The organism is Flavobacterium sp. 22659 (assembly GCF_052044235.1).
Classification (GTDB): Bacteria; Bacteroidota; Bacteroidia; order Flavobacteriales; family Flavobacteriaceae; genus Flavobacterium; species Flavobacterium johnsoniae.
Genome location: NZ_JBQEMU010000005.1, coordinates 115,343 through 173,013, shown reverse-complemented (window position 1 = coordinate 173,013; position 57,671 = coordinate 115,343). Strand labels below are relative to the sequence as shown.

At 34.5% G+C, this 57,671-nt stretch carries 52 protein-coding genes (2 of these 52 running past the window's edge); 26 read left to right on the top strand and 26 right to left on the bottom strand.

The window, feature by feature from the left end; all coding sequences use genetic code 11:
- A protein-coding gene (locus tag ACTJIW_RS07590; protein WP_440715965.1) for a TetR/AcrR family transcriptional regulator crosses the window boundary here: on the bottom strand, positions 1-451 show its 5' portion. 140 nt of this gene lie to the left of the window's left edge; 451 of the gene's 591 nt are visible here — the first part of the coding sequence; the start codon lies at positions 449-451; its stop codon lies beyond the left edge, outside the window.
- Between the two features lie 230 nt (positions 452-681).
- Here ACTJIW_RS07590 and ACTJIW_RS07585 point away from each other — a divergent pair, with 230 nt between their 5' ends.
- The 3 genes from ACTJIW_RS07585 (at position 682) to ACTJIW_RS07575 (ending at position 2,597) form a co-directional block, all read left to right on the top strand.
- Positions 682-1,551, top strand: coding sequence for a helix-turn-helix domain-containing protein (locus ACTJIW_RS07585; protein ID WP_012025357.1), 870 nt, complete (start codon positions 682-684; stop codon positions 1,549-1,551).
- A gap of 192 nt (positions 1,552-1,743) precedes the next feature.
- Entirely contained in the window at positions 1,744-2,160 is a 417-nt protein-coding gene (locus ACTJIW_RS07580) for a (R)-mandelonitrile lyase (protein ID WP_012025356.1), read from the top strand.
- Between the two features lie 29 nt (positions 2,161-2,189).
- A complete protein-coding gene (locus ACTJIW_RS07575; RefSeq protein WP_012025355.1) occupies positions 2,190-2,597 on the top strand; it encodes a cupin domain-containing protein in 408 nt (135 codons plus the stop codon).
- Between the two features lie 219 nt (positions 2,598-2,816).
- On the opposite strand, the gene ACTJIW_RS07570 is transcribed toward ACTJIW_RS07575, so the two are convergent.
- Positions 2,817-3,404 carry a DUF4142 domain-containing protein gene (locus tag ACTJIW_RS07570; protein WP_274253191.1) on the bottom strand — a complete coding sequence of 196 codons (588 nt, stop codon included), beginning with the start codon at positions 3,402-3,404 and terminating at the stop codon, positions 2,817-2,819.
- Positions 3,405-3,584: 180 nt separating this feature from the next.
- Between ACTJIW_RS07570 and ACTJIW_RS07565 the strand changes: the two genes are divergently transcribed.
- The 5 genes from ACTJIW_RS07565 to ACTJIW_RS07545 all read left to right on the top strand — a co-directional run bounded on the left by ACTJIW_RS07565 (position 3,585) and on the right by ACTJIW_RS07545 (position 6,788).
- Entirely contained in the window at positions 3,585-4,028 is a 444-nt protein-coding gene (locus tag ACTJIW_RS07565) for a hypothetical protein (RefSeq protein ID WP_133085916.1), read from the top strand.
- Positions 4,029-4,345: 317 nt separating this feature from the next.
- Positions 4,346-4,585, top strand: a complete 240-nt coding sequence (locus ACTJIW_RS07560) for a DUF7218 family protein (RefSeq protein ID WP_433810546.1) — start codon at positions 4,346-4,348, stop codon at positions 4,583-4,585.
- 139 nt (positions 4,586-4,724) lie between these two features.
- Entirely contained in the window at positions 4,725-5,807 is a 1,083-nt protein-coding gene (locus ACTJIW_RS07555; protein ID WP_121361534.1) for a DNA topoisomerase IB, read from the top strand.
- Positions 5,808-5,891: 84 nt separating this feature from the next.
- A complete protein-coding gene (locus tag ACTJIW_RS07550; RefSeq protein ID WP_035644678.1) occupies positions 5,892-6,053 on the top strand; it encodes a DUF1328 family protein in 162 nt (53 codons plus the stop codon).
- 87 nt (positions 6,054-6,140) lie between these two features.
- Entirely contained in the window at positions 6,141-6,788 is a 648-nt protein-coding gene (locus ACTJIW_RS07545) for a DUF5661 family protein (RefSeq protein ID WP_121361533.1), read from the top strand.
- Positions 6,789-6,860: 72 nt separating this feature from the next.
- Here ACTJIW_RS07545 and ACTJIW_RS07540 read toward each other — a convergent pair whose 3' ends face one another.
- Complete coding sequence (locus ACTJIW_RS07540) at positions 6,861-7,406, bottom strand: hypothetical protein (protein WP_440715964.1); 546 nt, start codon at positions 7,404-7,406, stop codon at positions 6,861-6,863.
- A 186-nt stretch (positions 7,407-7,592) separates the two neighbouring features.
- On the opposite strand from ACTJIW_RS07540, the gene ACTJIW_RS07535 reads away from it, so the two are divergent.
- The 3 genes from ACTJIW_RS07535 to ACTJIW_RS07525 all read left to right on the top strand — a co-directional run bounded on the left by ACTJIW_RS07535 (position 7,593) and on the right by ACTJIW_RS07525 (position 9,702).
- Complete coding sequence (locus ACTJIW_RS07535) at positions 7,593-8,189, top strand: YciE/YciF ferroxidase family protein (protein WP_012025348.1); 597 nt, start codon at positions 7,593-7,595, stop codon at positions 8,187-8,189.
- Positions 8,190-8,263: 74 nt separating this feature from the next.
- Positions 8,264-8,995: a DNA-formamidopyrimidine glycosylase family protein gene (locus ACTJIW_RS07530; protein WP_440715963.1), complete on the top strand. Its 732-nt coding sequence runs from the start codon at positions 8,264-8,266 to the stop codon at positions 8,993-8,995.
- Positions 8,992-9,702, top strand: a complete 711-nt coding sequence (locus ACTJIW_RS07525) for a DUF72 domain-containing protein (protein WP_440715962.1) — start codon at positions 8,992-8,994, stop codon at positions 9,700-9,702. The genes ACTJIW_RS07530 and ACTJIW_RS07525 overlap by 4 nt, the downstream gene beginning before the upstream one ends.
- Before the next feature lie 132 nt (positions 9,703-9,834).
- Here ACTJIW_RS07525 and ACTJIW_RS07520 read toward each other — a convergent pair whose 3' ends face one another.
- Positions 9,835-10,335 (bottom strand): pyridoxamine 5'-phosphate oxidase family protein, encoded by a 501-nt coding sequence (locus ACTJIW_RS07520; RefSeq protein ID WP_012025345.1) that lies wholly within the window; start codon positions 10,333-10,335, stop codon positions 9,835-9,837.
- 211 nt (positions 10,336-10,546) lie between these two features.
- On the opposite strand from ACTJIW_RS07520, the gene ACTJIW_RS07515 reads away from it, so the two are divergent.
- Entirely contained in the window at positions 10,547-10,975 is a 429-nt protein-coding gene (locus ACTJIW_RS07515) for a response regulator (RefSeq protein WP_274253197.1), read from the top strand.
- A gap of 59 nt (positions 10,976-11,034) precedes the next feature.
- On the opposite strand, the gene ACTJIW_RS07510 is transcribed toward ACTJIW_RS07515, so the two are convergent.
- On the bottom strand, positions 11,035-14,241 hold the full coding sequence (locus ACTJIW_RS07510) for a PAS domain-containing protein (protein WP_440715961.1): 3,207 nt from the start codon (positions 14,239-14,241) through the stop codon (positions 11,035-11,037).
- A 224-nt stretch (positions 14,242-14,465) separates the two neighbouring features.
- Here ACTJIW_RS07510 and ACTJIW_RS07505 point away from each other — a divergent pair, with 224 nt between their 5' ends.
- Both ACTJIW_RS07505 and ACTJIW_RS07500 read left to right on the top strand, forming a co-directional pair.
- The gene (locus ACTJIW_RS07505; RefSeq protein WP_012025342.1) at positions 14,466-14,804 is read left to right on the top strand and encodes a hypothetical protein; all 339 of its coding nucleotides are present in this window, start codon (positions 14,466-14,468) and stop codon (positions 14,802-14,804) included.
- Between the two features lie 315 nt (positions 14,805-15,119).
- Positions 15,120-15,914 carry a hypothetical protein gene (locus ACTJIW_RS07500; RefSeq protein ID WP_149207644.1) on the top strand — a complete coding sequence of 265 codons (795 nt, stop codon included), beginning with the start codon at positions 15,120-15,122 and terminating at the stop codon, positions 15,912-15,914.
- Between the two features lie 326 nt (positions 15,915-16,240).
- Here the strand turns inward: ACTJIW_RS07500 and ACTJIW_RS07495 are convergent, their stop codons facing one another.
- Both ACTJIW_RS07495 and ACTJIW_RS07490 read right to left on the bottom strand, forming a co-directional pair.
- Positions 16,241-16,501, bottom strand: coding sequence for a SemiSWEET family sugar transporter (locus tag ACTJIW_RS07495; RefSeq protein WP_440715960.1), 261 nt, complete (start codon positions 16,499-16,501; stop codon positions 16,241-16,243).
- A gap of 152 nt (positions 16,502-16,653) precedes the next feature.
- Complete coding sequence (locus tag ACTJIW_RS07490; RefSeq protein WP_440715959.1) at positions 16,654-17,502, bottom strand: SDR family oxidoreductase; 849 nt, start codon at positions 17,500-17,502, stop codon at positions 16,654-16,656.
- A 365-nt stretch (positions 17,503-17,867) separates the two neighbouring features.
- Here ACTJIW_RS07490 and ACTJIW_RS07485 point away from each other — a divergent pair, with 365 nt between their 5' ends.
- The 5 genes from ACTJIW_RS07485 (at position 17,868) to ACTJIW_RS07465 (ending at position 24,554) form a co-directional block, all read left to right on the top strand.
- Positions 17,868-19,085, top strand: coding sequence for a hybrid sensor histidine kinase/response regulator (locus ACTJIW_RS07485; protein ID WP_073409290.1), 1,218 nt, complete (start codon positions 17,868-17,870; stop codon positions 19,083-19,085).
- A gap of 15 nt (positions 19,086-19,100) precedes the next feature.
- Complete coding sequence (locus ACTJIW_RS07480) at positions 19,101-22,670, top strand: response regulator (protein WP_440715958.1); 3,570 nt, start codon at positions 19,101-19,103, stop codon at positions 22,668-22,670.
- 136 nt (positions 22,671-22,806) lie between these two features.
- Positions 22,807-23,172, top strand: a complete 366-nt coding sequence (locus ACTJIW_RS07475) for a response regulator (RefSeq protein ID WP_012025336.1) — start codon at positions 22,807-22,809, stop codon at positions 23,170-23,172.
- Between the two features lie 6 nt (positions 23,173-23,178).
- On the top strand, positions 23,179-23,988 hold the full coding sequence (locus tag ACTJIW_RS07470; protein WP_121361523.1) for a CheR family methyltransferase: 810 nt from the start codon (positions 23,179-23,181) through the stop codon (positions 23,986-23,988).
- Complete coding sequence (locus ACTJIW_RS07465) at positions 23,970-24,554, top strand: chemotaxis protein CheB (RefSeq protein ID WP_012025334.1); 585 nt, start codon at positions 23,970-23,972, stop codon at positions 24,552-24,554. Before ACTJIW_RS07470 ends, ACTJIW_RS07465 begins: the two co-directional genes overlap by 19 nt.
- 2 nt (positions 24,555-24,556) lie before the next feature.
- Here ACTJIW_RS07465 and ACTJIW_RS07460 read toward each other — a convergent pair whose 3' ends face one another.
- Positions 24,557-25,330, bottom strand: a complete 774-nt coding sequence (locus ACTJIW_RS07460) for a porin family protein (protein WP_012025333.1) — start codon at positions 25,328-25,330, stop codon at positions 24,557-24,559.
- Between the two features lie 9 nt (positions 25,331-25,339).
- The gene (locus ACTJIW_RS07455) at positions 25,340-26,461 is read right to left on the bottom strand and encodes a hypothetical protein (protein ID WP_012025332.1); all 1,122 of its coding nucleotides are present in this window, start codon (positions 26,459-26,461) and stop codon (positions 25,340-25,342) included.
- A 258-nt stretch (positions 26,462-26,719) separates the two neighbouring features.
- Between ACTJIW_RS07455 and ACTJIW_RS07450 the strand changes: the two genes are divergently transcribed.
- The 5 genes from ACTJIW_RS07450 (at position 26,720) to ACTJIW_RS07430 (ending at position 35,093) form a co-directional block, all read left to right on the top strand.
- The gene (locus ACTJIW_RS07450) at positions 26,720-27,043 is read left to right on the top strand and encodes a DUF6660 family protein (protein ID WP_012025331.1); all 324 of its coding nucleotides are present in this window, start codon (positions 26,720-26,722) and stop codon (positions 27,041-27,043) included.
- 108 nt (positions 27,044-27,151) lie between these two features.
- Complete coding sequence (locus ACTJIW_RS07445) at positions 27,152-30,295, top strand: efflux RND transporter permease subunit (RefSeq protein WP_440715957.1); 3,144 nt, start codon at positions 27,152-27,154, stop codon at positions 30,293-30,295.
- Between the two features lie 16 nt (positions 30,296-30,311).
- Complete coding sequence (locus ACTJIW_RS07440) at positions 30,312-31,592, top strand: TolC family protein (RefSeq protein WP_044047818.1); 1,281 nt, start codon at positions 30,312-30,314, stop codon at positions 31,590-31,592.
- Between the two features lie 2 nt (positions 31,593-31,594).
- Positions 31,595-32,860: an efflux RND transporter periplasmic adaptor subunit gene (locus tag ACTJIW_RS07435; protein ID WP_440715956.1), complete on the top strand. Its 1,266-nt coding sequence runs from the start codon at positions 31,595-31,597 to the stop codon at positions 32,858-32,860.
- 241 nt (positions 32,861-33,101) lie between these two features.
- Positions 33,102-35,093: a heavy metal translocating P-type ATPase gene (locus tag ACTJIW_RS07430; RefSeq protein ID WP_440715955.1), complete on the top strand. Its 1,992-nt coding sequence runs from the start codon at positions 33,102-33,104 to the stop codon at positions 35,091-35,093.
- A gap of 54 nt (positions 35,094-35,147) precedes the next feature.
- Here ACTJIW_RS07430 and ACTJIW_RS07425 read toward each other — a convergent pair whose 3' ends face one another.
- Together ACTJIW_RS07425 and ACTJIW_RS07420 are read right to left on the bottom strand one after the other, a co-directional pair.
- Entirely contained in the window at positions 35,148-35,798 is a 651-nt protein-coding gene (locus ACTJIW_RS07425; RefSeq protein ID WP_121361518.1) for a VOC family protein, read from the bottom strand.
- A 211-nt stretch (positions 35,799-36,009) separates the two neighbouring features.
- Positions 36,010-36,426: a hypothetical protein gene (locus tag ACTJIW_RS07420; RefSeq protein ID WP_440715954.1), complete on the bottom strand. Its 417-nt coding sequence runs from the start codon at positions 36,424-36,426 to the stop codon at positions 36,010-36,012.
- Between the two features lie 384 nt (positions 36,427-36,810).
- Here ACTJIW_RS07420 and ACTJIW_RS07415 point away from each other — a divergent pair, with 384 nt between their 5' ends.
- The gene (locus ACTJIW_RS07415) at positions 36,811-37,542 is read left to right on the top strand and encodes a hypothetical protein (protein WP_440715953.1); all 732 of its coding nucleotides are present in this window, start codon (positions 36,811-36,813) and stop codon (positions 37,540-37,542) included.
- Between the two features lie 105 nt (positions 37,543-37,647).
- Here ACTJIW_RS07415 and ACTJIW_RS07410 read toward each other — a convergent pair whose 3' ends face one another.
- From ACTJIW_RS07410 to ACTJIW_RS07350, 13 genes are all read right to left on the bottom strand, one after another.
- Positions 37,648-38,790 carry a cytochrome-c peroxidase gene (locus tag ACTJIW_RS07410; protein WP_440715952.1) on the bottom strand — a complete coding sequence of 381 codons (1,143 nt, stop codon included), beginning with the start codon at positions 38,788-38,790 and terminating at the stop codon, positions 37,648-37,650.
- Between the two features lie 218 nt (positions 38,791-39,008).
- Positions 39,009-40,487 carry a hypothetical protein gene (locus ACTJIW_RS07405; protein WP_440715951.1) on the bottom strand — a complete coding sequence of 493 codons (1,479 nt, stop codon included), beginning with the start codon at positions 40,485-40,487 and terminating at the stop codon, positions 39,009-39,011.
- Positions 40,474-41,934: a RagB/SusD family nutrient uptake outer membrane protein gene (locus ACTJIW_RS07400; RefSeq protein ID WP_440715950.1), complete on the bottom strand. Its 1,461-nt coding sequence runs from the start codon at positions 41,932-41,934 to the stop codon at positions 40,474-40,476. Before ACTJIW_RS07400 ends, ACTJIW_RS07405 begins: the two co-directional genes overlap by 14 nt.
- A gap of 4 nt (positions 41,935-41,938) precedes the next feature.
- Positions 41,939-45,298, bottom strand: coding sequence for a SusC/RagA family TonB-linked outer membrane protein (locus ACTJIW_RS07395; protein ID WP_440715949.1), 3,360 nt, complete (start codon positions 45,296-45,298; stop codon positions 41,939-41,941).
- A 10-nt stretch (positions 45,299-45,308) separates the two neighbouring features.
- Positions 45,309-46,412, bottom strand: coding sequence for a FecR family protein (locus tag ACTJIW_RS07390; RefSeq protein WP_440715948.1), 1,104 nt, complete (start codon positions 46,410-46,412; stop codon positions 45,309-45,311).
- Between the two features lie 67 nt (positions 46,413-46,479).
- Positions 46,480-47,079, bottom strand: a complete 600-nt coding sequence (locus tag ACTJIW_RS07385; RefSeq protein WP_440715947.1) for an RNA polymerase sigma-70 factor — start codon at positions 47,077-47,079, stop codon at positions 46,480-46,482.
- A gap of 313 nt (positions 47,080-47,392) precedes the next feature.
- The gene (locus ACTJIW_RS07380; protein ID WP_440715946.1) at positions 47,393-48,031 is read right to left on the bottom strand and encodes a hypothetical protein; all 639 of its coding nucleotides are present in this window, start codon (positions 48,029-48,031) and stop codon (positions 47,393-47,395) included.
- 157 nt (positions 48,032-48,188) lie between these two features.
- Positions 48,189-49,538, bottom strand: coding sequence for a DUF3526 domain-containing protein (locus ACTJIW_RS07375; protein ID WP_440715945.1), 1,350 nt, complete (start codon positions 49,536-49,538; stop codon positions 48,189-48,191).
- 1 nt (position 49,539) lies between these two features.
- A complete protein-coding gene (locus ACTJIW_RS07370; RefSeq protein ID WP_440715944.1) occupies positions 49,540-50,991 on the bottom strand; it encodes an ABC transporter permease in 1,452 nt (483 codons plus the stop codon).
- Between the two features lie 5 nt (positions 50,992-50,996).
- On the bottom strand, positions 50,997-53,291 hold the full coding sequence (locus ACTJIW_RS07365) for a TonB-dependent siderophore receptor (RefSeq protein WP_440715943.1): 2,295 nt from the start codon (positions 53,289-53,291) through the stop codon (positions 50,997-50,999).
- A 1-nt stretch (position 53,292) separates the two neighbouring features.
- Positions 53,293-53,988: an ABC transporter ATP-binding protein gene (locus ACTJIW_RS07360; protein ID WP_440715942.1), complete on the bottom strand. Its 696-nt coding sequence runs from the start codon at positions 53,986-53,988 to the stop codon at positions 53,293-53,295.
- A 240-nt stretch (positions 53,989-54,228) separates the two neighbouring features.
- On the bottom strand, positions 54,229-54,582 hold the full coding sequence (locus tag ACTJIW_RS07355; RefSeq protein WP_012025314.1) for a hypothetical protein: 354 nt from the start codon (positions 54,580-54,582) through the stop codon (positions 54,229-54,231).
- A gap of 151 nt (positions 54,583-54,733) precedes the next feature.
- A complete protein-coding gene (locus ACTJIW_RS07350) occupies positions 54,734-55,168 on the bottom strand; it encodes a DUF1810 domain-containing protein (RefSeq protein WP_012025313.1) in 435 nt (144 codons plus the stop codon).
- A gap of 385 nt (positions 55,169-55,553) precedes the next feature.
- On the opposite strand from ACTJIW_RS07350, the gene ACTJIW_RS07345 reads away from it, so the two are divergent.
- Positions 55,554-56,303 carry a 4-hydroxy-tetrahydrodipicolinate reductase gene (locus tag ACTJIW_RS07345; protein ID WP_073409316.1) on the top strand — a complete coding sequence of 250 codons (750 nt, stop codon included), beginning with the start codon at positions 55,554-55,556 and terminating at the stop codon, positions 56,301-56,303.
- Between the two features lie 157 nt (positions 56,304-56,460).
- Here ACTJIW_RS07345 and ACTJIW_RS07340 read toward each other — a convergent pair whose 3' ends face one another.
- Complete coding sequence (locus ACTJIW_RS07340) at positions 56,461-57,207, bottom strand: succinate dehydrogenase/fumarate reductase iron-sulfur subunit (protein WP_012025311.1); 747 nt, start codon at positions 57,205-57,207, stop codon at positions 56,461-56,463.
- Between the two features lie 108 nt (positions 57,208-57,315).
- Positions 57,316-57,671 carry the 3' end of a fumarate reductase/succinate dehydrogenase flavoprotein subunit gene (locus ACTJIW_RS07335; RefSeq protein WP_440715941.1) on the bottom strand. It continues 1,555 nt past the right edge of the window, so the window shows 356 of its 1,911 coding nt (coding positions 1,556-1,911); the start codon falls outside the window, past its right edge; its stop codon occupies positions 57,316-57,318.

The following is a 57,671-nucleotide window of genomic DNA, read 5'->3' as shown; positions in this document are numbered from 1 at the left end:
ATAGGGCTTTAAATTCTCCCAAAAGTATTCCTTGTTCAATAAAATAAACCAATTGCTCTTTCCAGGATAAAATAACTCGTTCTACTTTTTTCTTTAGAACTGGGTGTGTGTCATCAGCTTCTGTGGCGGTATTAATAATTGGGCATCCGCCTTGTGTTACTCTTAAATCGTAGTAATCAGAATAAAGACGAGGATAAACCAATAGTTTGCCCTTAAAGGTTTTTTCTTTTTCAATTTCTCTTGCAAAAATGTCATGCAGTTTTTTGACATTAAAACGAAAAGCCGCCAATGCTACTTCATCTTTATTGGCAAAATTACCGTAAATACTCCCTTTGGTTAATCCGGTAGCCTCTGTAATGTCGCTCATAGACGTACCGCTGTAGCCTTTCATATTAAAGATAGGAGCGGTTTTTTCGATTATAAATTGCTTGGTTCTTTGGGCTTTACTCATGATGTATCAAAATAACAAAACAAATATATACCGATTGGTATAATTAAAAAAACTTTTGACGTATTTTTTTCTAACTCTAGAATATTAACCGCAAAGAGTGCAGGAAAATAATACTCTGCGTGTTCTCGCCTTTGCGAGATTATTTCGCCCAGCAAAAATAAATTTAGCCAAACCTTAATGCGTTTTGTAATTGAAATAAAAATATTGTTTGATTTTCATAACTTTGCAGAATGAATAATCAAACAGAAACTCAGAGCTGCGATTTTTCTTCAGATTTAAAAATGAAGGGATTTAAAGTGTATCCTATAAATGGGGACTTTAGTAAAGTTCCCGTTTACAGCAGAAGAGACTTTTATAAAATCTGCATTAACACCAGTAAAAGCATCATACAATATGCTGACCGAGGAATAGAAACCGACGGAACGATTTTGTTTTTTGGTAATCCTATAATTCCTTATTCATGGGAAACTGTTTCAGAGAATTATGAAGGTTATGCATGTGTTTTTACAGAAGAATTTTTGAAAGCAAAAGACAGATCAGAAACACTTCATGAATCGCCTTTGTTTAAAATAGGAGGAACGCCAATTTTTTCTTTAAATGCTGAACAAAAGCTGTTTGTAGATTCTTTATTTCAAAAAATGATCAAAGAATATGAAACGGATTATGTTTTTAAAGACGATTTAATGCGTAGTTATGTCAACCTCATTATTCATGAATCAATGAAAATGCAGCCTTCTGAAAATTTCTTTAAACATAAAAATGCTTCTTCAAGAATTACTTCTTTGTTTTTGGAATTATTAGAAAGACAATTTCCTATAGAAACCAAAAACGAACCTTTGGCTTTAAAAACGCCTCAGGATTATGCGCAAAGTCTTGCTGTACATGTTAATCATTTAAATCGTTCTGTAAAAGAAGTTACAGGAAAACCAACAACGGCGCACATTACAGAGCGAATTATAAACGAAGCAAAAGCATTATTACAGCATACAGACTGGAGTATTTCGGATATTGGATATTCGCTTGGGTTTGAATATCCGAGTTATTTTAATAATTACTTTAAAAGGCTTACCGGAACTGTTCCAAAATCGCTTCGAATGTAAAATTGTTTCAAATTCATAATTTTTTGTTTGAATATTGTTATTTCAGGAAAGCATTCGCGTAGTACTTTTGCCTTGAAATTCAGTATTAATCATTTATCAGTTTTTAACAGACTAAATAAATACTTCATAAAGCGCATTCTAGCTTTCCTAAATTTAGTTTTCTGATTCTGATAAATTTCAAACAATAAATTTATGGAAGCATTAGACAATCTATATAATGGTGTCATTTTCCCTAAAGGAGATTTAGCACCTTCAGAATATTTTACAGGAAAAGCATGGGTTAAAATGTTAGTTCCCAATGATGAGGTTCTTAATACCGCTGTTGGAAACGTTGTTTTTGAGCCTGGAGCAAGAAACAACTGGCATACACATCCCGGCGGACAAATTTTAATCGTTACACACGGAACAGGATATTACCAGGAAGCAGGAAAACCAATTCAGTTATTGCAGGCTGGAGATGTTGTAAACATTCAGCCCGAAATAAAACACTGGCACGGCGCTTCGCCAGAAAGTGAATTTACACATATCGCCATCAGTACAAATACACAAACGGGAATTGTAGACTGGCTTGAGCCGGTTACTGATGAAGAATACAATAGTTTTAAATAAAATCAATCTCAAAAAATAAATTAAAAATTATGTCTAAGAATTATTCAGCCGTTATCGAAGAAGGAAAAGTCCCGAATACATATATGACGGGTGACGTTTCCTATAAAAAACAAAGCAGTGACATTCATCCGGAAAACACTGTAATTAAGGAAGTGACTTTTGAGCCTTGCTCAAGAAGTAATTGGCATAGTAACGCTAGTCTGCACATGCTGATTGCAAAAGAAGGAACGGGGTATTATCAGGAAAGAGGAAGCGCAGTCAGAATGCTTAAAAAAGATGAGGTAGTTACCATTTTGCCGGGAGTAGAACATTGGTACGGAGCAACTCCATTTGAAAAATTCTCTTATGTTGCCATTATCACAGAGATTGATAAAGGCCACGGAGTCTGGTTAGAAAAAGTAACCGATGGAGAATATTTTCTATTAAGCAGTCATTAATATAGCTTCTAAGATGCTAAGTAGCTAAGGTCCTAAGAAAAAAACTTAGAACCTTAGAATCTCAGTACCTCAGTAACTAAAAAATAAAACCCCTTAAGCAATTCAACTCTTAAGGGGTTTTTTAGCAAAGTTTGAGTTCTAGACGATCCAATAATAGGATCATAGAATCTCAGAATCTTAGCGTCTTAAAAAAATAAATAATAACCAATTAAATTTATTTTACTTTTTGTCAAGGTTTTGTTTCAGCAATTTAGCATGTTCTAAATGTGAAGTTAAACCCGCAATATTGTTTGTTGCCCACAATTTTACATCTTCGTCATGAGCGTCTTTAGCCGCTTTTTGAAGTTTGTCAATTGCTTTTTGGTGGCCGTCGATCATCATATCGGCGAATTTTTTATCAAAATCCAAACCTGATTTCTCGTTTAGTTTTTTATATTCTTCCTGACCTTCTTCAGTTAGTGAAGTTGGCAGAGTAAAGTTTTTTGCTTTTGCTAAGGCACTTACTTCAGATGCCGATTTTGTGTGCTCGTCAACCAGCATTTTTCCGAATTTTTTCACTTCTGCATTTGTTCCTTTTTGCTGCGCCAGTTTACCAATTTCGATTTCAGCTAAATTAATTTCGGCCTGATCTACTAAAAATTCCGAATCATCTTCTTTGCTGTCAATAGAGTCAAATTTGGCTTCATTAGCATCTTCTGCAACTTCTTTTGGGTCTTCTTGTTTCGTTTCATTTTTGCAAGACTGCAAGAATATAATAATAAGTCCCGCTCCTAAAATTGCTTTACCGGCTAATAGTAACTTTTTCATGATTTAAATAGTTTAAATGTTATGATGTAAAATTATTCAGAACTTACAGGAATACCTTACAGGATTTTTAGAGATTGTTATATGATTTGGATGCAAAGAAATATTCGATCATGTTAACCTTATAAATATTATATATTTGTTTTTTTAAAGAGAAGAAATAATAATAATTTAAGACTTAGAATGTATATCGACTCAGAGTTTAGAAAAATATTAGGTATAAGAATAATAATGGGTTTGTTTTTATTTGTAATTACGCTGTCATATATTGTGTATAATGGTTTTTCAACTTCCGAAATAAATCCATTAACTGTAATGGCATATATGGTTTTGTTTTTTTTAGTTTATTGTTTTCCGGATTTGTTCAAGATTTTTAAACTGACTATTACAGAAGAAGGAATAGAAAAAACAATGGTAATTACAGGTGCAAAACAGTTTATCCCTTTTGATAATATACAATATATTAAAAAAGGGAAAGTTAAACTTAGAAACAAAACAGGAGATATATCAGATGGTTATTATTTTACTACATTAATATTAGAAAATAAAAAGAGTCTGGTAATTTCTCCAGATCATTTTGAAAATTATAAAATTTTGATAACTAATATTGAGGATAATTTTAAATAGCTGTCAGTGGCAGAATAAAAACAATTAAAAAAACAAAAATCCCATTCGTTTTGCGAATGGGATTTTTGTTTTTTTTAATGTGGTAATTGTCAATAACCTTTACAGAGCTGCTTGCGAAGATTTACTTTGTTTGTTCGCTATTGCTCGAGTCTAGTTCCTCGAAATGACAAGATCGCGCATAATCTAAAATCTGCAATCTAAAATCTACAATCTTAATTATGAAAGTTATAAGCAAAATTGTATAACAGAAAAATCCTTCTTTTTGAGGAATTTTGAAATACCATACAAGATAAATCAATAACTAAAATTTTTAAGTCATGCCAGATCCAAGAATTAAAAACGAAGCCCAATACGAAGCTCTTGTTAAAAAGGGATACAGTAAAGAAAAATCGGCACGTATTGCCAATACGCCCGATGCAGGAGAAAAAGGCGGCAGAGCTAAGCCTTATGAAGAATGGACGAAAGAAGAACTTTACGAACAAGCAAAAAAAGTGGGGATTTCAGGACGTTCGTATATGAACAAAAAAAGCCTGATAAAATCTTTAAGAACGAATTAAAATAAAATGCCGCTTTTTGATAGTTATTGGGATTCACAGATTCTCACAGATTATGTGGGCGAATAAATGAAACAAGAAAAATCTTTTGAATCTGTGAATCCCAATAACAATTAGCAGCGGCAAAAAAATAAAAACGACCATGAATACTGCCAGAACTCAAAAACTAATGAACCAGCTTATTAAAACACCACATTTGGTGCTGGAAAAGCTGGAATTAGTTTACGTAAACAATCAAAATTTGCCTATTGAAAGATGTCAGGGAGAAGATGGTTTTATTTATAAAAAAAACGGACGCTGCATTAAGCAGAAAAGCGAAATAAAGCGTTTTAACAGTCTGGTTTTACCGCCGGCCTGGGTAAATGTAAAAATCACCGATTTATCAAACGGACATTTGCAAGCGGTAGGTTTAGATGTTAAAAACAGAAAACAATACAGATACCATCCAAAATGGAACTTAATCCGCAATCAAACCAAGTTTTACAAAATTGCAGAATTCGGACAAAAGCTTCCCTCTATACGAAAACAAGTTGATATTGATTTAGAACAAAAAGAATGGTCGAAAGAAAAAGTAATTGCACTCGTGATCAGGTTAATGGAAGAAACCCACATCCGAATTGGAAATGAAAAGTACGCCAAAGACAACAAATCTTACGGGCTTTCTACTTTGCGGAAAAGACACATCAATATCAATAAAAATTCCCTTCGTTTTGAATTCATCGGCAAAAAAGGAAAACAGCACACCATTACCACAAGAAACAAACAGTTGATTAAACTGGTAAGCCGATGCGAAGAAATTCCGGGCTGGGAGGTTTTTAAATATTACGATAAAAACGGCGAAAGAAGAGTTTTAGACAGTCACATGGTAAATGAATATCTGCACGCTATTTCGGGCGAATATTTTAGTGCCAAAGACTTTAGGACCTGGGCAGCCTCAATTATATTCTTTGAAAATTTGATGGAACTCGGCATTGCATCAGACGAAAAAGAAATCAAAAAAAATATTATTACAGCTTATGATGCCACTGCTGAGGCATTGGGAAACACAAGAAATGTCTGCAAAAATTATTACGTTCATCCGCTGCTGGTTTCGACATATGAAGATGGTTCGATTGAACCGTATTTTGATAAAGTTAAAAAGAGCCGAAGCAATAAAAAATACTTCTCAAGAAGTGAAAGCGTATTTGCAGAATTAATTGAAAATTATCAGGTCAGTTTGTTGTAATAAAAAGAATAGAGTTAATGCATCTTCTTAAAAAGCATGAATTTGAGTAACAAACAAAATCGTTATTAACTAAAATCTATTATTATGTTACGTTGGACAGTCATATTTATTATTCTGGCAATTATTGCAGGAATATTTGGCTTTGGTGGTATTGCCGCTGGAGCCGCTAGTATAGCAAAAATTTTATTTTTCATATTCTTAGTGTTATTTATTATCTCGCTAATAAGCGGACGAAGAAGTGTGTAACACGAAGAATTCAGTAAAATAAGAACGAAATTAAAACGGCACATATATCTCGGTAAATGTGTCGTTTATCTTTTAAAATATAAAATTATGGGAACTAAAAGCGGTGCTTACCAAGATGTTTATATCAAAAGAGAAGATGAAATGGTAAGCTTGAAAAATGATGTAACAGATTTTTGCGAAAAATACATCAAACCTGTGCATCCTGAAAATTGGGACTGGTCGATACGAGATTTCGAAAATCCTGAAAACGACCCTACAACTGCCGAAGCCAGAGCTGTGGCAAATGTGGTTTACAAAGATTTGCTCGACAGCAAACATACACAAGTCGATCTTTCGACGATGAATAATGTTGACGCCATAAAATCCTATTTGAATCCACAAAGCAAATATGCCGATTTTAATATGGAAGAATTTGCTTTTGCTTTAAAAGTAGAACTCGAACACGGTAAAATAAAAGATGTAAACGTAACCAATAACCATCCGTTTTTAACAGCAATGATTGCATTAGCACACATGACGGAAAGTTTGACCTATTACAAACGACTAAAAGTAATGGAGGCCGAAGGTGAGATTTACGAGATCATGCGAAAAATAGAAAATTCAAAAACCGGAAAAGAGGAGTGGTACAAAGAATTGAGCAAAGCTGAAAAGGAATTAAGTGAAGCCAGAATCGGTTTAGTGGAACGTTTACAAAAAATGGATGATATTCCGGTGTTAGAAAAAATTGGCGATTAGGATTTTAAATCGCATAAAAAAGCCGTTAAGTTTCAATTCTTAACGGCTTTTTTATTTCAGTTTCCTGAAAAATTACAATCTTCTTTTGTCTTCTTCTGTGTAATCATCATCTTCCTGAACATCATCTTCAACATAATCATTGTTTTCGTCTTCTTCATCCTCTTCATCGTCAATGTCTTCAAGATCATCTTCAGTTTCGTTAAAGTCGTTTTCAAAAGTATCAGCCGGATTATCAAATTCGTCATTTTCTACTTCTTCATCAAGATCTTCTTCGATGTATTCTTCTTCATCTTCTTCATCAAGGTCATTTTCATCTTCTAAGACAACTTCATAGATAGTGTCATTATTATCTTCAAGATCTCTGTCTTTATGGAAGTCATCATCTAAATCATCCAAATCGTCGTCGTAGAGCTCCGATCTCTCATCTGGATTAGGTTTGTTAGGGTTGTGCCCATTTCGTACTGTATAGCCACGCTCTGCGTCTTCTGCGAGATTGTTTTGAGTTTCGCGAGTATTTAAATCGTAAAGTTCCTCATTCATTACCGTATTTCTTTCCTCGGTATTTGGACTTCCCGGATCTCTGGGAAAAGTGCTGTTTGTTTTATCTGTAGTATTCATGATGTTTTATTTTAAATAGTTATAGATACAAATCTAATTCTGAATGTTAAAGATTTTCTTATAGAATTGTCTGATGTAATTGTATAATTAACAGATGTTTAGAATGAAATTTAATTTGCAAATAGTATAACCCTGCAGATAATAACGGCACTAATTTTACAATATTAATTATTAAAAAATTATACCATGAAAACTACACAAAACAAGAAGGAAACCAAGTCAAAAAATACAACGACAAAGGAAACTGTAAAAAAAGGGGTTACAAAACCAAAATCTAACGCAGCCGCGGGCTTGTCAGAATTATTTGAAGACGGGCTAAAAGATATTTACTGGGCAGAGAAAGCGCTCACAAAAGCATTACCGGCAATGGCAAAAAATGCAACATCGCCAGAATTGATCGATGCAATCAATAATCACTTAACCGAAACTGAGGAACAAATAACTCGTTTAGAAAAAGTTTTTGATTTAATTGGAAAAAAAGCAACGGCTAAAAAATGCGATGCAATGGAAGGTTTAATCGAAGAAGGAAAAGGAATTCTGGAAGAAACAGAAATAGGAGTAGTTCGTGATGCCGGAATTATTGCGGCAAGCCAAAAAATAGAACACTACGAAATCGCAACGTATGGAACTTTAAGACAGTTTGCCGAAACGCTGGGTTATACTGAAGCTGTTACTTTACTGGAACAAACACTGGATGAAGAAAAAGGAGCCGATAAATTATTGACAGAAGTTGCTGTAAACGCTGTAAATCTTGAAGCTGCAGAAGTAGAAATGGAAGAATAACAACCTTCTTACCACATCAAAAGTGCAGTTTAAAAGACTGCACTTTTTTTCATTAAAAATTTAAAACGAAAGTTATGCCCGAAGGTCCGTCTATATTGATTTTAAAAGAAGAAGTACAGCAGTTTGCAGGTAAAAGGATAATTGAAGTTTCTGGAAACGCCAGTATTGATCTGGAACGTTTACAAGATAAAACGATCTTATCTTTTAAAACCTGGGGAAAGCATTTTTTAATTTGTTTCGATGATTTTACAATAAGAATTCATTTAATGATGTTTGGAACCTATAGAATCAACGAAAAAAAAGAAACTGCACCAAGGCTGCATTTGGGATTTTCTAACGGCGAAATCAACTTTTATACCTGTTCCATAAAAGTTTTAGAAGGTGCTGTAGATCAATATTACGATTGGAGCGAAGATGTTTTAAATGAAAACTGGAATCCCAAAAAAGCGAAAATAAGCCTTGATAAAATTCCGAATGAAAAAATATGCGATGCGATTTTAGATCAAAATATATTTTCGGGAGTAGGGAATATTATTAAAAACGAAGTTTTGTACCGATGTTTTGTTCACCCCGAATCTCTGGTTGGAAAAATTCCGCCTGAGAAGATCGACGAACTTATAGCCGAATGTTCGATTTACAGTTTTGAATTTTTGTATTGGAAAAAGAAATTTGAACTCAAAAAACACTGGCTTGCATATTCTCAAAAAGAATGTAAAAGATGCAGTTTACCGATGATAAAAAAACCGACAGGGAAGAAAAACCGCCGCAGTTTTTTCTGTACCAACTGCCAACAACTTCACTCATGAAAAATAAAATATTAATAGGATGTTCAAGCTATAATAATCGGTATTGGAAGGGAATTTTCTACCCTGACAATCTGACAGCTAGTGGTATGTTTGAGTTTTATTACCAGCACTTTAACACGTATGAGTTCAATGGAAGCTTTTATAGGTTTCCAACGCTTAAAGTTTTTACAAACTGGTATAATAAATCGCCGGAAGAGTTCCTTTTTTCGGTAAAAGCGCCCAAAGAAATCACACATATTAAACAATTTTCAGACTGTGAAAATCTGATTTCAGAATTTTATAATGTCTGTAAAATGGGTTTAAAAGAAAAGCTCGCTTGTGTATTATTTCAGTTTCCGCCAAGCTATTATTTTACTTTGGAAAAATTACATCATATTATTAAAAATTTAGATTTAAAATTTCAAAATGTAATCGAATTTCGACATGAATCCTGGTGGAATGACACCGTTTGGGATGCTTTTTTAGAAAATAATATTACGTTTTGCAGTGTAAGCCACCCGCAGTTACCACAGACAATTTTTAAAAATTTTCCGCTGGTTTATATTCGTTTACACGGAACTCCAAAAATGTTTTACTCCAGTTATCCACTTCAAGAATTACTTCATATAAGAGATGAAACTAATTTAAAATCAGGATTTATATATTTTAATAATACTGCAAGTGAAGCAGGGATTTTAAATGCTTTAGAATTGAAAAACTTAATTTGAAGATAGATTTAACTGTAAAGTTTTTTAACCGCAAAGAGCGCAAAGGTTTACGCAAGGTTAGCAAAGATTAATTCTCTTTGTGACCTTTTATGTAAACCTTTGTGCTCTTTGCGGTTAAAGAATAAAAAAAAACTACAGTTTCAAAGTTCCTTCAATCCCGTCATCCATTGTTTTACCAGTTACAAGGGCAGTGGCCATTTTTGCTATGGCAACCATTTTACCGTGTTTGTTGTTCCAGTAATAACCGTCTTCGGGTGTAACTGTGATAACACTTAAATTTGGATCGTCTTCTCCGCCTGGCATCCAGACTTTTACAATAGGATCGTATAATTCTTTGATGGTTTCTCTGTCGTACGAAATCGTTGCGGTTCCGTGCAGTGTAAGGAATTTATCGTGTGGTTCAGAAAAAAATATCTCAACCTGCGGATTTAAAGTAATCTCTGCATTCTGGCTGCTGTTGCGATCAGATAAAAACCAAAGACGTCCTAAATCATCAATTTTTTGAACCGACATTGGTCTTGATTGCAGTCTGTCGCTGTTGTAAGTACAAAACATGCAGGTTTTTATGTTTTCTGCCAAATCTTTGATTTTATTGACAGCAAATTCTTCAGTAAGGTCTTTATGATCTCCCATGGCTTTATTGTTTTAAAGTTTTTATAATTTTAATTGTGTTTATGGAAACACGTAAAACAAAGTTGAGATTTTTATAACCGACTCACTTATAGAATTATATTTTAAAATTATCATATTTCAACAAGGTATTTTTATGAGAATTTTTATACAAATTATTGATTTTTGTATAATTTACCCTATCTTTGGAGAAATAGACTTATCCCCAATATATATGAAAAACTTTACAATTTTTTATACTGATGATGATGAAGATGATTTAAACATCTTTACAGATGCTGTAGAGTCATTATCCAAAGATATTAACCTTAAGACTTACTCAGGCGGGGAAAAGCTTTTAGATGCCATTTATCATCCGCCTCCTGTGCCAAGTGTTATCTTTTTAGATTTAAATATGCCCGGAAAAAATGGATTTGATGTTTTAAACGAGCTTAAAGGTTCTAATAAAAGTGATATTCCGGTTATTATTTTTTCGACATCAAATGAGCCTGGTATTATTGAGAAATGCCTGAAATTGGGAGCCAATTATTTTATTACAAAGCCGGTTTTGATGAAGGATATTATTAAATCAATAGAGCATTCTCTCAACATCAACTGGAAAGAATTTGTTCCTGACAGTAAGAATTTTGTATATAAATTGTAATTACATTTTGATGTAGAAGAAACACCAAACTTATTTACTAAAATGAGTTTGGTGTTTTTTTATAGCTCCGGCAGAAAGATCTTAAACGTTGCTCCCTGGCCTTTTTCACTGCGTGCTTTTATAACTCCTTTGTGGTTTTCGACAATCTTTTTTACAATTGCCAGTCCAATTCCGGTTCCAGAGAACTCGCTTTCAGTATTTAATCTTTGAAAAACCTCAAAAATACGCTCTTTGTATTCGTCGTCAAAGCCAATGCCGTTGTCTGAAATCCTCAAACAAAAGTAAATATTGTTGGGATAATCCACTTTAAAATCCAGTTTGTGTCCCACAACACGTCTTGCTTTAATCTGTATTTGAGGCGGAATTCCCTTGCGGGAAAATTTCAATGCATTTCCTATCAAATTATGCAGTAATTGTCTAAGCTGAAACGGCATAACAGTTCCTTCTCCAAGCGGATGAAGATCAATAACGGCTTTCTTTTCTTCAATGCGTTCAGAAAAATCCATTAAGACTTCTTCTACAATTTCGTCCAGATTCGTTTTTACAAAAATCCTTTCGGCAGAATTGGTTCTGGAATAAGTGAGAAGATCCTGAATAAGCGTCTGCATTCTCTTTGCCGAAACTTCAATGCGCTCTAAATAAGTTTTGGCTTTCGCCGAAATATTCTGGTCGTCTAGCTCAGCCAGACGGCTTGCAAAAGTCTGGATTTTTCGAAGCGGTTCCTGTAAATCATGACTCGAAATATAAGCAAAAGACTGAAGTTCAATATTCATATTTATCAAATCCCTGTTCTTAAGTTCCAGTTCCTGAGTACGATCATGAACTTGTTTAGCTAGCATATCTGTAAAATCTCTTTGGTTCTGAATATCAGTACTTGTACCTACCCACATTTGAATCTTTCCTTCAGCATTTCTTTGTGGAATGGCACGGCTCAATTGCCATCGGTATTCGCCATCATGACGGCGGAATCGGTTTTCGAATAAATACTCTTCTCCAGTTTTTACAGATTCCATCCATCGGTTTACATTTCCCTCGCGGTCTTCAGGATGAATAAACTGAAGCCAGCCGTTTTTTTCTACATCTTCTTTAGAAATTCCCGTAAAATCATACAGCGACTGATTGAAATAATCTATATTTCCCATAGCGTCGCTTGTCCATACAAACTGAGGCATTGAATCTGCAAGAACCCTGAATTTTTCCTCACTTTTCATTAAAATCTCATGTCTGTTTTTTTCGTCTGTTACGTCCATAACAGTTCCCAGCATTTTGACAGGATTTTGTAATTCATCAAAAAATATTTTACCATGTACGCGTATCCAGCAGGTGGTATTGTCTGGTTTAAGAACGCGGGCTTCATATTTGTAAATATTAGTTTTTAAAGCCTTTTGATAGGCTTTTTCTAATATAGGCAGATCTGCAATATAAAATCGGTCGAGAATCTGCTGACGTGAAATTTTTATATTCTTTTTTAAACCAAAAAGCTCCGGCAGGTTATCAGAATAAATTAATTGCTGGGTATTAACATTTAAATCCCATGTTACAATTTCGGCAATTTCTGATGCTAATCGGGCCCTTTCCTCGGCATCTTCAACTTTTTTTCGGGCTTCGACTTTTTCTGTAACATCATTTACAGTAATCATAATCGACGATATTTCGCCGTTTTTTTCAAAAAGAGGGGTATATTGATAATCGAGATAATACTTTTTTAATTTGCCTTTTATATTGACATATGCAATAGCTTCGCTTTCCCGAATAGTTTTACCTTCGTATAGTACTTCATCTAGTAATTCGGGAAACTTTTGATTTAAGAGCTCCGGAAACACCTCCAGAGCGGGTTTGCCAATAACTTCGCTGGGCTTCTTCTGCCAAATCTCATCAAGCATTGCCGTATTGGCAAGTTCAATGACATAATCGTGGCCCTTAAAAATAGTCATGGCAATTGGCGACTGCATAACCAGATTTCGGAATGCTTTTTCACTTTCGCTCAAAAAATACCTTGCTTTAACAGAATCGGTCACTTCGTAACCCACGACAATTACGCCGGTCACTTCGTTATTTTCTTCACGCAAAGGATGAAAAACCAGATTGAAATAACAGTCTTCTTGTTTTCCATAGCGGTTTAAAGTAACCAATAATTCATTTGTAAAATACGGTACGCCATCTTCATAAACCTGTGAGAGCAGAGGATGAACCGTTTCCTGAGCTTCGGGAATAGAGTCAAAAATTGATTTATGAAGAGTCTCTTCTTCGGTCTTATCCACTATTTGCAAGTATGTTTCATTAACCATTTCTACTACCAGATCTGCTCCTTTTAGAATGGCAATTCCAAGCGGCACCTGTTTTACGATGTTCTTAAAACGTTTTTCGCTTTCTTCGATAGCATTTCGTGCCATTACTTGCAGTGTAACGTCGTTTGCGCTGGCTACAATTCCATAAATAGTGCCGTCTGGTTCTTTCAGCGCTTCATAAACGACATTGATAAAAGTATCGACAACTTTGCCGTTTCGGGTTAGTTTTACCGGAAGTTCATTGGCTGTAAATCTTTCTCCTGTAAGGTAAACCTGCATTAGAATATCTTCTAAACCTCGGCCTGCAGCTTCAGGAAGCGATTTAAAAATAGGTTTGTTTAGGACTTCATGTTCTTCTCGTTCCCATATTTCGAGCATGGGTTCGTTTGCTATTTCTACAATAAAACTGCTTCCTTTAAAAATACACATCGCATTTGGCGCCTGCATAAGATTTTCTCTGTAGCGTTTATTGCTTTCTTCAAGGTTTTTGCGAATGTTTACTTTATCGGTAGTTTCGTTGCAAATTACGAGAACTCCGGCAATATTTCCACCTTCACTTTTTACGGGACTATAACTAAAAGTCCAGTAAACATCTTCCATTTTTCCGTTTCTGTAAATTGGCAGATAGAGATCTTCATGCCACGTAGCTTCGCCTTCAGTTAAAACCTGATTAATCAGCGGACCTATAAAATGCCATATTTCCGGCCAGTATTCGGCACCTTTTTGTCCCAGTATATCAGGGTGTTTCCCATCGTTGCCCAGACTTGGGCGGTAAGCATCATTATAAAAGCAAATATGTTCTGGTCCCCAAAATAAAAACATCGGGAACTTTGAGTTTAACAGAATTCCTAAAGTAGTACAAAGACTCTGCGGCCAGGTTTCTATGGCACCAACAGAAGTATTACTCCAGTCTTTGGCACGAGTTAACGCACCCATTTCACCTCCTTTTGCAAGGAAATCGTAATTTTTATTAGTCATTAAAAATTTGTTTTTGTTCTAATTGAAACAATGAAATTTATGTAATAAATATAGTACTTTTTACTATATATCATAATGAAATTTAAAATTAATAAAAATTAATTTCGATACTCTTTTGCTTTTTTGAATGAGGCAACATTAAAATCTATTGAGTTAATTTTCATTGGTTTTATTGAAGAACTTTGAATTAAATAAGATTATTACTAATCTGAAATCTGAAAATCATGAAACGAGAGCAAAAACACGAAACCGACTATATACAGAAATATCAAGATGAAGGCTATACTAAAAATTATTTATTTGAAAATGGATGCCTGATTGATTCTGAAACAAAATATGCTTACCAGCCCGACGAAATTTACATTGTAGCCCACCACCGTTATGAAGGAATGAGCGACCCAGATGATATGTCAATCTTATATGTTATTGAAACTAAAGACCAACAGAGAGGAACTCATTTATTAGGATACGGCCCAACCGCTGATTTAGAAGAAGCTGAATTTTTTAAAGATATCCCAAAAAAGAACTATTCGAAAAATTCGGATATCAATGAACTTACATAAAATAAAATAGATAAGTATTTTTATTTTGCTGAGGAGCAGTTGTTCCAGATTTATCTGGGGCAGCTGTTTTTTCATTTTAAGGTCTAAGCTGCTGAGTTGCTAAGGCACTAAGTTTTTTGGTTTTTTAATCTTAATTCTGAGTTTTTTAGAATCTCAGAAACTCTGTGTAAAAATTATGAAATTTCTGATTGAAATTGTATAAGGATTTGACTTACAATTAACACGAAATTTGACTTATACAAAATGAGATATGAAAATACGAATTGTTTTTATACAGGTAAGTATTGAAACGATTCTTTAAAGCAAAATAAAAAAATGAGAAAACTTTACTTAAATACTGGAGAATTTGATACCGTTTTTAACGATTTGAAGGACAGTTTCTGCGGAAAACTTACTGCAAAAAACAATGAATATAATTTAGAAATTAATTCAAAATGGACAAAAGGTTCTATAAAAGGAACCCGTTTTGATGATAAGGTTTTGTTTATGCATTTTGATCTTGAATTTCATCAGGAAGTAAGTTTAAGTATTGAATCTATGAAAACAGCGCCGGTCTTTTTTGTTTACTGTGAAAATGGAACTGTAAGCCACAGTTTTGGAGCAAATGGTGAAAAGAAAGTATTGAGTAAAAACCAATCGGCTGTTTTAAGTAATTCTTCTGTAATAAACAGTGTATTGTATTTTGAAAGTTACAAACGCATTCAGTTTACATTGTTAGGCATGCCAACGCTTACTAACAGAGATTCTGATCTGGTTTCTCAGGTAAAACAGCGTTTTACCAATGATTCTGGAAATTATATTTATGTTGGAAAAGAGAATCCAAAAATCTCAGATAAAATTCAGGAATACAAAACTGTTCCGCAAAAAGGTATTGTGGGAACGCTTCTTAAAAAAAGCATTTTAAAAAATATTATAGAAATGGAAGTAGAGCAGCACAGTTTCAATTATTTAAAAACATTTGATCCTGTTGTAAATATTGCAAAAAGACAGATTAACGAAATCAAACGAATTTCGACTATGAATTTCTCTGAAATGGTTGCCGCTGCAAAACTTTTTAGAACAAAATATCATTTTTCATTTAAGCCATACAACCAAAAATTAGCTAGCTGAGAAGCATTATATATATTAACTACTATTACGAAAAAAACAGCTTTCCTAAAGAGCTGTTTTTTTTATTAAGATGCTTTTCTAAGGTTCTGAGATGCTAAGGTTCTAAGGTACTAAGATTTTTGGCTCTCTGATTTTACAGGTTAAACGGGTTTTTCACTGGTTTTTTTATTTCTTGAAAAACCGCAGACTAAAATTATATTCTTCATCTTAAAATAAGTTTTAAGAGAGCAAAACTTTGCGTCTTTGCAAGATTAAAAACATCCCGAAAAAAAACTCAGTATCTCAGAACTTTAGCATCTTAGAAACTTAGCAGCTTTAAAAAAAAACTACTCTTTCTTATAAGTAATAATAAAATAAATCATAGTGATATTAAGGCATAAGGAAACACTGTTGGTAATTATTATGGGAAGATCTTCTTTGAGAATTCCGTAAATAATCCAGACAATGATACCGAAAGTCAGAATGCTGAAAGTTTTAAGGGAAATATCCTTGACTTTTTTAGTTTTCCAGACTTTAACAATTTGCGGAACCGTGGATAATGTAATGCAAGCTCCCGCAAATAGTCCTATGATGTCTATAAAATTCATTTTTTTGAGGTTCTAAGGTTATCCCGATAGCTATCGGGCACTGAGATACTAAGGTTCTGACTTTCTAAGCTGTTTTCAGTTGTTATTTCGCCAGAATTATCAAAAATTGTGTAAACCTGTTCAATCCGCTAAATCTGCGGGCAAAAAAAAATCTAGCCCCCAACTAATTCACCACCGTTAATGTGAATAAACTGTCCGGTAATATAACTGCTGTCTTCGCAGGCCAGAAAAACATAAGCAGGCCCAACTTCAGACGGCTGTCCGGCTCTTTCCATCGGATTGTCTTTTCCAAAGTCAGAAACCTTATCAAAAGTTGCCACGATTAACGGTGTCCATATAGGTCCTGGCGCAATACCATTCACTCTGATTTTTCTTTTTGCCAGCATAGACGAAAGTGATCTTGTAAAACTAACAATTGCACCTTTTGTACTGGCATAATCTGCTAAGTGTTCACTGCCGCGATAAGCCGTAACAGAACTGGTATTGATAATTGTATCGCCTTCTTTTAAATGCGGAAGTGCGGCTTTGGTAATATAGAAATAGGGATAAATATTGGTTTCGAAAGTTTTATGCAGTTGTGCAGCGGTAATTTTTTCTAATTCATTCTGCGGAAATTGTATGGCTGCATTATTCACCAGAACATTTATGGTTTTAAAAGTCGAAACACATTTTTTGACCGCCTCTTTACAAAACTTTTCATCTTTAAGATCACCGCTTATAAGCAGGCATTGCTGTCCTTCTTTTTCAATCATTTCTTTTGTCAGCTTTGCGTCTTTATCTTCTTTTAAATACACAATTGCAATGTTAGCGCCTTCACGGGCAAAATGCACGGCCGCACTTCGGCCAATACCGCTGTCTCCGCCAGTAATAAAAGCAGTTTTACCAAAAAGCTTACCGCTTCCGGTATAATTTTCTCTAATAATTTCTGGTTCCGGATTCATTTTATGTTCGTTTCCCGGAAGTTCTTGTTTCTGTTCCGGGAATGTCTTAGGTTTTTTCATAGCATTGTAATTTTAAGATATTCTTCTAACTTAAAATTAGTGTGTCTTGTATGAAAATACAGACTGTAAGAAATATAATTTTGTCTCAAAAAGATGAAAATTGAATAAAAAAGAAGGAAAAGGATTATTTTTCAGGAATCACAGTTAATTTTTTGGATTTGTATGAATGCCTGAATCACTGATTAAGTTGAAGTTAATTTGCAACATGGGAATTATGTAACGAATTTGATTTTGAATAAAAGTGCTTTGTTCTTTAAATTTATACATTTGAAAGTTTTGACTGCTTTTTGAATAGGATCAGATGTTCAAAATGATAAGTAGTAAATAATTTTTTAATTCATAAACGCTTTATCCCCCATAACGGCATGGTATTAATTGTAGATGATATCAAGGCAAATATTATTGCCTTAAAGAAAACATTAGAATTGCACGACATTGACGTAGATACTGCTGAATCTGGAGAAGAAGCGCTGAAAAAAATATTAAAAACAAACTACTGTCTTATTATTATGGACGTACAAATGCCGGGACTTGACGGCTTTGAAGTAGTTAAAATTCTCTCAGGTAATAAACGAACAAAAGATATTCCTGTAATTTTTCTTTCAGCTTTAAATATTGAAAAGAAATACATTTTTAAAGGATATGAAACCGGAGCGGTAGAATATATTACAAAACCGGTTGATACTGATTTGCTGATGCTTAAAGTAAAGACTTTCCTTAAAATTTACGAACAGCAGAACGAACTAAAACTTACCAAAGAACTTCTTTCTAAAGAAATCAAAATTAGAAAAGAAGCACAAGACAATCTCGAAATCAAAATCGCCGAAAGAACCAAAGAACTGGTTTTAAAAAACGAAGAATTAGAGATGAAAAACCACGAATTGCAGCAGTTTGCCTGGGTGGTGTCGCACGACTTAAACGAACCTATACGGAAAATCCAGATTTTTATTAAAATAATTAAAGAACTCTATCTCAAAGAAGATGATAAAGGTATTGATTATGTCGACCGAACGATAAAATCAGCAGAGAGAATGCAGACTCTAATTACAGATCTTCTGGCTTATTCTCGTTTATCTGCACAGGTTAAACCTGAAGTTACAGATTTAAATATCGTTTTACAGGAAGTCCTTTCTGATTTTGATTATTTAATTGAAAGGAAAAATGCGACTGTAAAAACAACCGAACTTCCAACCATAGATAGTATTCCAAGTCAGCTTAGACAGGTATTTCAGAATCTTATAGGAAATGCACTCAAATTCTCCGGAGCAAATGAACCTCCATTTATCGAAATAACTTCAGAATTAATTGTCGACAAATCGTTTGACAGCCCGACTTCTCCGGAAGGGAAATACTGCAGGATTATTGTAAAAGACAACGGAATAGGCTTTGATGAAATTTATCTCGACAGAATTTTTATCATTTTTCAAAGCTTAAACGACCGTCAGACTTATGAAGGAACCGGAATTGGACTTGCAATTGCAAAAAAAATCATCGAAAAACACAACGGATTAATAACCGCAAGGAGTGAAGTAGGCAAAGGCGCGAGCTTTATAATTATTCTTCCTTTAAAATACGAAAAATAAAATAATTTAGAATATATGAATGGTAACTTTAAAAGAAATCTGCTTATAAGTTCATTGGTTTCGCTGTTTGTACTTACTATTAGCTCTGTAGCTTCATTTATTAGCATTAAAAGCTTATTAAACAGCAATTTTTGGGTCAATCATACTCAGGATGTTATTTATAACTTAAACGAAGGATCGTCTATTATTACAGAGGCACAAACCAGTATGAGAGGATATCTTCTTACGGGTGATGAACAGTTTGTAGATCGTTTTAACGATTCTGAAGCCAAATCAAATGCTTATTTTGAAAAGCTGGATGAACTTACATCTGATAATATCTCGCAGCAAAAACTGTTAGAACAACTGCGTTCTAAACGTTCAGGTTTCTTTAAATACCTAAACAATCAGATTGTTAAAAAGCGTTTAAGCAAAGAAACATTAATCTTTGACTTAAACGAAGGACGAAACATGATGAATGAAATCAAGGCGATTATTAAAAAAGTTGAAAATACAGAACAAAGACTTTTAGAAGAACGCAATGCCAATTCTGAGCGTTATGGAACGTATAGTTTGATTTTAATAGTAGTGGCTTTTTTCATCGCTTTTATTATTTCGATAGTATTCTTATTTCGTATTTTAAAAGATTACAACGAACGTTCGTTACTGCAGAGAGAACTGGAGAAAAAAGATATAGAAACTGCTCAGAGGATTGAAGCAATCAGTACAATCGCCAGTAATATTTCAAAAGGAAATTATGACATTCGTGTAGACGACACAAAAGCCGATGCACTTGGAAGTGTAGGAGAGTCGTTAAATTATATGGGAGTTTCTCTTAAAAACTCTTTCGATTTATTGTCTCAAAAAGAATGGCTTCAAACCGGAGTAGCAGAATTAAACAATGTAATGCTGGGAGAAAAAACGCTGCAAAAACTTTCTAAAGATGTTATTGAGTTTTTATGCCAGTATACCAACAGCAGTGCAGGTGTTTTGTATGTTTTAGAAGATAACGAATTGATATCTTCAGGAGGTTACAGCTATATACCGAGTAAAAATCGTGAAAGAATCCAAAAAGGCGAAGGCTTAATTGGTCAGGCTATTACTTCTGGAAAAATTCTGGAACTAAAAACCTTATCACCGGATGATATTCAGATTAATTATGCTTTGGGACAAATTAAACCAACGCATATTGTGGCACTTCCTTTAATAGATAACAAAATTGAAGGTGCAGTTGAACTGGCCAGTATTTATGGTTTTTCAGAACTTCATTTAGAGTTTTTAAAATCAGTTGGAAACAATATTGGAATCGCAATTCGTTCTACTCAAAACAGAAAACGAGTTCTTGAATTATTAGAAGAAACCAAATCACAGTCAGAAGAACTTCAGGTACAGCACAGCGAACTGGAAGCAATTAATGCAGAATTAGAGGCGCAGACTGAAAAACTGCAGGCTTCTGAAGAAGAATTGCGTGTACAGCAGGAAGAACTGGAACAGACTAATGAAGAGCTTTCGGAAAGAAGTGTTTTATTGGAAGAAAAAAACAATGAAATCCAAAAGAAATCAGAAGCTTTGGAATTAACGACTCGTTACAAATCAGAGTTTTTGGCCAATATGTCGCATGAATTAAGAACGCCTCTTAACTCGATTTTACTTCTAAGCCGATTATTATCTGAAAATAATAATCAAAGCATGAACAATGAAGAAATCGAATTTGCTAAAGTAATTCAAAGTTCAGGAAACAGTTTATTAGGTTTAATTGATGAAATTCTGGATTTATCTAAAATCGAGGCTGGAAAAATGGAGCTTGAATTCCTTGATGTTACGACCAAAGAAATCACAGATACGCTTTGGAACTTATTTAATTTTGTAGCCAAAGAAAAAGGAATTGAGTTTGAAATTATTTCTAAAGATGCACCGCTTGTTATTAAAACAGACAAAATGCGTTTAGAACAAATTCTAAAAAACCTGATTTCAAACGCCATCAAATTTACCGAAAAAGGAAAAGTAAGCTTAGAAATAAAAATAGATACAGACGACGATAAAATTATTTGTTTTATTGTAAAAGACACCGGAATTGGAATTCCGCTAGAAAAACAGCCATTGGTTTTTGAAGCATTTCAACAAGCAGACGGTTCTACAAAACGCAAATACGGCGGTACTGGTCTAGGATTGTCAATAAGCAGGGAGCTGGCCAAACTGCTTAGAGGAGAAATTGTTTTACATAGTAAAGTAAACGAAGGAAGCTCGTTTACATTATGTCTACCCGTTTATGGTTCGGCAATTCATAAAGTAAATGTAGAAAAAATACCGCCGACAGATTTTACAGAAATCGATTCAGAAACAGAGCCAGTCGTATCAAAAAAATACATAAGCCCTGTGATTCCTGATGAAATTGACGATGACAGAGAGTATATAAAACAAGGCGACAAAGTAATTTTGATTATCGAAGACGATATTAATTTTGCAAAATCACTATTGGCATTTACACGTCAAAAAGGATATAAAGGAATTGTAGCCGTACGTGGTGACTATGCCTTAAACTTTACTTTATTGTATAAACCGGTTGGAGTTTTACTCGATATTGAACTTCCGGTAAAAAGCGGCTGGGAGGTTCTGGAAGAACTTAAAAATCATGCTGAAACCAAACATATTCCGGTTCACATTATGTCATCACATAAACTAAAACAGGAAAGTTTATTAAAAGGAGCAGTAGATTTCTTAGACAAACCAGTAGCATTCGATAAAATTCCGGATGTGTTTTTACGTATAGAACATATTATTAATAAAGAAGCCCAAAAGGTTTTAATTATCGAAGACAATCCAAAACATGCCAAAGCACTGGCTTATTTCTTAGAGACCTATAACATTAATTCAGAAATAAAAAGCGAAGTTGCCGATGGAATTCAGGCTTTAGGTAAAACCGAAGTAGACTGCGTAATTCTGGATATGGGAATTCCGGATAAACAAGCATATCAAATTCTGGACGGCGTGAAGAAAAATCCGGGCTTAGAAAAACTTCCCGTAATTGTATTTACAGGAAAAAGTCTGTCATTAAAAGAAGAAGTAAAAATTAAAAAATATGCTGATTCTATTATTGTAAAAACAGCACATTCTTATCAAAGAATGCTCGATGAAGTTTCATTGTTCCTGCATTTGGTAGAAGATAAAAAAGAAGGAGGAGACAAAAAAGACGGACATAAAAAGCTAAATTTACTTAACAATATCCTGCACGATAAAAAAGTACTGATTGTAGACGACGATGTTCGTAATATTTATTCGCTTACAAAAGCATTAGAAGTTTTCAAAATGACCATTATTACGGCATTTGACGGAAATGATGCAATAAAGGTTTTAAGCGAAAACCCAGATACCGATGTTGTTTTATTAGATATGATGATGCCGCACATGGACGGTTATGAAACAGCCGAAAAAATACGCGCTAATCCTAAGTTCTTAAATCTTCCGGTAATTGCCGTTACAGCAAAAGCAATGACAGGAGACAGAGAAAAATGTATAAAAGCAGGAGCTTCAGATTATATTACAAAACCGGTAGACGTAGATCAGCTATTATCATTATTGAGAGTTTGGCTGTATGATAGGGTTTAAAAGAAAAAAGTTTAGCCGCAGATTACCAGATTATAAGGATTCTGAAATTCGGCTATAGTAAAGAAAAGATAAATGCTGCAGATTTTAATAGATTAAAAATCCCTTTAATCTGCGGCACAAAAAATATAAAACAAATATGAGTAAAAAACGACTTTTAATTGTAGATGACGATTCTAGAAATATATTCGCATTAACGCATACTTTGCGCGTCAAATCATACGATTGTTTGTCTTGCACAAGTGCCGAAGAAGCTTTAAAACTGCTGAAATCTGATGAAGAGATCGACGCTGTTTTACTGGATATGATGATGCCCGAAATGGACGGTTACGATGCAATTCCGTTAATAAAAGCAATTCCGTCCAGAAAATCGGTATTTGTTATTGCAGTTACTGCCCAGGCTATGACAGGCGATAAAGAAAAGTGTTTAGAGGCTGGAGCCGATGATTACATCTCTAAACCAGTTGATGTTGATAAGTTACTGCTTATACTAAGCAAAATTTGATGAATTATGATTGAGGATATTGAACTGGAAACGCTTATCAATGAGGTTTATGAGTATTATGGTTTTGATTTTAGCAGTTATTCAAGAGCATCGCTGAAAAGGCGTGTTTACAGAGTATATCAATTAGATGGATTTACTCATTTTCATGAATTTTTATCAAAAGTCCGTACAGACCCTGAATATTACAAAAGAATGGTTGACGAAATTACGGTTAATGTTACCGAGATGTTTCGCGATCCTGCATTTTACAGCATACTCAGAAAAGAAATTTTACCGCTTTTGGGTACAAAACCATTCATCAGATTATGGCATGCCGGCTGTTCAACCGGAGAAGAAGTGTATTCTATGGCCATAATGCTCAAAGAAGCAGGTTTGCTGCATAAATCCTTAATTTATGCAACAGATATTAATGCAACCGTTTTAGATACAGCAAAAAAAGGAATTTTTCCGCTCAGAATGATGAAAGAGTATTCGCAGAACTATCGCGATGCAGGCGGGCAGGAAGATTTTTCGAGTTATTATACTGCCAATTACGGTATAGCCAAATTTAACGAAGAACTGTCGCAAAAAATGGTGTATTCACAGCACAATTTAGTTTCAGACACATCGTTTAATGAGTTTGATATGATCTTGTGCCGAAATGTTTTAATTTATTTTGATAATGACCTTCAAAAAAGAGTCATTAATTTATTTGATGAAAGTTTAGCTGTTTTAGGGTTTCTGGCCTTAGGCACAAAAGAAACCATAAAATATTCTATTTCTCCAGGCAAATACAAACAGTTTGAAAAAGAGAAAATATGGAGGAAAATAAAATAATATCTAACTGCCGATTAACTATAATAGGAGGATCAGCAGGGAGCTTAAACGCCTTAATGCAGATTTTACCAGAATTAAAAAGATTGCATAATTTTGCCGTTGTCATAGTATTACACCGCAAAAGCACCGATGACCAGACTTTAGAAGAACTTATTACTTTAAAATCGAGCGTTCCGGTAAAAGCTGTTGAAGACAAAACCAATCTTAAACCAGGTTTTGTCTATGTAGCCCCATCCAACTATCATTTATTATTTGAAAAAGATGATACAATGTCTCTTGATATTTCAGAGAAAATAAATTACAGTCGTCCCAGTATAGATGTTTCTTTCGAATCAGCAGCAGAAATATACGGAAATTCTCTGGTTGGAATTCTATTATCAGGATCAAACACAGACGGAACAGACGGTTTAAAAGCCATTCAGGCAGGAGGTGGTAAAATTGTAGTGCAGAATCCGCTTTCGGCAGATATGCCTTTCATGCCTAATAATGCTATTTTATTTACAAAGCCAGATTATGTTTTAAACAACAAGGAAATATTAGAACTGCTCAATTCAATCAATACCTAAAGTTATTTTTCAGGTTTCGGCCTTTCATCTTCAGGAGGAATAACTTTATATAATTCTGCATCTTGTTCAGCACGTCTCTGCGCTGCTTTTCCTTTTCCAATTGGTATTCCTGCAGTTAAGTACAAAGACCTGTTGTAAACATTTGGTCCGTCGCCTTTCATAACCGGAACCAATCCATAATAATATTGAATGGTAATATTTAATCCGTTGCCTACATTCATGTGATATCCCGTTCCAAAGGCAATTCCGGCATCAATAACCCTGATTTCATCTCTAATTTTTTTCTTGTAAACAACATCATTCTTATTAACTTCATTTTTAAACTCATCAAAAGCCGAAGCCAAAAGTCCCAGCTGAGGTCCTGTTTTAAGATAAATTCTATTTTTAAACTGATATTTAATTAAAATAGGCACATTAAAATATCGAATTTCTCTATTAACAGTTCCACCGGCAAAGGTGTTATCTAAGTTTACATCATCTAAAGAATAAACCGGAATATGGCGTGCACCCATTGGCGATTTTACGATTACCCCCGTATTTATCATCCAAGCCGGATTTTGCTTGGAACGAATGTCAAAATAAAAACCAAGATTAAAACCCGGATTCATACCAGAACTTTCCAAATCAGAAATATCAGAAAGATTGAGACCGCCCTCCAGACCAAATTCCAAAAATGGAGAATTCAGTTTATCACCAAAAATCAAAGAAATCAAAACCTGAGATTTTGCCTGATGTATCGAAAATACCGCGATAAGTAATATTAGACTTTTTTTCATAAACAGGATTTATAATCCAAAACGATATTGTATTCCTCCTAAAGCTTGTGTTCGAGTTCCCAGAAAACCAGCTTCTACCCTAAACATGATATGTTTATTGAGTTGGTATTGAGTACCTACAATAAAATTCCACATATCTTTTGGTCTTTTTTGAAGCGAATATTGAATCGATGACGAATCAGCAGTGCTCAAAGCTCCATCTAATGTGGATAGAAAATTTCCGGCACTTTCCAATGCACGATTTGCCGTATTATGTTTAGCCGCGTTAGCAGGATTTTTTTGTTCAGCAGGTGTTAGTCCGCTCCACCAGGTGTCGACTTTTTGCTGATTTTCAGAAACTTTATCTAATCCATTGTCAACTTTTGCCTGCGCTGTGGATAAATCAATTATATCAGATAAATTAATATTTCCATTTGTATTTCCGGAAATATGAACCCTGAAACCGCCCACCCAAACCGCTATATTTTGGTCTGCTTTAGGAAGTTTAAATGTTTTTCCTAAACGAGGGCCAAATACATACGAAAAAGCAGGTTTATCTAAAGCACTTACATCTGTCCAGGCCATATTCATATCAAGTGCGAGCCACCCGCCGCCAATTCCTATGGTTGGTGTCATCCCAAAACCAAATGTCGTAGCGCTAAAACTTGCTTTTGTACTAAAATTGGCAATTTCTGTCCAATTATTATCAGCATCAGGAATATAAATTCCCGCATTGATTTTTGTTGAAGGATTTGATTTTCCAAAAATACCATAGATGTTTAAAAAAGGCAGCAGCCAAATATCCGGACGAATAGTTAGTGCTCCCGCTTCGACAGAAGATTTATCAAAGCGTACAATTTCGTCTAAATTATACATTGGGCCATTATTAAAACCCACTTGAAGATTACTGATGATAATTTCAGAATCCTGCCAGAAATAATTTAGGGAAAGCCCGGCAGAATATGGAAGTTTGTACCCTTTCTGGGCTACTTTTTCTCCCCAGATAGGAAGTGCATAAGGATAATCGGCAACTTTAAGACTGTCTTTTAACTCTTGGTTTTTTTGTCCTACGATTTTTTCAGTATAAACCTGACCGAAAAATGAAATACTAGATAATAAAAAAAGGGCTGATATTAGTTTTTTACATTTCATTGATTAGAGTATTAATTGATTAAAATAAAACTGCTTGAAATAAATATGGACTAATGTATTCTAAAAGGAATTTCGGCTTATCTTTTTGTCTTACTGGAGTATAAAATGATTGTATTAAGAGGGAATTATATGTTAATTAGTGTTAAAGTTAACTAAAAATTCCTTTGTTGAGAATTATTTTTTAATAAAAATGATTTAGAATCAGTGTTTTACATATTTTTTTGAAAGCAAAAGAAATAATGTATTATTTTTACAGTCATGAAATGGATCACTATTTTATTGTCAATTTATTTGATGGCACTTTCAAATATGCCCTGCGCAGATATGGAAGTAAATAGTGCTATGCATAAAACGGCGCAGTTTGCTTCAGAAGACAATCACTCGCATGATAAAGACAATGATTTGTGTTCTCCGTTTTGTGCCTGTAACTGTTGCGGCGCACAGGTTTTAAGTTACCATTCTGCTGTAAGTTTTGAGTTTCCTAAAACTTACAATCAAATTTCAATAGTTTTACCAAGTTACAGTTCTGTTTTTATTTCCAATTTCTACGGAAGTATTTGGCAGCCCCCTCAAATAGCATAATGATTATGCCTGTCCGGTAAAGATCGGAAACAGGCGAGAGAGTTGTGGACTTTCCACACGTTTACAGACAATTTAATTGTCTAATTTCTCACGTCATTATATATTCAAATGTTAGATAAAATCATTCAGTTTAGTATACGAAACAAATTCGTAATACTATTATTTACCCTTGTGCTTATTGCCTGGGGAAGCTATTCGCTTAAAAATTTACCTCTCGATGCCCTGCCGGATGTAACCAACAATCAGGTTCAGATTATTACCACAGCGCCAACACTGGCAAGTCAGGAAGTAGAGCAATTAATTACGTATCCTTTAGAAAGAGCTGTAAAGACAGTTCCAGATGTAATAGAACTCCGCAGTATTTCCCGTTTCGGATTATCGGTTGTAACCGTTGTTTTTGAAGACGATGTCGATATTTACTGGGCCCGCGAACAAATATTCCAACGCTTAAAACAAGCTGAAGAAAACATTCCGGATTATGTAAACTCTCCAGAATTAGCACCAATTTCTACAGGATTGGGAGAAATTTACCAATACGATGTTTATGCCAAAAAAGGGTATGAAAACAAATACAGTGCTGTAGAACTAAGAACGATTCAGGATTGGATTATTATTCCGCAATTACAGGGAATTAAAGGAGTTGCAGATGTAAGTACATGGGGCGGAAAACTCAAACAATTTGAAATCGCCGTAAACCCAAATATGCTGAATAGTCTGGGAGTTACTATTACCGAAATTTTTGATGCTTTAGAAAAAAACAATCAAAATACCGGAGGCGCTTATATCGAAAAAGATCAATATACCTATTTTATTCGAGGTGTCGGGATGGCAAAAGGTGTAAAAGACCTTGAAAATGTAGTAGTAAAAAACCGAAACGGCTCTCCGGTTTTGGTACGCAATGTAGCGCAGGTACGCGAAGGTGTGGCATTGCGTTATGGAGCATCAACCAAAGACGGAAAAGGAGAAATCGTGTCCGGTATGGTTTTGATGCTGAAAGGAGAAAACTCCAGCGCCGTTGTAAATCGTGTTCACGAAAAAATGGCACAAATAAACAAAAGCCTTCCCGAAGGTGTTGTTGCCGAAGCCTTTATTGATAGAGGAAAACTGGTTGATAATTCTATTAAAACCGTTGCCAAGAATTTATTAGAAGGGGCTTTAATCGTGATTTTCGTTCTGATTTTGTTTTTAGGAAACCTTCGTGCCGGATTAATTGTTGCTTCCGTAATTCCGTTAGCAATGCTGTTTGCCGTTATTTTAATGAATGCCTTTGGCGTGAGCGGCAACCTAATGAGTCTTGGTGCGATAGATTTCGGAATTATAGTCGACGGTGCCGTCATTATCGTCGAGGCCACAATGCATCATCTGCAGAAATTCAAAAACAAAAAAGAATTAACGCAGGAAGAAATGGACGAAGAAGTTTATAATTCGGCTTCAAAAATCAGAAACAGTGCCGCTTTTGGAGAAATTATCATTCTTATTGTTTATCTGCCAATTCTGGCTTTAATTGGAACCGAAGGAAAAATGTTCAAGCCAATGGCTATGACAGTTGGTTTTGCCATTATTGGAGCATTTATTCTTTCGCTTACTTATATCCCAATGATGAGTGCTTTGTTTCTTTCTAAAAAGACAGAACACAAAGAAAACTTCAGCGACCGAATGATTGCTTGGCTAGAAAGTCGTTATATGCCTTTGTTGAAAAAAGCTTTAGCGTTTAAAAAAGTTGTGCTTTCTGTTGCCATTGGGTTATTTGCTTTAGCTCTTATTGTTTTCCAAAATATGGGAGGCGAATTTATCCCGACAATCGAAGAAGGAGATTTGGCTATCAATGCTACCATTATGACGGGAAGTTCGCTTACGCAGATGGTTGAAACGACTACGAAGTACGAACAGATTCTAAAAGCCAAATTCCCAGAAATCAAAACAATCGTAACTAAAATAGGAAGCGGTGAAATCCCAACCGATCCAATGCCAATTGAAAGCGGGGATTTAATTATTGTTCTAAAAGACAAAAAAGAATGGAAAGGCAAATACCATAATTGGGAAGAACTGGCAAATGCCATGAAAGAGGAAATGGAAGTAATTCCTGGCGCGAATATCGAAATCTCTCAGCCAATTCAGATGCGTTTTAATGAATTAATGACAGGAAGCCGCTCTGATATTGCGATCAAGATTTTTGGTGATGATTTGGAGATTCTGGACGCTAAAGCGACCGAGTTAATTTCGAAAATAAAAGGAATCGACGGAATTGGAGATTTAAAAGCCGATAAAGTAACAGGACTGCCGCAAATTACCATTAAATACGATTATGATAAAATTGCACTTTACGGTCTGAATATTTCAGATATCAACCAAATCATTCGTTCCTCATTTGCCGGAGAAAGTGCCGGAAAGATTTATGACGAAAGTAAAAGATTTGATGTTGTGGTAAGAATGGACGAAAACAATCGTGCCGATATTACTGATGTGAGCAATTTGTTTATTCCGCTTCCAAGCGGACAACAGGTTCCGCTTTCTCAGGTAGCTTCTGTTGAATACGAACAAGGACCTGTGCAGGTTATCCGCGAAGACGGAAAACGAAGAATTACAGTTGGATTAAACGTGCGCGGGAGAGATATTAAAAGTGTCGTTGAAGAAATTCAGGCAAAACTGGATAAAAGTTTTAAACTTCCTGCAGGTTATTATGTGACGTACGGCGGACAATTTGAAAATTTGATTGAAGCCTCAAAAAGACTTTCTGTAGCCTTGCCAATTGCTTTGGGACTTATTTTGGTTCTGCTGTATTTTACTTTTAAAAGTGTCAAACAAGCACTGCTGATTTTTAGTGCAATTCCGTTATCCGCCATTGGAGGTGTTTTTGCGCTTTCGCTGAGAGGAATGCCGTTTAGTATTTCGGCAGGAATTGGTTTTATTGCCTTATTCGGAATTGCGGTTTTAAACGGAATTGTACTGATTTCGTATTTCAATCAATTAAAAACGGAAGGTATTTTAGATCCGTTTCAGAGAATCCTTATCGGAACCAAAACACGTCTGCGTCCTGTTTTAATGACCGCAGCCGTAGCTTCGTTAGGATTTTTGCCAATGGCATTATCTACAAGCGGCGGAGCAGAAGTACAAAAACCACTGGCAACCGTAGTAATCGGCGGATTAATCTCGGCAACACTATTAACCTTAATCGTTTTACCGATTTTGTATTTATTGTTGGAGCGTAGGTTTAACCGCAAAGAACGCAAAGATTTACGCGAAGAACGCTAAGAAAAATTTAAAGAAAATGAAAAATTTATTATACAGTTTAAGAAAGATAACCTTTGCGAACTCTGCGCATCCTTTGCGAACTTTGCGGTTAAATGAGTTGCTATTGGCAAATAAGGTTTTGTGGTTAAGTGCATTTCTATTAGCAAGTACAGCAACATTTGCACAGCAATCCATAAGTCTAGAAAAAGCAATAGAGCTAGCCAAATCAAACAACATCGATTTAAAAATTGCTGATAAAGAAATCGAACGACAAAACATTTTAAAGAAAACTGCTTTTCAGCCGGATCCATTGCAGGTGCAGTATCAGGGCGGACAGTTTAACAGCGTTGATTTTGATCATAATGTTTCGGTACAGCAGTTTTTTCCACTGGGAAATGTCACAAAAGCCAATAGGCAATTACAGGAAGAACTCGCTAAACTCGCCGAAAAACGAAAAGCATTATCGTCTTATGAATTGGAAAAAGCCGTGACTCTGGCTTATTATCAATATTTGTATGGAGTTTCAATTCAAAAATTAAACTCAGAACTAAATGAGATTTATACCAAATTTCTAAAGAACGCCGAACTTCGATTTAAAACCGGAGAAAGCGGGAATATTGAAGTTATAAGTGCAAAAGCTAAAGTAAAGGAAATTGAAACGCAGAAAGAACAACTAAATTACGATTTGGCGATTTACCAAAAACAGCTTCAGTTTTTTATTCAGACCGATGAAAACATCGTTCCGGATGAAACGACTTCACTGCAATATCCTTTTATAGAAAATAAGGATTCGAAAGCAGAAAGTTTAATGACCGATTTTTATCAGCAGCAAATTTCGGTTTACCAAAAAGAAGCCGGAACATTTAAAGCGAATCGTACACCAAAATTAGGTTTAGGTTATTTTGCACAGACTATTAATACCGAATCGCTGTTTCAGGGATTTACAGCAGGATTACAGATTCCGTTATTTGGAGGCGTAAATACAGCAAAGGCGAAAGCGGCGGAAATCAGTATTTCGCAGTCACAACTGGCATTAGATAAAAATAAAATTATTCTGAATCTGCAAAAAGAGGAATTGCTAAACAACTTTCAAAAACAGCAGAAAAACCTAAATTATTATAAAAATGAAGGTTTGCAATATGCCAATCAGATTATCGAAACGGCTCAAAAGAGTTATGCCAACGGCGATATGAGTTATTGGTCGTACATAAGCTTTTTAAATCAGGCGATCGATATAAAAAAACAATTTGCAGAAGCAACACACAGTTATAATCAAAGTGCTGTAGAACTTCAATTTCCAACTATCAAAAATAATTAATCATGAAAAATATATCTAGTTATTTAACCGCAAAGAGCGTAAAGATTTTATCGCAAAGCTTATTTTCTCTGCGTGCCTTGCTCCCGATGGCTATCGGGATTGCGATCTTTGCGGTTACCTTAATCGCTTGTAACGAAAAAAAGGCTGAAGAAACAAAAGAAGAAGAAAAAGAAACTACAGAAGTGGCGCTAAGCGAATCTCAATACAAAACTGTAGGAATTGAAACGGGCATTGTAGAAGACCGCAATCTTAATAAAGTGATCAAAGCAAATGGTTACACGACAGTTCCGCCGCAAAATTCAGCTGAGGTTTCGACTCTAATTGGCGGAACGGTGAAAGACATTTATGTATTGGAAGGAACATTCGTTAACAAAGGGAAAGTTTTGGCAACGATTCAAAATCTTGAAGTTATAGGGATGCAGGAAGATTACCAGTCGGCGGCTGCCAATGTAGAATACCTGCAATTAGAGTACAACCGCCAGAAAACGCTGAGCGATGAAAATGTAAATCCAAGAAAGACTTTTCAGGAAGTAAAAGCCAAATTAGCAGCAGAAAGAGCCCGTGCGCAGGCAGCAAAAAACAAATTAGATGCTTTGCATGTCAACACAAAAGGAACAACATCGGTTGTGCCTATTGTTTCGCCTATTAGTGGTTTTGTTGGGAAAATCAATATTGCCAAAGGCGCTTTTGCAAACACAGGAGTTTCGCTTTTTGAAGTAACAGATAACAGCCAGATGCATTTAGATTTAAATGTGTACGAGAAAGATTTAGGTTCGATTTCTATTGGTCAGGTGATCGATTTTGTATTAACGAATCAGTCGAACAAATCGATTAAAGGAAAGATTTTCGGCATCAATAAATCATTTTCTAACGAAAGTAAAACGGTTGCCGTACACGCGAAAATCGATCCTGCCGATGCCAAAGGCCTGATCCCGGGAATGTATGTTTCGGCAAATATTAATATTACAAACACAACAGTTCCGGCATTGCCAAAAGACGCCGTTGTTCGAAATGCTGATAAATATTTTGTTTTTGTACAAGAAGAAAATCATCCAGAAAAAAAACACGAGCATAAAGAAGGGGAAAAAGAAGAAACTCACGAAAAAGAAATTCATTTTAAAGCCATTGAAGTCGTTCCCGGAACTACAGATTTAGGTTTTACAGAAATTAAGTTCGTCGATAAGATTGACTCTCAGTCAAAAATTGTTACTAAAGGTGCTTTTTACCTGCTTTCGGCAATGAAAGGCGGAGGAGAGCATGAACATTGATTTTTTTAAGGTGCTGATATTTTAAGATGTTGAGGTGCTGAGTTTTTTTAGAAATGACAAATGAATGTTTAATTTTCATTCTCAAAAAAAAACTTAGCAGCTTAGTGCCTTAGCGGTAAAATAAGCGAGATTAAAAACAAACTTTGCTTATACCATTTGCTGCAAATTGATTAAATTTAGAGCATTATTAAAATAAGTTTCCAGAATCTGAAACTTTAAACTTTAAACATGAAACTTTCTCATGATACATCAAGATAAAGAAATAAAAAATACAAAAACTAAAGCCAAACCTTCCTGCTGTTGTTCACATGACGAACCTGTACATTCAGATAATGACGGACATGATCACGATCATGAACATGGTGCAGAGGGAAGCTTGTTTAAAATGTTCCTGCCTTCTATTATATCTTTCATTTTATTACTAATCGGAATTGGTTTAGACAATTATTTTCCGCAGGATTGGTTTACGGGATACGTTAGAATCGGCTGGTATGTTATTTCGTATATTCCGGTTGGGCTTCCGGTTTTGAAAGAAGCTTACGAAAGCATTGTAAAAGGCGATGTTTTCTCAGAGTTTTTCCTAATGTGTATTGCCACAATAGGAGCATTTGCAATTGGCGAATATCCCGAAGGTGTTGCGGTTATGTTGTTTTATACCATAGGCGAAACCTTTCAGGGAATGGCGGTTAGCAAAGCAAAATCGAATATTAAAAGTTTACTGGACCAGCGTCCGGATGAGGTTAATATTGTAGAAAACAATATTGTTACAAAAGTTAAGGCAAAAGACGTTCAGATTGGAGCCGTTATTCAGCTTAAAGCAGGAGAAAAATTAGGTTTAGACGGCGAATTACTTTCAGATTCGGCTTCGTTTAATACCGCTGCTCTAACCGGAGAAAGCAAACCCGATACCAAAAAGAAAGGAGATACGGTTCTGGCCGGGATGATAAACGGAAATACTATTGCACAGGTAAAAGTAACAACTGCTTACAACGACAGTAAACTGTCTAAAATTTTGGAGCTGGTACAAAATGCGACCACTAAAAAAGCACCTGCAGAGCTGTTTATCCGCAAATTTGCTAAAATCTATACACCAATTGTAGTATATCTTGCCATTGGAATTTGTTTACTGCCAATGCTTTTTGTTGATAATTATGTTTTTAGCGACTGGTTGTACAGAGCTTTGGTTTTCTTGGTAATTTCTTGTCCGTGTGCTTTGGTTATTAGTATTCCGCTGGGGTATTTTGGCGGAATAGGTGCTGCAAGTAAAAACGGAATCTTGTTTAAAGGAAGTAATTTTCTGGACAGTATTTCGACCATTCAGAATGTGGTTATGGACAAAACCGGAACAATGACAGAAGGTGTTTTTAAAGTGCAGGAAGTCATTATAAAACCTGATTTTGATAAAGAGGAAATTCTGAAATTTGTTAATGCATTAGAAGGAAAAAGCACGCATCCGGTAGCAACCGCAATTCATAATCATGTTGGAACAATCGATTCATCAATTGAACTGAATAATGTAGAAGAAATTTCAGGACACGGTTTAAAAACTGAAATAAACGGAAAAGAGCTTCATGTTGGAAACTTCAAACTTCTGGATAAATTTAATATTTCGTATGATATTGATCCGTCTTCTGTAGTTTATACCACAATTGCCATAGCTTACGACAGAAAGTTTGCCGGCTATTTAACTATTGCCGATGAAATTAAAGCAGATGCACAAGAAACGGTTTCTAAACTAAAATCTTTAGGTGTTAAAGTTACGATGCTGAGCGGCGACAAAACCAATGTAGTTCAGTTTGTAGCCGATAAACTTAAAATCTCAAATGCTTTTGGAGATTTGCTTCCAGAAGATAAAGTCAATAAAGTAAACGAAATTAAAGCCAAAAACGAAACGGTAGCTTTTGTGGGTGATGGTGTTAATGATGCGCCGGTAATTGCTTTAAGCACCGTAGGAATTGCAATGGGAGGTTTAGGAAGCGACGCTGCTATAGAGACCGCCGATGTTGTAATTCAGGACGATAAACCAAGTAAAATTGCAATGGCAATAAACATTGGAAAGCAAACCAAAAAAATTGTCTGGCAGAATATTACTCTGGCTTTTGTTGTAAAAGCTTTTGTTTTAATTCTCGGTGCAGGCGGACTTGCTACAATGTGGGAAGCTGTTTTTGCCGATGTTGGTGTGGCGCTGTTAGCAATTTTAAATGCGGTTCGAATTCAAAGAATGAAGTTTTAATTCATCAATATAGACAACAAAAGCCCAATTCATTTTGAATTGGGCTTTTTGGTTTTAAAATTTTAGTTCAATTATATTTTCATTATTCTCTAATATAATTTCTGTTGGATTACTTTCAGAAGGAATTTGTGTTGGATACCAATTTCTAGTAGGCTGCACAAGTATCAATAAACCTTCGTGATCACCAATGGCTGAGAATTTTTCAGTATTGGTATTTTGAGAAAAGAAATGTAATCCGTGTTCTTCTATTAATTGATTTCCCAGTTCCAGAGGATTTTCAGTAACAATTCCTATTTCGCTTATACTCAAAATAGATTCCGGTTTAAATTCTCCCAACTGTTCATTTTCGAGATCGTGTCTGGCAATAAATTCCAGCAGATTGCCATTGTGATCGTAAAAATAAAGAGAATGTGCGTTCCAGTTTTCAAAATGCGTAACTACACTTTTATCTTCCAGAACAATTAAATCGACTTTGTCTTTAGACCACTGAATGGCTTCTTCAAGCTGATTTTCGGGAATATTAAAAGCAAAATGGTAAATGGAATTAAACTGTGGATCTTCGACAAATTTTAGAATTGAACTTCCTGCCTGAAAAGTAATCCATTTTGTATCTTCTTCCAGAATAAAAAGGCCTAATACGTTTTGATAAAATGCTTTCGTTTTTTGAATATCGTTTGTTTTGATTTGAATCTGATCTATTTTCATAATGGTATTTTTTATTAAAAGAAAAAGCTTCTTTTTTAGTTTCAAACAAATTTAGAAAATCAGAGTTTTGGTATTACTGCCAGACTATTTTATGCTTCAATGAAAATATAGAAAAAGAGTATTGCTGTACTGATAAAGTTACGTTTTTTAAAATAAAAAAAGTTCACTTCAAACCAATGAAATGAACTTTTAATATATTTCGTAAGCTTTATTAAGCCATATCGATCAATCCTCTTTTTATAACATAATGATCGTCATTTTTGACCACATAAAATTGTGCAGCAAAGCCCGAAGGTTCTCCTAAGTAAGTTAAACTCACATCAAAATATCTCATATCACCGTTTTCATCTGCCCACATAAAATCATCTAGTATGTCTAAATTTCCAAGCCATTCTAAATTGTTCAGCCACTCTTTTCCTTCAAAAGATTCATCTTTTGCTATTTCATGAATAAGATAATGATCACGCCAAATTACATGAATTGATTCTTCCCAGTCATCATAAAGGTGGTCTACGCTGTTTTTGGCATTGTCTAATTCTCCTTTTTTTAAATAAGCAAAAAAATCTTCAACGGCATTTTGAGCTTCACGTTCTGTTGGTTTTTCTTTCCAGGTTTTAAAGGTTGTCATAAAATTTAGTTTAAATTAATGATTTTTAGGGGGATTAAAGGTCTTTTTCTTTATATACAAATAAACTAATTTTCTGTTGAAATGCATTGCATTACTGTTTTATCTTGTAAAATTTTACTGTTTAAAATATAAATAGAGTTTGGTTTTGAGTAAAATTGAAAAAAGACTTTTTAGATGAAGGAAGCTTTTAAAGTTTTATGCTAAGATAAGTATGATAAATTTACCTTATTCTAATAGTTATAAGTCTTATAATGGATGTTTCAAGTGTCACTAATATATTATTTTGTAATGATAAATAAACTAATAAAGAATATACGCGAAAAGGTTTGTAATCTTTCTGTAAAAAAATCTGATTTAAAATATATTAAGCATAAAATTTAAAGTATGAAAAAATTTGAAAAAAACTATTTGAGAATATTTGCTAATATAAATAAAGCGGAATATTCAGAGGATGAAAAAAAACTATTGACAGAATTATTGATAAGTATTATAAAAATTAACTTTAATTGTAATAAACTTAAATATGATATTGAAGGTTCAGGATATGGGATTTCAAAGGGTGATGGTTTGATTTATGAAAAATCTTTAAATAATAAACTAAATGAAAAAGGATACAAAAATCTTTCAGGATTTAAAGTATATTCATATGATGACTCCTACAAATCAGCTTTTTCAATTTTTTCAAATGTTAATGTTTTAAATAGACTGGATATGTATTTTAGCTGGCCATATAATGATTTGGAAAGTCTCGAAAAGACAATTGAAATTATTAAATCAGTCTCTCAAAAATTAAAAATCGATTATGCATATGCATATCCAGATGACAAAACATTATTTGAAGAGGGTGAAGGAAGAATTAATTATATTGGTCGATCAAGTATGTTAAATATTCCGGAGCAAGAACTAAAATGGGAAGATAAGTTTTCAGAAATTACAACAGGAACTATAAAAAAACTTTATCCTTTAAATGTATTTAATAAGAAACAAATAGAAGGGTTAAGAGATCTTTCTATAGAAAAGAAAATTCAATTGTCAGATGAAAATCAAATTTGGATTTTTAATCCATCAACTTTAGATACAGAAAACACTAAGGTAACAACGAAGGTAATAGATTAAAAGCTATATAATTTTAATTCATAAAAAAAGCCCGTTTCATAAAGAAACAGGCTTGGCAGATTTGCAGTTGTTGGGGGAATTTACAAATCATATGTAACTAACATATTATTTTGGCATTTCAGGAACCATAATTCTTCTTGTCGGCGTGCTTAAAGTTTCGATAAAAGCTAATAAATCGCTGATTTCTTCTTTGCTCAAATCTAATTTTTTAAGCGCAGGATCTGATTTTGGAATTAAAGAATCTCTTGCTGTTCCCAGATATCTTTTTTGAACAGGAGAAGGGTTTCCTAAATTATATAATTCTACAACATCCAGTAAAGTTGGAAAATGCCCGTGATGCATCCACGGTTTTGTATTTACAACTTCGCGAAGCGTTGGTGTTCTAAATTTACCAATATCTTTAACATCTTTGGTCACATTATAACGTCCGAAATCTTCATTTTTTGTTCCAAATAAAGTCTGTCCGTCATTATGAAACTGATTATCGCTGAAATAAGGCGTATTATGGCAGTTGATGCATTGCGCTTTGGTTCTGAACAAATGAAGTCCTTTTACCTGCTGATCGGTATAAATGTCTGATTTTCCGCTTACAAACTGATCAAACTTACTTTTTGGACTATTGATGGATCTTTCAAAAGTAGCAATCGCATACTGAATTCGTTCTAAAGTCACTTTTTTATCTCCAAAAGCTGCTGTAAATAGAGAATTGTAACCTTTAATTTTAGCAATTTTATCGACTGCAATGGTCAGTTTTTCATTCATTTCTAACGGATCCTGAACAGGAAACTGTGCCTGATCTTCCAGACTTGAAGCACGGCCGTCCCAAAATAGGGAAGTGGCGTAGGCCGAATTTAAAATCGTCATTGAATTGCGTTTTCCTGTTTGTCGGTCATGACCAAACGAGCGCGTTAAATTATCCGTCCATCCCAATTCTGGATTATGACAGGAAGCACACGCAATCTGTCCGCTTTTAGACAATCTCGGATCAAAAAAGAGTATCTTTCCTAAGCTTTCTTTTTCCTTCGAATACGGATTATATGCAGGATAGGGAACAGCAGGCAAAACGCCGATATCCTGAAATTTTGATTTATCTACACTTTCGTGTAATTCTGCAGCAGGCCATTTTGAGGTATCTCCGCCGGAATAAATTTTTCGTAATTCCTGTATGTCGATATAATCGGGCTGTTCAACGCTTTTATAAGCCGTCAAACTCAAGAGGAATAGGAGAGGGAAGATTAGTTTTTTCAATTCTTTTTGTTTTTTTGTTTTTTGTTTTTTTTGATTGGTTTTTAAGTCTCAGCCACAGTTAACAGTCGCAATTTACAGTATCAGTCTCAGTCATCAGTCGCAGATTATTTTAGACTTCAAAAGCTTTGTCAAAGTTTTAAACTTTGACAAAGCTTGAATAAAGATTCCAGACTGTTAACTGCGACTGTTAACTGCGACTGTTAACTGCGACTAAATACTTAAAGCGTAACTTCTTTAGGACACGGAATGCTCAAAGCAGCTGGTTTTGTATAGGTCCTGTTGTTGAACATTCTGTATTGTGTCGAAACAGTTCCTCCAAAAAGTTCGTCATTTGTTAGTTTCAATTCAAATGAAATCTCATATAAACCATTGCTGACTTCTTTGTAAGTTCCTTCGCCTGAAATAGCAATGATATGTGACTTTGATGGAACTGAAGCTGTTGCAGCAGATCCAATGGTAATGTCCTGCGGAATTACGAGAACCGTTCCTTCAGTTTTGCTGTTTCCATTTGCAGGGAAAAACTCCAATGCCGAAGTAATATTAAATCCTGGAGAAATGGCCGCTGAGTTACTTTCGTTAGAGAACCATCTCTTTAAACCAAAAGAGTTTACCGTATTCGTTCCGCTGGCAACGTTAAATCCAATTTTAAAAGCATCGTGGTAAATATCATCATTAGGATTTGTAGTTCCTCTGTCGCTGTACAATATGGCATTTGGATCGTCTTTAGTAACAATAACCGGGAAAGTTAAAGCATTGAAAGTCTGCCACGAACAAGCGCCATTATTATTAAACCAATGTTCACCATAGGTTAGATAAAATGCATTTGTTGGATCTGTAAATTTCGAAGCTGGATATGCCTGAACATCTCTTGGTATTTTTATTGGTTTTGTAATAGTTAAGCTGATATTTCCTGTAGCCGTATAATTTGGAATATTGATTAACGTTAATTTAGACTCGTATTGAGCATCATCGTTTTGAAGATCTTCTAAAAGAGTTAAATGATAGTTTACAGAAGTTCTGTTATCACCATAATCGTCATGTGTTAAAGAATATTCGAATCCGTTTTGGAACTTAAAAATAGAAGCATTTTCAATTTCTTCCGGGAAAAAACCATTAGGATAGTATACTTTAAAATCAATTGTTTCACCTATTTCGCCTTTTACATTGTACTTTGTTACAGGAAAAGTATAATTAGTAGCGATAGTTCCTAAATTGATATTGAAAGTATCGTTTGGATATGCAGAATTTAGATTTCCAATATGAATATCAGGATCAGAAACGGTTTCCAATTTTAGCTTAATATTTTGACTTGCAGCCCATCTTTTATCAAATGACACATAAATAGTATCAGTTAATTTACTGCCTTGAAAAGTAAGCTGATTTACAGGATTTACGCTGAAACTGTCGCTGGCACCATTTGTTTCGGCACTAAAATTGGCTGTAACAGTTCCCTTTAAGGCACGTGTTGTTAAAGCTACAGGAACTTTTAATGTTCTTATAGCTTTGTTGTCATAAGTTGACTGAGGAACTAAACTTCCGTTTACAGCCGGGTATTCTAAAGGTGTGTTATCACTTTTTACTAAAAAATTAAATCTTAAAAAAGGATCAATTTCAGGACCTAATTTATAATCATCTTTTGAACATGAAATATATAACAGAGCTGTAAATAATATACTGAATATCTTAATACGAGTCATTTTGCTGCAAGTTTGGGTTAAGATTAGTGTTGTATGTTGGTATTGGCAGGACGTATTTTAAAGACGGATAAGTCAAACTGCACACTGTGGCGATACAGCCGTCATTTCTTGAAACATCTTTATGATTTCTGGCAATATCAAAGAATAAGAAACCTTCAAAACATAATTCTTTTCTTCTTTCTAAAAAGATGTTTTCTTTTAAATTCGCTGTATTGGTTAATAATGATGCATTGGCGCGGGCGCGGATGATATTAATGTCTGCCATTGCCAAATCGGCTCTATTGGTTTCAAATGCAGCTTCAGCACGAATCAAGTACATTTCACTGAGTCTAAAAGCGACATAACCGGCATTATTCTGAAATTTTTTGGTAAAGTTGTAATCTCGGTAAGTCTGCACACCGCCTATAATTGTATAAAGTGATTTTGTTAAGAACAATTCTTTTCTTAAATCACTGCTTTCATATAGATTAATTAAATCATTTGAAACAGTATATTTTTGAAAGTTTATGTCTGAAGTATAGCCAAAAGTCTGAGCCATTGATGATGAAACATTTCCTTCTGTGTCTTTCGGAATAGAAAATTCAAGAAGGATTTCAGATACTGGAAGATCTGGTTTTTCCCATTCAGAAACTAAAGTTTCTTTGCTCATTAGTACGGCACCTGAATTGGTAATTACATCATTTGCTATTTCGTAAGCATTTATCCAGTCTCCTTTTTGAAGATAAACCCTTGCTAATAGTGCTTTTGTATTTTTTCTGTTAAAGAAAGAATAAGCAGGACCAGGAAGTAATGAATTATCTGAGTAATTTTCAACAGCCGTTTTTAAATCATTAATAATTAAGTTATAAGTTTCTGCCAGGGTTTTTCTGGCCGGATATTGTATTCCTGATTTAATAGATTCTGTGTTGTAAATTATTCCTAAATGCGATGCATCAGCCGTATATTTATAATCCTGACAGTAAACAAGAGATAAAAGAAAATGGGCATAAGCTCTTATGGTTAAAGCTTCTGCTTTTATCTGATTTTTTTCTGTATCAGTTGCATCTTTTAGGGCAGGCGTATATTCTAAAATTAGATTCGCCTGATTTATGATGTCATAATTAGTATCATAAAATGTTTTAAAATTACTGGACAGCGCCACATCGTCAAAAGAATAAAGCTGCTCAACATTTGCCGATGGCGAAATCTGACCTTTAAGACCTCCTGTTGCTGTTGGGCCAAATTTTAAATTGCCTCCCTGTAAATCAGCATAAACAGCATAGCGTTCTGGTCTTACATTAGCTTCTACTTCAGTATAAAGTCCGGTAAGTGCCTGCAAAACCCCTGTTTTGTTTTGTAAAAGTTCGTCTACAGATGTTTGGGTTCCGGGTTCCTGCTCTAAAAAGTCACTACAGCTTTGTAATGAAAGTATTAGAAAAAATAGGGATAGGTATTTTGAATATTTCATTTTCTTAAAATTTAGCATTAACTCCCAGCGAGATTGTTCTTGCCTGCGGATAGATATAACTATACTCTCGTATTCCGTTCATTCCTTTAGGACTTTTGTCTTTGTACCAATATGCCACATTTGTAGCATCTGCAAAAACAGAAACAGCATCCAGAAAAGTATTCTTTTTAAGAGGTACATTATAACTTAAATTAATATTACTGATTCTGATATAGGTAGCATCGTAAATATATTTGCTTAAGTTTGAGATTATTGGTGAAAGTGTAACGGCAGATTGTGAAACATTGTCGCCTGGATTCCTCCAATAATCGTAAGCATTTACAGAAAGATTTCGATTTGATGTTACATTATATTGATCGATAAGAACACTTGGTGCCATAAAGCTTCCGCCAATTTGATAATCTCCTCTAATAGATAAAGTAAGATTATTGTAGAAAGTAAAATTATTATAGAAACCTCCGTATGCATCAGCCTGTTTGTCTCCAATAGGTTCCCAGTCTGCCACTGTAAATAACTCGTTGTACGTTTTAGCATCGTAAATCTGTCCATTTTTTTGTATAAGATCTCTTCCTGTTGCTGGATCTACACCAGCCCATTTAATGCCCCATAATGTTGTTGTACTGTAACCTACTTTTTGTGCCAATGCAATATTTGCTTCAGCATAATCACTGCCTAAACCTTTTAAATAAGTTACTTTATTATTTATTGTGGCAATATTAAATGCCGTAGTCCATTTAAAAGCATCGCTTTTTATCCATTTTATTCTTGTAGTAAGTTCAAAACCTTTGTTGTACATACTTGCTGCATTTAATTGTACAGAACTGTACCCTGTTTCTGTAGGAATGTCTCTTGAAGCAATTAAATTACTTTTATCATCGTAGTAATATTCTAATGTCAATTCGACTCTCTTGAAAACATTAAAATCAAATCCTGCATTGAATTTTGTATTTTTTTCCCAGCTTAATCTGCCATTTGGCGCAGCGCCTGTAGTCGCTCCAATAGAACCATTGTATCCGTTTTGGCTTATATTATAAATTCCTTTTGATCTGTAAGAACCAATTTTAGAATTTCCGGTTGATCCGTAACTAGCTTTTAGTTTTAAGAAATCAATCCAGGAATTTGTGCTTAAAAAGTTTTCATTACTAATAATCCATCCGGCACCTAAACCGCCATTATGAGCCACATCAGTATCATCTCCAAAAACAGAACTCTGATCACGACGGTAATTTGCTAATAAGAAATAACGTTTTTTGTAGTTGTAATTTATTTGAGAGAATAAAGAAACTCTTGAATTATAGCTTATTTCATTTCTGTAACTCTGACCATTTTTAGACTCATCTTCTGGTGTATCCGGATTGTCATCTCTTATGGCGTCTGTGACATTATTGATATGATCAGGTTCTAAAAATCCTACACCGGATTTATAATTAAAATCTGTTTTATCTTCTGCTAATTCAAAACCAACAACTCCATCAATTTCATTGCTTTCATTTAATTGTTTGTTGAATAAAGCCTGTCCCTGCCAGTTCCATTTAGTAGAATTTCTCTGGTTTATAAGACGTCGTCCCCAGGCCGGATATGTAATTCCGTCTAAAACAAAGGTACCATTGTACTGGCCGCTTTCATTTGCTGCAGAAAAATAACGATCCTGCTCTTTATCAGTATAATCCATACCAAATAGAGTAGAAAATTTGATATTTTTATTAAGTTTATAAGATAAATTCAAACTTCCTAAAAGACCAAAAGTCTGCGCTTCGTTTTTGTTTTGCTCAATCGCTGCCAAAGGATTTCCTCTTGCAGAACCGCTTGCGCCCAAATCGGCATAAGAACCATCTGCATTGTAAACAGCAAGTGTTGGAAGATAAGCGAAACTATAAAAAATATTAGGCGCATCTTTTTGAACATAACTAGGATTAAGCATTAAATTAATATCCCATTTACCTGAGTTGTAACCTAAATTAATTCCGGCGTTTAATTGTTTTGTTTCGTTTCCTACCTGCGGTTCATCGATTTTTGTATAACTAACATTCGTGCGATATGAAAATTTAGAAGTAGATCCCGAAACATTAAAATTGTATTTATTATATACACCAGATCTGTTTAATATATTAAACCAATCCGTGTTTATTCCGTTATAAGAAACCGGAACATAACCCGCCGTGGTGTTTTTCATAAACTCATTTCGCAGTTCTGTATATTGTTCCCCGTTTAAATATTTAATTTGATTAACGGCAGAAGAAACTCCTAACTGATTAGAAAAACCAAATTGTGTTTTCCCTTTTTTTCCTTTTTTGGTTGTAATCAAAATTACACCATTTGCTCCATCAGCACCATAAATACCAACCGCTGCAGCATCTTTTAAAACAGAAATAGTTTCAATGTTTTCTGGGGCAATTTTCATTAACGGGTTGGCCAGATTTTCGGCATAATCGCCGTTTCCGTTAAAATTAGGACTGTCAATAGCATATTCTTCGCTCATTACAACACCATCAACAATAATAAGAGGCTGCGATGAAGTTCCAGTAATAGCACCACTTAAAGAAGATAAAGTACCTTGTCCGCGAATATTGATTTTAACCGGACCGCCAACACCCGAAGTATTTTCAACCATAACACCGGCAATCTGTCCTGTAATCATTTTATCAAAACTTTCAGAAGCCTGTTCAACCGCAATATCTTTTGCTTGCAAAGTCGAAATACTCCCTACAATTTCTTCTTTTAGTTTTGTAGTTCCATAAGAAGAAGTAATCACAACCGGATTCAGTTCGTCTGTAGTTTCCTGAAGAAAAAAGGTAAAATCTTTTTTGTTTTCTGCTTTTTGAGATTGAGGTTCCATTCCAAGAAATCCAACTTCAAGAACAAGATTTGGGATATTGTTTCCTTTTAACTGATAAACAAATTTTCCATTGAAATCAGTTACAGCGCCCATTCCGGTTCCTTTTATGCGGATTGATGCACCCGGAAGCGGCAGTTTGTCTTTAGCATTGTAAACTGTTCCGGTAATAAATCTTTCTGTTTCCTGAACGTCAGAATTAGAAGAATCAGGAGTAGAGCTGGTTAATAAAACCTGCTTTTTCTGAATATAAAATGAAATGTTTTTATCTTTTAAAAGCTGTTTTAAAGCCGTTTCGAGTGTAGCATTATTTACATCTAAATCGCCCAGCTGTTCGGCATCGATTTTACGGGCATTATAAATTATCCTAAAATCAGTTTGTTCCTCAATAGATTTGATAATTAGGCTTATAGGTTTGTTTTTTACATGTAATGTTATGAGTTTATTCTGAGAAAATCCTTTAAATCCAGATATGAGAATAGCTAAGAAAAACAGAATTTTTCTTAAAACGGGTTGTATCGCAAATGTCATGTTTATTTATTTATCGAGGATTGGTGATCGTAATTGTTTTATGTTCAATTGAATAGTTAAAAGGAGTGTCGCGTTTTAGCAGGTCTAAAATGTTTTCGACACTAGATTCGCTTATATTTATGGTACCAGTAAAATTCTGTCTGGCCAAATCAGAATTTTGATTGATAATTTCAACGTCGTAGGTACGCTGAATAATTTTAGCGATTGTAGAAAATGGGGTGTCTTTAAATGCCAATTCTCCTTTTGTCCAGGCTGAGTAAAGGGAAACATCAACATTTTTGAGGGTAATTTTTTTAGCATTATTCTGCCAGGTTGCCATTTGGTTTGGTTCGAGCAAAATAACATTCGAAGGATTGGCAGTTTCAGACATTTGAATGCTTCCTTCTATCAAAGTACTGTTAACAGTAGGATTTTCAGGATAAGCGCTCACATTAAACTTTGTCCCAAGAACCTTAATATCAACCTGATTAGCGTTTACAATAAACGGATGCTCTTTATCTTTGGCCACTTCAAAAAAAGCTTCTCCGGTTAAATAGACATTTCGGTTTCCGTTACTGCTAAATTGTTCCGGATAACGTAAAGAACTTCCGGCGTTTAAACTCACAATAGTACCATCAGAAAGTCTAAGTTTGAAACGTTTTCCATACGGAATAGTAAGCGTATTGTAAACTACTTTATCAGCTGCAGTTTTACCAAAATAAATGATTTCATCAGGAAATTTTTTGGCCACTAAATCTCCTTTGTCATTTACCAAAGTGGTTTGATTTTTTCCAGAAAAATATTCTATACGGCCGTCGCCCATTTCCAGAACAATTTCTTTTGATGTTTTAGAGGTATCGGTAAATAATAAAATAGTTTTTCCTAACCCAATCAAAACTAAGAACACTGCAGCATAACTTAAGTACTGCTTCAGTCTGTTTTTTGGTTTCATTTGGATTAATGGAACAGAATCACTAGAAATATCTTCAGATAAGCCGGAAAGAACCCACGCTTTCTTTGCCGTTACAAATTGTTTTTTATTATCTGCCGATGCTTCAATCCATTCAAAAAGTGCCTGAACTTCTTGTTCTGAAGCTTCGTTAGATAGATATTTTTGTATTATTTCCGATGTCATATTTGAGTATTAAAACGTCTCACTATAGTTAGTACACTTCAGAAATAAAAAACCCTACCCTTTATTCTTAATTGTTATAAATAAGGATAAAGATTAGGAACAAATAATCCGATAATTTAGTCTTTAAAATCTTCAAAGCCTTTGTCATATGGGCTTCTACGGCTTTTAAAGTAACTCCCATTTCTTCGGCGATTTCTGCATTTTTTTTATTCTCGAAGCGTTTTTTTATAAAAACTTCCCTGGTTTTGGGCGGCAAATCGTTGATAGATTCCTGAATAATGCGTTCTAATTCGGTTAATTCCAACGTATCAAATTGAAGCGAATTTAAAACCTCAATATCCAGTTCTCTTTCTTTGTGGTTAAGTAAGTCGTTTTTAAATTTATCCTTCACCTTATTATGGCGGATTAAATTCAAACATTTAGATTTGGCATAAGTAAACAAAAAGGCCTGAATCCCGTTTATAGATTCTACACTTTCCTTATTCTGCCATAGGTGTAGTAAAGCTTCCTGAGCCAGATTCTCGGCTTCTTCCTGGTCATAAATAAACTGAATACTGAAAGACTGAATTCTTCTAAAATATTTATCATAGAAAAACTTGAAAGCAGTTTCGTCTCCTTCCTTAAAGGATTTGAAGAGATCTAATTCGAAACTGGTATTGTTGTTCATTAATAAAAATTTACTTTGAAAAAGCAATATTAAGTAAATTTTAAAAAGTACTTCAATTTGCCCGGAAAGCGGCAAATATAAAAGTTTATTTATATTAATTCTAAATAAAATTCAAATAAACTACTTTCCTGAAAAAATTATTCAGAATAGGTTTAGTATTGCAGTTTTTGTAATCGCAAAGCACGAAAGGTTTTAGTATTTACTTACGTAATATAAACGCCAAGTTCGCAAAACTTTACCTAAAAACTTTGCGAACTTGGTGTTCCCGATGACTATCGGGATTGCGTTCTTTACGTTTAAATAATTTTGCGAATTAATTGAGTATTAAATCTATATTTTGTGATAACCTCTCGGCTAATTCAGGTGTAGTGTTGTTGTTTAAAACCCATGGAACCAGTTTTCCCTTGTTTATGATTTCATCTTTAGAATAAACTAAACTGAAATATTCCTGTAATTCGTTGTAATCAACTGGTATTGGAAGATTTTTTTTATTCTCAGGGATTTCTTCAAAATAATATCTGGACTCCAGTAATGAAGGATATTTTTCTAATAAAAAATTATTCAAAGTATAAGAAGGACCGGCTTTATACAAATCCTCTTTTAGAATTCCTGTGATTTTTGTATTCCCTATATTTTGTTTTAAATCTTTATAAGCTTCTTTGGTTGTCGAAAAATCAGATTGCAGCAACTTATTTTTTTGCGATAACTGTCTAACAACCGAAAGTTTCACATAATCGCCGTTTATTTCAATTACCTTAAAAATAAAGTATTTGTGTTCCATGCTTTGACTCCCGTTAGAGCCGCTTTGTTTACTAAAGATAATACTTCCTAATTGCAGTTTATGCTCAGGGCTGTTAATTGCTTTTTTCCATTGATAAGAATCATAAACTAATTTTTTGAAAGCATATAAAATGAATACAAAGACAACACCCGCTATAAATATTTTTTTCATTAAATGGAAATTTCATTAAAAGTACTACTTTTTAACCGCAAGGAAAGTTTTTTCACTTAGTATCCTTATAAAAAACGCAAAGCACGCAAAGCTTTGTCTAAAAACTTTGCGAACTTTGCGTTATTCTTTGCGAACTTTGCGGTTGAGAAAAATCCAGTTAAAAAAATACTTTGCGATTAAAATTTCGCCATCCAAAACCAATCAGCAATAAATTGAAAAGTAATAGAGGCAGAAATGCTTTCATAAAAATGGTTTCAGAATTATCAGTAAAAGTTTCTACTTTAAAATCTTCCCATTTTTGTTCGTTGACCGGAGCATTATCAAATATCTTCGGATAAAAATGCAGGCGTAGTTTTTCATGAAATTTTGTTGTTTCCTGTAAAAACGAAAGCTGGTTTCGCAAATCAGATTTTGCAATTTCATTTAACTGAATTTGCGTGTGAAGCGTTGGAATAAACTGCGCAATCAGTTCACTGGCACGGTTACGCTGCTGTAGTTTCGTTTCTAATTCTTTTGACTGCACTGCTGATTCGTCGTCGCCCATTTGCTGCATGGCATAATACCAAAGCCAGCTGAATTCTTTATCAGGCAGAGGATAATTTTTAAACTGAGGATAATGCTTGTAGAATTTATCCAGCGTTTCTTGTTTATCCATATCCCATTTTTCATGATAGGCATTTCTCTGCGTAAGCGTTAATTCTAAAGCTTCGGGAACTTTATATTTATTTATGATATATGTATTAATTCCCGCCGGAAGAATGATAATTAGAAACAGCCAGATTGTCAATAAAATAACGGCATTGAAGTTGGAGTTTTTTTGAAGAGAAACAATAAAAAAACAAACCGCAAACCAAAATAAAATATACAAAACCGAAAGTCCGTAAAACACCAGAAATGCTTTATCAATTGGAATCTGCAAAAACAAAACTGCGGCTAAAAGAATCAAAGTTAAAAGTGCCATTAAACTTAAAATTCTGATATAGAATAATTTTAAGATATACAAAAACGTATTCGGACTTTGTGTTGCTACAATTTTCCAGGTTCCAGATTCTTTTTCTTCTGAAATAATATTATACGAAAAAGCAATAATCAAAAGCGGGAATAAATACAAAAGCACAAAACTAAAATCGATATTTCCAGACAAAAGATTGCTTGGATTGTTGAGTTCTGAATCGTATTTCTGACCTTCAAGACCGCGAATCGTAACATTTTGAATCGACGGATTTACATCGCGCTGCCCAATTGCCAAACTGTTAATGGGTAAAGTATTATTAACCAATGAAAATTTAATGTAGTAGAGGAGAAGCCCAATTTCGTCTTTATGAAAAGCAGCATTTCTCGCAATATGTTCTTTTTGATAAACAGCAGCTTCTGTAATACTGTTTTGCTGTTTTTCCTGAAACTGACGACCAATTAAAAGACTTATAAAACCAATGATTAATAAAAAAAGTAAGCCAATTTTGGTACCTTTTGAACGTATGAAATTTTTAAATAAGAGTACTAACATATTAAATGGCTTTTAGATTTTTAGCAGCAATTCTGATTAAAATAAACAACAGAATTACCCATAAAAGAATAGAAATAACAGAAACGATTTCGGTTTTTAAAACCTCCCAAACGCCTTTTGGTTCATAATGAAATTCCTCAAGATCGGCCCAGTGTTCTCTGCCAATTGTGAGCGGTTTATCATTTGGTCCGGGTTTTTTATTGCTGATGTATTTCACCTGCAAAGCATTCATTTTCTGTGCCATTCCATAACGGTATTTCTCGGCTTGTTTCTGGAAATCGATGTACGAATCATAATCAGTATTTGATAATCCCATCGATAAATTTTTCATCGCGATGTACGGATTAAAGAAAGAAACGGCCTTAGAAAAACTGTTTTGTCTGGTATAAATTTTCAAAAGTTCTTCTAAATGACTGTTATAAATATTCGAGCTGATCTTTTCGCCTTCGGTCATGATAAAACCGGAATAATTGAAAGGAAGTTTCTGCACCGAATCGACTTTATAAGCCCGAAGTAAAGAGTCTTTTATGGCTTTATAATGCACATCATTTGGGTTATGACTGTCGCCTTGTTTCAGGATATCTTTTTCGATATCGCTGTTAAACTGAATTTTAGAAGGTGCTTCATACAAATAAGCTCCAATGGCCTGTGTTGTTCTTGGCAGAATGATGGTAAAAATCAGCCAGATTCCAATTAACGAAACCAATGCTTTTTTTGAGGTTTTGCTTGACGCCGAAATCAAAACTGCTCCGACGCAAAAGAACATCAGATAAATAAAATGAAACCCAATAAATAAAAGCATTTTTATTGTTTCATCGGCCGAAATTGAAAAGTTTTGAAGCGTTAGCCAGATTAAAACCAAAATGATAATGGTGGGAATAAAAAGCAGCATAACAACGCTGGCAACTCCCAGGACTTTACCAAACAAAAGCTGTTTCCAGCTGATTCCCTGACTCAAAAGGATTTTTAAAGTTCCGTTTTCTCTTTCGTATGCCACAGAATTGAAACCGACAAAAAAGATTAATAAAGGCAGTAAGACCTGTAAAACCATAGCAATGCTGATTTCACCGAAACGAAGCATGCTGTTTGAAAATCCGGCTTCAGAGAAGTTGGCAGTATTTTGCTTGTGTGCTTCAAGAAAAATGGCATTTCCAAAAAACGGTTCCATTCCAAATTCAAAAACGCTCAGGGAAGTACTTTTTCTAAAAGCAAAATTCCCGTAATGTGCCATTCTATGCGGATTTTTATCGGGGTTTTTCAACCAGTCTTCGCGGGATTCATGCTGATATTTTTCGCTGGTTTCGTTTTGGCTTTTGTAATTGTCCCAGCCCGAAAACGCAGCGAATAAAAGCAAGGCGCCAATAAAAAATGTAATAATATAAATTGCCTGATTTTTAAAAACAGAATTTTTAAAATGTCTGGCTATAAGGAGTTCTGTATGTAATAATTTCATATAAATTAAAATTTATAAGTTACTGTAAGCGTAACGTTTCGCGGACTTCCCGGAAATAAACGCAGATAATTCTGAGCGCCAAGCCAATACGTTTTGTTTAATAAATTGCCCGCATTTACAGCAATCTGCACATTGCTTTTATTTGGTTTGTAAAACAAAGCAGCATCAAAAATGGTAAAATCTGGAAGTGTAAAATCTCTTGTAAACCAAGGCACTTTACTGCTTTGATACTGCATTCCAATTCCAATTCCAAAATCTTGTAAATCAGAATCGGATGCAAAATTGTAACGCGTCCATAAATTGGCACTGTTTTTTGGCGTGTTTTGCTTTCTGGCACCAATTAGGGCGGGATTATTATCTTTTGTAATTTCGGCATCAATATAACTGTACGATGCATTAATCTGCCAGTCTGGCGTGATATAACCTGCTATATCACACTCAAAACCACGGCTTCGTTCAGCGCCTCTCGTTACCAGTAAATCAGGATTTACAGGATCATTGGCATTCATTAAAATATTGCGCTGTCTGATTTCGTAAATTGCCGCATTAAAACTCATCGAGTTGTTTAAAAAAGTAGTTTTGATTCCCACTTCTTTTAAATCACTTTCCAGCGGGTCAAATAAACTCCCGCCCGGTAAACTTGCTGTTTGAGGCATTAAAGTAACGGTATTCGATTGAGGCTGATAACCTTCTAGATACGTTGTGTACACATTTATGGCACTGTTTACGGCATACGTAATTCCAATTCTTGGCAGTAAAGCCGATTTTTTGACTTTCAGTTCGTTACTGGTTTCATAGTTCGTAATATCTTCAAACCATTCGTTTCGAAGTCCCAATAAAAAAGTAAACTTTTCCCATTGAATCTGATCCTGAATATAAATGGCATTTGTAGTAGTTAATGCCGATGGAAGCGCTGTTCTCACATTCAGCGTATAATCTTCAGGACTGGTCAGTCTGTAACTTGGATTATTCAAATTAAAATAATCAACATTTGGTTTTGGCATTACAACGCCGTCAACTGTCACGGTTTGATAATTTGAGGCATTCGCCAAAACAAAACTGCTCGCAACCGTTCCGTCTTTCAACAGATAACCTCGCGCCGCGTTTTGTCCGCCGCCTTTATTTTTGTTCCAGCTGCTTAAATCATAACCTGTCAGTAATTTATGATGGAGTTTTCCGGTTTTTAAATCGAAGTTTAAATATGCACTCAAATTGTCGATATCCCAGTTTTGCTGACGCTGTACAAACTGCATCATAGCCAGACTCGTAACCGGCTGATTGTTCATGTCAACCGCAAAAGCATTTGTAGTTCGGTGTTCCTGAAGATCTTCTGTCCAGGTTTGTTTCATATACGACGCATTAAAACCAATTTTAGAATTGAATTTATGCGCAAAATTGGTCATCAGGATCATTTCCTTCGATTTAAAAAAATCACTTGGAGCGCCCAGATTTAAACTTATTGGTGTTTTATTTAAACTTGTTTTTCCGGCGACAGCACCAAAAATAGGCTGTCCGCGATCCAGAATTCCCGTCATATCACTTAAAATTAACTCGGTGTTAATGGCCGTTTTTTCATTTGGGATATAACTGAAAGAAGGCGAGATCAAAAACGACTTATTATTAACTAAATCACGAAATGATTTTGCCTGCAGATAGGCACCGTTTACACGATATAAAAGTGTTTTTGATTCGTTTAAAGGCCCAGTAAAATCAAGCGTTCCGCGCAAAGTGCTGAAACTGCCCACGCTCATGCTGATTTCTTTTCGGTCTATTGCCAAAGGTTTTTTGGTCACCATATTGATACTTCCGCCCGGATCAACAGAAGAAAATGTGGCACTCGATGGACCTTTTATCACTTCAACACGTTCAATATTACTCGTTAAAGGCTGTAAAAAATAATACTGGCGTGTTCGCATTCCGTTAATTATCTGGCCTTCTTCATTCTGGCTGATACCGCGAATTGTATATTGATTATAATAACTAGCCGGAATTACACCACTCGACATTTTTACCGCATCGGCCAGATAAAAAGCACCTTTATCAGCGATTAATTCTTTGGTAATAGTCGAAATTGACTGCGGAATATCTTTGTTTAAAGCAGCAATTTTAGTTGCAGCAAACGAATAATCGCTGTTGTATTTCTTGGTTGAACGACCTACAATTTCAACAGTCTGCAATTCATTTCGTTTCGTTTCCATTTCCAGAGAATCTTTTGCAATACTGTCTTTAACTTTGTTATTTTGAGCCTGGATGAAATGTGTACCGCTTATTAAAAGTAAAAAAGAGAATATATTTTTCATCTTAAACAGTTTGTAAATACAAATCTTCAAGTTCGTTAGCCGATATTTTATCAGCCTCAATAACGGTAACTAAATTTCCCTGTTTCATAATTCCGATGTGCGAAGCAACTTCTCTCGCTCTGAAAATATCGTGTGTTGCCATTAAAATAGCCGTTCCATCTGCCGAAAGTTCTTTTAAAATCTGCGAGAATTCGTTAGATGCTTTTGGGTCTAAACCGCTTGTAGGTTCGTCCAGTAAAAGCACTTTTGCTTTTTTAGCAATGGCAATTGCAATTCCCACTTTTTGACGCATTCCTTTAGAATAACCTCCTAAATTTTGATCGTGAGCACCTGCCTGAAGCCCCGCTTTAGTTAAAAAATAAGTCAATTCTCCTGTAGAATATTTAAATCCTGCCAACGACGAAAAGAATTTAAGATTTTCTAAACCTGTAAGATTTGGGTATAACATTACCGTTTCAGGAATATAAGCGACGTATTTTTTGGTTTCCTGATTATTCTCTGTAACTGAAATGTTATTGATTTCTAACTCTCCCGATGTAGGTTCTATAAAACCTAAAAACAAATTAATGGTAGTCGTTTTTCCGGCACCGTTCTGCCCTAAAAGAGCGAAGATTTCACCTTCTTTTATTGTTAAGTTTAAGGCATTCAAAGCCGTATGATCGCCATATTTCTTGGTCAGATTTGTTGCTGTAAGCATAAGTTTATTTGTTGAGAAAAATTAATTTTAAAAAATAGATATAGAAATTTTCAGACTTTTAATAATTTTTAAAAGCTTGAATATTAGTTTTTTTGAAGGTTACTGCAATTTAAAAAAGGAGATTTGGCTGATTTAGACTAAAAAAATCAAATCAGTTAAACTATAAAATAGATTTTCCTTTACCTAATTTGAGCAAATAAGGCAAAAGCTATTTTAATTTATAAAAATAAACTGCGGTAATTAAATGAATGCAGGAGGTGCACGCAGTGCAAAGAGACTGCCTTTGAAAAAAGCTGAAATTCCCTCAAAATAAAAGAATTTATAAGAAGCAGCTTCTACTAATGTTTTGTGAAATGAAAAGCTCTGGAATGAGTTTGGAACAAACGTACTAAAAGCAAAATGACAAATATGACAGTTTGCATCAACCGAATGGCTGTGTGTTAATTCCTTTTGTCCTGCGGTGTATTTATGATCACAATGCTGTTCTGAAGAAAGCCTTAAGATATGTTCATAAGAGTGAACTGTCTGAAACAGCATGGCGAACAATACTGCAAAAGACATCAAAAAATTCACTGCTATAACCTTTTTCTTCATTCTGTGGCATTTCTGTTTCGATATTTAAATGTTTAGTTATCAAATAAATAATCGCAACAGTGTTGCAAATATAGATATCTTATTTAAAAATGCAGCTAAATTGATCTTATTTTTAGAAGATCAGGAGTATTTGCAAAATGATTCTTACTTCTTATAAATTGCTGTATAGCAATTGAAGTGTATGAAAGTCAGATGATCCGTCGAAATATTTATGCAAAACTTCCTGAAAAACCGGTTCTGTATTTTGAATACTGGCAAACAAAGTCATGCACGACTGTAGTTTTGCTACATCCGGAGTTCCAAATATATCAGTTACAGTCTCATCTTCTTTCTTAATTAATTCTGCCGTGATTTCAACAAGATGTTTTCCTAAAATAGGATGTTCTAAGAAAGCAATAGCTTCATCAGCACTTTTAATTTCGTAAAATTTAGAAGTATCGCTGGAACCCATTCCTTTTATTTGAGGAAAAATAAACCACATCCACGGAGATTCCTTTTTACCTTTTTTTATTTCATCAAGAGCCGTTAAATACAGCTTGTTTTGAGCATCTAAAAATCGTACTAATTCTTTCGTATTGTAAGCCATTCTTTACTGATATTGATTCGGGGGTATCAGGCCATAAAACTACTGAAAATAAGTTTAGTTGTATATTACTAAATCTTTTTTTTACTGCTATTTTTTTTAAATATTACGAAGGAGTTTTGGTGTAGAAATTTGGCTGCAAAATCCTTTTTGATGAGAATTTTAAATAATTATGTAAGAAATTCTAATTAGCAAAATAATTCTTGTTAACTGCTTCTTGAATTGTTATAAAAGTCAATTTTAGTTAGTAAAACTGTTACAATTTTCCTATTTTTATCAAACTAGGATATTTTAGGGGCTTTTTTTTCGAGCAGTTTCCTGATTGTTCTGCCTTCTAAAAGTATCAATTTCTGCTAACGAGTTTCATACTCAATTTAAAAAATATTATATGAAAATAGGATTAATCGGATTTGGAAAGACTGGAAAATCAGTAGCGTCAATATTACTGGAAAACAAAAAATTCTCACTGGAGTGGGTTTTAAGACAAAGTAAAGTTTTAGAGCACAGATCAGTTCCGGAATTTTTTGGAGTCGAGTCAGAAGAACCCGGATTAATTTATTCAAGTGCCACTACAAGTATAGAGGAATTACTGGAAAAACATCCGGTTGATGTTATTATTGATTTTTCATCAAATGAAGGAATTTACACTTATGGCGAATCGGCGGCATTAAACAACGTTAAAATTATTTCTGCAATTTCACATTATGAAGAAAATGAATTAAAACTACTCGAAAAATTATCGAATAAAACAACCGTTTTCTGGTCGCCAAATATCACATTAGGAGTCAATTATTTATTGTTTGCGGCCAAGTTTTTAAAGAAAATTGCCCCTTGGGTTGATATTGAAGTAAATGAAGAACATTTTAAGAAAAAGCAAGGCACATCGGGGACCGCTTTAAAAATAGCCGAAGCGCTTGATGTTGAAAAAGAAAACATCAATTCGGTAAGAGCGGGAGGAATAGTTGGAAAACATGAAGTTATCTTCGGATTTCCGTACCAAACGGTTCGTTTAATTCATGAATCGATTTCAAGAGAAGCCTTTGGAAACGGAGTCGTTTTTGTAGCTGAGAATTTAAAAGACAAGAAAAAAGGACTTTACAATTTTGAAGATATTTTGACGCCTTATTTTGCGATTTAAGTTTTTAAATGAACTGTTTTTGTTCATCTAAACGAAATAAAAATATATTTTTATCTCGCAAAGACGCAGAGCCGCAAAGATCTTCTTTTTTAAGTTTTAAAACTTTGCGGCTCTGCGTCTTTGCGAGAAATCTCTACTTGTTGACTTGACTTCATAATTACTTTCTAAAAGTCAAAGCTTTCATGTATTCTAAATTCATTTTAGCAATTGAAAGCACCGAAATTCCCTGCGGGCATTCGATTTCGCAGGCTCTGGTATCAGAACAATTCCCAAAACCTTCTGCATCCATTTGTTTTACCATGGTAATGGCTCTTTTTGAAGCTTCTACTTTTCCCTGAGGAAGCAAAGCCAAATGCGTTATTTTAGCCCCGACAAATAGAGCAGCGCTTGCATTTTTGCAAGAAGCCACACACGCACCGCATCCAATACATGCGGCGGCATCAAAAGAAGCTTCGGCAGTTTCAAAAGATATTGGAATACTGTTGGCTTCTGGCGCCTGCCCGGTTGAAGCGCCAATAAAACCGCCGGAACGGATAATGGCATCGAAAGCACTTCGGTCGATTTTTAAATCTCGTAAAACCGGAAATGCTTTTGCTCTAAAAGGTTCAATATAAATCGTTTCGCCGTCTTTAAAACTTCGCATATGAAGCTGGCAGGTTGTAGTATTTTTTAAAGGTCCGTGCGCTCTTCCGTTAATCATAACGCCGCATTGTCCGCAGATTCCTTCACGACAGTCATGATCGAATTCAATTACACGTTCTTTTTTCTGAATTAAAGATTCGTTTAAAAGATCCAGCATTTCGAGAAAAGACATGTGTTCTGAAACACCGTCTAATTCATAATCTACCATTTCTCCTTTAGAAGAAGTATCAAACTGACGCCATATTTTTAGAAAGAGTTTCATAGCTAATTATTAATTATAAATTGTTAATTATGAATTACTGGTGAGTTTTAAATTGAACTTGTGGATTGTTAATTAATAATTTACAATTCACAATTCAGAATTCACCATTTATTTATAGCTTCTAACAGTAAGTTCAACAGCTTCAAACACAAGAGGTTCTTTATGTAATTTTTGAGGCTTATCTTTTCCCTGCCATTCCCAGGCCGAAACGTAGCAGAATTCAGCGTCGTTTCGAACCGCTTCACCATCGGCAGTCTGGTATTCTTCTCTAAAATGCGCACCGCAGGATTCTTCTCTCTGCAGGGCATCGTAGCACATTAATTCGGCTAATTCGAGATAATCGGCAATTCGTCCTGCTTTTTCTAATTCGCTGTTTAAAGTATCATCTCCGGTAATTAAAAGCTCATTTTCAAAAGAAGTTTTTAAGATTTTAATTCCTTCAATTGCTTCTTCGAGGCTTTTTC

Coding starts and splice junctions, on each gene's coding strand:
- ACTJIW_RS07585 (WP_012025357.1), top strand. CDS start 682: ATGAATAATCAAACAGAAACTCAGAGCTGCGATTTTTCTTCAGATTTA.
- ACTJIW_RS07580 (WP_012025356.1), top strand. CDS start 1,744: ATGGAAGCATTAGACAATCTATATAATGGTGTCATTTTCCCTAAAGGA.
- ACTJIW_RS07575 (WP_012025355.1), top strand. CDS start 2,190: ATGTCTAAGAATTATTCAGCCGTTATCGAAGAAGGAAAAGTCCCGAAT.
- ACTJIW_RS07570 (WP_274253191.1), bottom strand. CDS start 3,404: ATGAAAAAGTTACTATTAGCCGGTAAAGCAATTTTAGGAGCGGGACTT.
- ACTJIW_RS07565 (WP_133085916.1), top strand. CDS start 3,585: ATGTATATCGACTCAGAGTTTAGAAAAATATTAGGTATAAGAATAATA.
- ACTJIW_RS07560 (WP_433810546.1), top strand. CDS start 4,346: ATGCCAGATCCAAGAATTAAAAACGAAGCCCAATACGAAGCTCTTGTT.
- ACTJIW_RS07555 (WP_121361534.1), top strand. CDS start 4,725: ATGAATACTGCCAGAACTCAAAAACTAATGAACCAGCTTATTAAAACA.
- ACTJIW_RS07550 (WP_035644678.1), top strand. CDS start 5,892: ATGTTACGTTGGACAGTCATATTTATTATTCTGGCAATTATTGCAGGA.
- ACTJIW_RS07545 (WP_121361533.1), top strand. CDS start 6,141: ATGGGAACTAAAAGCGGTGCTTACCAAGATGTTTATATCAAAAGAGAA.
- ACTJIW_RS07540 (WP_440715964.1), bottom strand. CDS start 7,406: ATGAATACTACAGATAAAACAAACAGCACTTTTCCCAGAGATCCGGGA.
- ACTJIW_RS07535 (WP_012025348.1), top strand. CDS start 7,593: ATGAAAACTACACAAAACAAGAAGGAAACCAAGTCAAAAAATACAACG.
- ACTJIW_RS07530 (WP_440715963.1), top strand. CDS start 8,264: ATGCCCGAAGGTCCGTCTATATTGATTTTAAAAGAAGAAGTACAGCAG.
- ACTJIW_RS07525 (WP_440715962.1), top strand. CDS start 8,992: ATGAAAAATAAAATATTAATAGGATGTTCAAGCTATAATAATCGGTAT.
- ACTJIW_RS07520 (WP_012025345.1), bottom strand. CDS start 10,335: ATGGGAGATCATAAAGACCTTACTGAAGAATTTGCTGTCAATAAAATC.
- ACTJIW_RS07515 (WP_274253197.1), top strand. CDS start 10,547: ATGAAAAACTTTACAATTTTTTATACTGATGATGATGAAGATGATTTA.
- ACTJIW_RS07510 (WP_440715961.1), bottom strand. CDS start 14,241: ATGACTAATAAAAATTACGATTTCCTTGCAAAAGGAGGTGAAATGGGT.
- ACTJIW_RS07505 (WP_012025342.1), top strand. CDS start 14,466: ATGAAACGAGAGCAAAAACACGAAACCGACTATATACAGAAATATCAA.
- ACTJIW_RS07500 (WP_149207644.1), top strand. CDS start 15,120: ATGAGAAAACTTTACTTAAATACTGGAGAATTTGATACCGTTTTTAAC.
- ACTJIW_RS07495 (WP_440715960.1), bottom strand. CDS start 16,501: ATGAATTTTATAGACATCATAGGACTATTTGCGGGAGCTTGCATTACA.
- ACTJIW_RS07490 (WP_440715959.1), bottom strand. CDS start 17,502: ATGAAAAAACCTAAGACATTCCCGGAACAGAAACAAGAACTTCCGGGA.
- ACTJIW_RS07485 (WP_073409290.1), top strand. CDS start 17,868: ATGGTATTAATTGTAGATGATATCAAGGCAAATATTATTGCCTTAAAG.
- ACTJIW_RS07480 (WP_440715958.1), top strand. CDS start 19,101: ATGAATGGTAACTTTAAAAGAAATCTGCTTATAAGTTCATTGGTTTCG.
- ACTJIW_RS07475 (WP_012025336.1), top strand. CDS start 22,807: ATGAGTAAAAAACGACTTTTAATTGTAGATGACGATTCTAGAAATATA.
- ACTJIW_RS07470 (WP_121361523.1), top strand. CDS start 23,179: ATGATTGAGGATATTGAACTGGAAACGCTTATCAATGAGGTTTATGAG.
- ACTJIW_RS07465 (WP_012025334.1), top strand. CDS start 23,970: ATGGAGGAAAATAAAATAATATCTAACTGCCGATTAACTATAATAGGA.
- ACTJIW_RS07460 (WP_012025333.1), bottom strand. CDS start 25,330: ATGAAAAAAAGTCTAATATTACTTATCGCGGTATTTTCGATACATCAG.
- ACTJIW_RS07455 (WP_012025332.1), bottom strand. CDS start 26,461: ATGAAATGTAAAAAACTAATATCAGCCCTTTTTTTATTATCTAGTATT.
- ACTJIW_RS07450 (WP_012025331.1), top strand. CDS start 26,720: ATGAAATGGATCACTATTTTATTGTCAATTTATTTGATGGCACTTTCA.
- ACTJIW_RS07445 (WP_440715957.1), top strand. CDS start 27,152: ATGTTAGATAAAATCATTCAGTTTAGTATACGAAACAAATTCGTAATA.
- ACTJIW_RS07440 (WP_044047818.1), top strand. CDS start 30,312: ATGAAAAATTTATTATACAGTTTAAGAAAGATAACCTTTGCGAACTCT.
- ACTJIW_RS07435 (WP_440715956.1), top strand. CDS start 31,595: ATGAAAAATATATCTAGTTATTTAACCGCAAAGAGCGTAAAGATTTTA.
- ACTJIW_RS07430 (WP_440715955.1), top strand. CDS start 33,102: ATGATACATCAAGATAAAGAAATAAAAAATACAAAAACTAAAGCCAAA.
- ACTJIW_RS07425 (WP_121361518.1), bottom strand. CDS start 35,798: ATGAAAATAGATCAGATTCAAATCAAAACAAACGATATTCAAAAAACG.
- ACTJIW_RS07420 (WP_440715954.1), bottom strand. CDS start 36,426: ATGACAACCTTTAAAACCTGGAAAGAAAAACCAACAGAACGTGAAGCT.
- ACTJIW_RS07415 (WP_440715953.1), top strand. CDS start 36,811: ATGAAAAAATTTGAAAAAAACTATTTGAGAATATTTGCTAATATAAAT.
- ACTJIW_RS07405 (WP_440715951.1), bottom strand. CDS start 40,487: ATGACTCGTATTAAGATATTCAGTATATTATTTACAGCTCTGTTATAT.
- ACTJIW_RS07400 (WP_440715950.1), bottom strand. CDS start 41,934: ATGAAATATTCAAAATACCTATCCCTATTTTTTCTAATACTTTCATTA.
- ACTJIW_RS07395 (WP_440715949.1), bottom strand. CDS start 45,298: ATGACATTTGCGATACAACCCGTTTTAAGAAAAATTCTGTTTTTCTTA.
- ACTJIW_RS07390 (WP_440715948.1), bottom strand. CDS start 46,412: ATGACATCGGAAATAATACAAAAATATCTATCTAACGAAGCTTCAGAA.
- ACTJIW_RS07385 (WP_440715947.1), bottom strand. CDS start 47,079: ATGAACAACAATACCAGTTTCGAATTAGATCTCTTCAAATCCTTTAAG.
- ACTJIW_RS07380 (WP_440715946.1), bottom strand. CDS start 48,031: ATGAAAAAAATATTTATAGCGGGTGTTGTCTTTGTATTCATTTTATAT.
- ACTJIW_RS07375 (WP_440715945.1), bottom strand. CDS start 49,538: ATGTTAGTACTCTTATTTAAAAATTTCATACGTTCAAAAGGTACCAAA.
- ACTJIW_RS07370 (WP_440715944.1), bottom strand. CDS start 50,991: ATGAAATTATTACATACAGAACTCCTTATAGCCAGACATTTTAAAAAT.
- ACTJIW_RS07365 (WP_440715943.1), bottom strand. CDS start 53,291: ATGAAAAATATATTCTCTTTTTTACTTTTAATAAGCGGTACACATTTC.
- ACTJIW_RS07360 (WP_440715942.1), bottom strand. CDS start 53,988: ATGCTTACAGCAACAAATCTGACCAAGAAATATGGCGATCATACGGCT.
- ACTJIW_RS07355 (WP_012025314.1), bottom strand. CDS start 54,582: ATGAAGAAAAAGGTTATAGCAGTGAATTTTTTGATGTCTTTTGCAGTA.
- ACTJIW_RS07350 (WP_012025313.1), bottom strand. CDS start 55,168: ATGGCTTACAATACGAAAGAATTAGTACGATTTTTAGATGCTCAAAAC.
- ACTJIW_RS07345 (WP_073409316.1), top strand. CDS start 55,554: ATGAAAATAGGATTAATCGGATTTGGAAAGACTGGAAAATCAGTAGCG.
- ACTJIW_RS07340 (WP_012025311.1), bottom strand. CDS start 57,207: ATGAAACTCTTTCTAAAAATATGGCGTCAGTTTGATACTTCTTCTAAA.